This window comes from Salinisphaera sp. T5B8 (assembly GCF_040361255.1).
Classification (GTDB): Bacteria; Pseudomonadota; Gammaproteobacteria; order Nevskiales; family Salinisphaeraceae; genus Salinisphaera.
The window spans coordinates 1-57671 of sequence record NZ_APNG01000009.1 but is presented as its reverse complement, the minus strand read 5'-3'; the positions used below and the strand labels follow the sequence as shown (position 1 = coordinate 57671).

Here is a 57671-nt window from a genome sequence, read left to right as displayed (position 1 = left end):
TCTCGAGGTCGACGAGATTCTCGTCGCGGCCGACCTTGTCGCCCTTGTTTTTCTGCCATTCACCCACGGTGGCTTCACTGACGGATTCCGGAAGCTCCGGGACTTTGACTTCTGTGGCCATGCTTGTCGTTTCCTAACTTGTCGAGATCGTTGGCGTGAGTCCGCGTACTAGCCCGCGGCCGAAATCACTTCTTCTTGGATCGGGATTTGCGAGTCTGTGCCTTGCCCTTGTCCACCAGGCGTTCACCGCCGGTCAGGCCGGCGTCGACCACCGCTTCCTGCTGTTTGACATGCAGCTTGTGATAACCCGCTGCCGTGGTCGCCGCACCCGGGCGTGTGGCATAGAGCAATTCGTGGCGTTCGGCCAGCGGCACCTGCAAGCGATGCTTGATCTGATACCAGGCGCCCTGGTTTTCCGGCTCTTCCTGACACCAGACCACTTCGTCGGCGTTCTTGTAGCGCTCGAGCACCGCGGCATAGTCGTTGGCCGGGAACGGATAGAGCTGTTCGATACGCACCAGCGCCACGTTGTCGAGTTCGCGCTCTTCGCGGGCCTGATAGAGGTCGTAGTAGACCTTGCCGCTACAGAACACCACCCGCTCGATGGCGTCGTCGTCGATGCTGTCGGGCTCGTCGATGACGAAATTGAACTGGCCTTCGGCGAGGTCCTCCAGTGTGGAGGTAGACAGACGATGGCGCAGCAGGCTCTTGGGCGTGAGCACCACCAGCGGCATGCGCAGATCGCGCACCATCTGCTGGCGCAACAGATGGAACCACTGCGCCGGCGTGGAGGGTACGCACACGATCATGTGCCGCTCGGCACACAACTGCAGAAAGCGCTCCAGGCGTGCCGAGGAATGCTCCGGGCCCTGGCCTTCGTAACCGTGCGGCAGGAACATGACCAGACCACACAGACGGCCCCACTTCGCCTGGCCGCTGGAAATGAACTGGTCGATGATCACCTGGGCGCCGTTGACGAAATCGCCGAACTGGGCTTCCCAGATCGTCAGCGTCGACGGATCGGCCGTGGCATAGCCGTACTCGAAGCCGAGCACACCGGCTTCGGAGAGCAGCGTGTCGTTGACGGTGAAGGCCGCGCTATCGCGCCCAACGTGCTTCAACGGCGTGAATTCGTGGCCGTCCTTCTGGTTGTAGAGCACCGCATGCCGGTGGAAGAACGTACCGCGCCCGGAATCCTGACCGGACAGCCGCACGTTAAAGCCGTCATCGAGCAGGCTGGCATAGGCCATATGCTCGGCAAAGCCCCAGTCAATACGCGAGGCTCCGGCCGCCATCTTGGCGCGATCGTCGATGATGCGCTGGGCACGCTTGTGCAGCTCGAAGCTGTCGGGCAGTTCGCGCAGGCGCGCGGCCAGGCGTTGCAGGGTTTCGACCGGCACCGATGTATCCACGATGTCGGACCAGCGCTGGCGGCTGTAACGCGCCCAGTCCACGGTATGCTCGTTACCGACCAGACCGAGCGTGGTACGGGAGATGTTCTTGCCTTCGTCGAGGCCGTCGCGATAGGCGTCGGCGAACTGCTGGGCTTCGTCCTTGTCGATCAGGCCTTCGGATTCCAGCTTGCCCGCATACAGCTTGCGGGTGGTCTCCATCTGCTTGACCTTCTGGTACATCAGCGGCTGGGTGACCGCCGGCTCGTCCGCCTCGTTATGGCCGTGGCGGCGATAGCAGATCATGTCGACGATCACGTCCTTGCCGAAGGTCTCGCGATAATCCATCGCCAGCCGGGTTACGAAGACCACGGCTTCCGGGTCATCACCATTGACGTGAAACACCGGCGCTTCGAGCATTTTGGCGATATCGGTACAGTACTGCGAGGTACGCGAATATTCGCCGAGCTTGGCGGTGATCGGGTTCTGCATGGTGAAACCGAGCTGGTTGTTCACCACCAGATGCACGGTACCGCCCGTGGCATAGCCGTGCGCCTGCGACAGCTGCAGGGTTTCCATGACGATGCCCTGGCCGGCGAACGACGCGTCGCCGTGGATGAGCACCGGCAGAATGGTTTCGCCTTCATCGTCGTGGCGACGTTCCTGGCGCGCCTTCACCGAGCCCTGCACGACCGGGTTCACGGCCTCCAGATGCGACGGGTTGAACGCCAGCACCAGATGTACGCGTTCGTTCTCGATCTCGATATCGGTCGAAAAGCCCATGTGGTACTTGACGTCGCCCGACATCTCGAGCTCGTCGAGGTCGTAGTCGCCCTCGAACTCGGCGAACAGTTCCTTCGGCGACTTGCCGAGAATGTTCACCAACACGTTCAAACGGCCGCGATGGGCCATGCCGATGACGATCTCGTCCACATGGCTACGCGCGGCCGAGCGCACGACTTCATCCAGCGCCGGAATCATGCTGTCGGCACCTTCCAGCGAAAAACGCTTCTGGCCAACGTATTTGGTATGCAGGTAGCGCTCGATGCCTTCGGCGGCGGTGAGCTGGCGCAACACTTCGCGCTTTTCTTTTTCGTTCAGGCGCGGCTTGTCGACACTCGCCTCGAGGCGGCGCTGGATCCAGCGCTTCTGGCGGGTGTCGGTGATGTACATGTATTCGGTGCCGATGGTGCCCGTATACACGCGTTTGCAGATATCGATGATATCGCGCAACGGCAGCTCATCGGCCTCGGTGAACAAGGAGCCGGTGTTGAACACCGTATCCATATCCGCCTCGCCCAGACCGTGAAATGCCGGATCGAGATCCGGCACATTCGGGCGCTCGTACAGGCCGAGCGGGTCGAGATCGGCAGCCTGATGGCCGCGCATGCGGTAGTAGTTGATCAGCCGCAGCACGCCAGCCTGCTTCTGGGCCGCGCGTTGCGACATGCTTGCCCGCGGTCGCGCGCCCTGGCCGGCCGAGGCCTGGGTATCCACGAACGAGTCGCGAATCGGCCCGTGCGCGATGTCCTGCGCGCCATCGCCGTTAAGACTTTTGAAATAGTCGCGCCAGCTTTGCTCGACCGAATCCGGGTCCTTCAGGTACTGCTCGTAGTAGGACTCGACATAGGCGGCATTGCCACCGAACAAGGGGGAATTTTCAATGAACTTGTCGTTAAGTTCGCTTTTCATAAAGTAAGGCCCATGGCCGTTTCGAGACGCCGGGATCGTCTCGTTCAAACCGTGCCGAAACGGCGCCTGCCGGCGGACGCCGCGATGGCAACGTATGATAACAAACCGTATCGTCGCCCGTGACCCACGGTACGACGTCAGCCGGTTTGACTGGTGTCCTGCTCATCGCCCCAATCGGCGGTGAGATTCTTGAGATAGTTGCGGAACTCGTCACCGATTTCGTGGTGTTGCAGGCCCATTTCGACGTTGGCCTTGAGATAGCCGAACTTGCTGCCGCAGTCGTAGCGCGTACCTTCGAACTCGTAGGCCAGCACCGTCTGTTCGCCCATCAGCGCTTCGATGGCATCGGTGAGCTGGATTTCACCGCCCGCGCCCGGCTTGGTCTTGTCCAGCAGGCGGAAGATACGGGGGGTGAGGATATAGCGGCCGACCACGGCCAGATTCGACGGCGCCTTGTCCGGGTCCGGCTTCTCGACGATGCCGCGAATCTCGGACAGCCCGGGGCCGATCGGCTCGACCTCGACGATGCCGTATTTGTAGGTTTCCTCCCACGGCACGCGCTGTACGGCCAGCACACTGGTGCCGTATTCCTGATACACCCGCTGCATCTGCGCCATGCAGGGCTGAAAAGAGCCGGCGATCAGGTCGTCGGCCAGAATGACGGCGAAATCCTGATCGCCCACGGCCGGCAGTGCACAGTTGATGGCGTGGCCAAGGCCCATCTGCTCGGGCTGGCGGATATACACGCAGCTGATACCCGGCGGCAGCACATCCTTGACCGCCTGCAGCAGTTCTTCCTTGCCCTTGGCTTCCAGCGTTGCCTCCAACTCATAGTCCCGATCAAAGTGATCCATGATCGAGTTCTTGGTATGGCTGGTGATGAACACCATTTCCTCGGCGCCCGCGGCGATCGCTTCCTTGACCGCATACTGAATCAGCGGTTTGTCCACCACCGGGAGGATTTCCTTGGCACTGGCCTTGGTTGCCGGCAGGAAACGCGTTCCCAGCCCTGCGACCGGGAATACCGCCTTACGAATACGCATAGTCGATCCTTTGGCTTTTCAGCCCTGCGAATTGGAATCTAGATAGCGGATATCGCCCAGCAGATGGACGATGTCGCCTTTCGGATTGGTCAGTGCAAAATCCGCGCCCTGTTCGTGCATACGGTAGGAAAAACAGGCCTTGCTGGGCAGAAACACGGGTTTCTTGAAGCCGAGCGTCAGGGTATAGGCGGATTTTTCAAGCTTGGGCTCGAGTTCCGCAGCGGCCCGGGCCTTGGTCCACATACCGGTCGCGATCGCGCGCGGAAAGCCGAAGAGCTTGGCACTCCACGGACTGAGATGGATGGGATTGTAATCGCCCGCGGCGCTGGCATAGCGCCGGCCGATGTTTTCCGGCACGTCCCAGGTGACCTGGTCCTCGGCCTCGAAGCCGAGCCCCTCGTCGTGTTTCTTTTTCTTCGACTTGGGCACGTTGGTCTTCTGGCGCGAAAGCATGACGCTGTTTTCCTGCCAGATCAGCTCGCCGGCGCGATCACGCACGCGGGTGACCAGGTCGAATTCCACCCCTTTTTCCACTTCGCGGTGGCCGCCCACGCTGACTTCCAGATGCAGCTTTTCCGCGGTTTCGATACCGCGATACTGGGTAATCTCGTTGCGCAGATGAATCAGGCCCAGCAGTTTGAGCGGAAAGTCCTTGTGCGTGAGTACGGCCATGTGCATGGGAAACGCCAGCACATGCGGATAGGTGACCGGCAGGTACGGCGAATGCTGAAAACCGCAGACCTTGCGATATTTCGCCAATTCCTCGGCGCGAACTTCCAGGTCGGGCAGCTCCGCGATGATCGTCGGTATCGTTTCGTCGCCAGACAACCCGCCCGACAGGGTCGTCGCGGCACGTAGATAGGACGGTGCTACCGAAGGAAGAGAATCGTATTCGAGCCGAGTTTCGTTCGCCATCGCCTGTTGTGTCGGAGTGCTTTAGAAAGGACGTTAACCCCTTTGCTGGGGTGAAACAACACGCTCAGTCGCCGGATAACGTCGGTTTCTCGCCTGCCAGCTCCGCACGCCGGTTGGCCACCATGCCGGCGAACTCCTCCGGCAGATCCTGGGCAAGCAGCCGGTCCCAATAGTCGATCGCCTGTTCGTCGTCACCACGTTCGGCCGCAGCGAGGCCCAGATACCACAGCGCTTCACGGCTTTGCGGATCCAGTTCGAGCAGTTGCTGGTAGAGCGTTTTCGCGCGTCCCTGCAGATCGTCGGTCGCCGCCAGCGTCGCTTGGGCTTCCGCGGCGATAATGGGTGGCCGTGGTGCGGGCATGGCGTCGTTGAGCACGCGATAACCCTTCGCCGCGGCGGTATAGTCGCCGATCGCCTCGTATGCCCGCGCGAGCATGGCCTGGGCGCGTAGATCGTCCGGATGCTCGGCCACGCGCTGTTCGAGCTCGCCGATCATGGTTTCCAGATTCGGCATCTGGCTTTCGCCAAGCGCCTGGTAGTCGCCCAGATGCCAGTAGACGGCACTCGAGCCGCCGACTACTACCAGCAGCACGAAAAGCGTGGCCAGCCAGGGCCGGCGCGGCGCTCGTGCGCCGGGCGCAATCGCCGGGGTATGGTCGATATCGGCGAGCAGACGTGCGCCGAGTTCGTCCTTTTCGGTTTCTGCCTCGCGCCGGCTCAAACGTCCGGCCGCCACCTCGCGTTCGATCTCTGCGTAACGCTGGTGATAGATGGTGATGTTGGCCGCACGCCGCTTATCGGGCGCGGGCGTGCCGGCACGCCATAGCGGTACGAGCACGAATACCAGACTGGCGGCGACGAGAATCGCCGCGAAAACGAGAAATTCGGTCATGAACGCTCTTGAGAAGAGTCGGAATCGGAATCGTGCGCCTGTTCTTCGAGCACGCGCGTAAGGCGCTCGCGGTCGAGCTGCGGCGTATGGGCGGGTGCTTCGCGGCGGCGCCGCATCATCCAGAAAACAACGAACAGGCCGATGGCCAACAGCACGAATGGGCCCGCCCACAGGATGACCGTGGCTGAATCCAGCGGCGGATCGTAGAGCACCCACTTGCCATAGCGGTCGACCAGATACTGCTTGATCTGCTCGTCGCTGCGCCCCTGTGCGATCTGGCGCTCGACGATATCGCGCAGATCCTTGGCCAGCGGCGCATCGGATTCGGCGATGCTGCGGTTCTGGCAGATCAGACAACGCAACTGCGCATTGAGCGCGTGATAGCGCGCCAGCTGCTCGCCCTCCAGATCCACCGCCTGCGCGCTGGTGGCCACGGCCAGCAGCACACACAGCGCGATCAGCATGCGCATCATGACGCGTTCGCCTTGAGCTGTTGGAGCTTGGGAATGAGCGTGTCGTTCATTTCCTCGCGCGTGATCGGGCCCACCACCTTGTAGCGGATAATGCCCTCGGCATCGACGACGAAGGTCTCCGGTACCGCCGATACACCCCAGTCGATGCCGGTCGCGCCGCTGGGGTCGAAGGCGACCACGGCGAACGGATTACCGTAGCGCCCCAGCCAACGCAACGCGGCCTCCTTGCTGTCCTTGTAGTTGAGCCCAACCACCGGCACACCGGTACGTCGCGAGACCGCCGTGATCAGCTCGTGTTCGGCGCGACAGGCCACACACCAGCTCGCCCAGACGTTGACCAGCGTGACCCGCCCCTTGAGATCGGCCACGCTGATACGTTCGCGATCGGAGGCCAGCGTGGGCAGATCGAACGCCGGCGCGGGCTTGCCGATGAAGGCCGACGGCAGCACATCCGGGCGGCGCGTGAGCCCATAGCCGAGCAAGACGATCAACGCCAACACGACGACAACAGGTACAACCAGGCGCCAACGCATCATGCATGCACCGGGTCGAGGCCACGATCGGCCGCAACGGCCTTGTCCTGGCGTGCGCGACGGCGATAGTAGCGCTTGTCAGTCAGGGCAATCAGCCCGCCGAGCGCGGCGATGAAGCCGCCCGCCCAGATCCAGCGCACGAACGGCCGATGATAGATACGTACGCTCCAAGCATCGCCGGATAACGGCTCGCCCAGCGACACATACAGATCCCGTGTGACTCCCACGTCGAGACCGGCCTCGGTCATGGTCTGACCGCCGGCGTTGTAGCGTCGCTTCGCCGGGAACAGTTCGGCGATTTGGTCACCGTCTTCGCGCACGATGAAATCGCCGATTTCGGCGGTGAAGTTCGGCCCGTCGACATGCCGTGTGCCGACGAACTCGAACTCGTAGCCCACCATCTCGGTACTCTGGCCCGGGGCAAGACGAACATCGTGCTCGCCGCCGAAACCACTGACCAGACTCACGCCGATCACGAAAATACCCACGCCCGCATGAGCCAGCGCCATGCCTACGACATTGCGGGGCAGCATCATACGCCGGCCGCGGCTGCGCCGAACAAGATCCTCGAAGGCGGTCGCAATCGCCCAGCAGCCGAGCACACAACCGGCCACGGCGGCCACCGCGCCGGTACCCACCGTCAGCAACGGCAAGGCCACACCGGCAACAATCGCGATCACAAGCGGCGCCCACAGGCGTGAACGCAACACATCGGCCCGGGTACGCTTCCAGGCCATTACCGCGGCCCCGCCGATCAGCACGACCAGCGGCACGGTCAGTGGAATGAAGACCTTGTTGAAATACGGCGGGCCCACCGAAATTCGCCCCATGCCCAGCGAGTCGGCCAGAATCGGATAGAGCGTACCCAGCAATACGCCGGCGGCGGCGACCACCAGAAAGATATTGTTGAGCAGCAACAGCCCTTCGCGCGACAAGGCGGCGACCGGTTCACGCCCGGCCTCGAACTGGGCCGCGCGCAATGCATACAGGATCAGCGAACCGCCGACGACCACCGCGAAAAACGTCAGGATATAGATGCCGCGGGTTGGATCGGTGGCAAAGGCGTGCACCGAAATGAGCACGCCCGAGCGCACCAGAAACGTGCCCAGCAACGACAGCGCGAAGGCGGTAATCGCCAGCAGCACGGTCCAGCTTTTGAAGATGCCGCGTTTTTCGGTCACCGCCAGCGAATGGATCAAGGCGGTACCCACCAGCCATGGCATGAACGAGGCGTTTTCGACCGGGTCCCAGAACCACCAGCCGCCCCAGCCGAGTTCCTTGTAGGCCCACCAGCTGCCCAGGGTCACGCCAATGGTCAGAAACATCCAGGCCGCCGTCGTCCACGGCCGCGTCCAGCGCGTCCACGCGCTATCCACGCGCCCGGTGATCAAGGCGGTAATGGCGAACGCGAAGGCCACGGCAAAGCCGACATAGCCCATATAGAGCATCGGCGGGTGCACGACCAGGCCCGGGTCCTGCAACAGGGGGTTGAGATCGCGCCCTTCCATCGGTGCCGGGAACTGGCGCTCGAAAGGATTGGAGGTGAACAGCGTGAACAGTAGAAAACCCACGCTCACCGCGCCCATCACTGCGAGCACACAACTGGCCACATCACGCGGCAACGTGCGACTGGCCAGGGCCACAGCGAGGCTCCAGCAGGCCAGCAACATCATCCACAGCAGCAACGAGCCCTCGTGTGCGCCCCAGATGGCGGCGATACGGTAGAACCACGGCAAGTGCGTGTTCGAATTCGCGGCGACATACGCCACCGAGAAATCGTTGGCATAAAAGGCAAAGCCCAGCGCAACAAAGGCAATGCCAAGCATCACGAACTGGCCGATCGCCGCCGGCGCGGCCACAGCCAGGCAATCCGCCCGGGAACGCAGAATGCCGTACATCGGCAACACGGTCTGCACGGTGGCCAGGCCGAGTGCGAGCACCAGTGCGAAATGCCCGATTTCGGGAATCATCGCTTGGCCTGCATGTTGGTCGGCATACAGCTTTGCCCCGTTTCGTCCTTCATCGCATCCGCCACATCGGGCGACATGTAGTTTTCATCATGTTTGGCGAGCACTTCGTCGGCCACGAACTGGCCCGATTCGTCGAGCTCGCCATAGGCCACAATGCCCTGGCCTTCACGAAACAGGTCCGGCAGCGTGCCGCGAAACTGGACCGGCACGCTGGCCTGACAATCGGCCAGGGTAAAACGCACCAGCAGATCGTCGTTGTTACGCTCGACCGAGCCGTTCTCGACCAGCCCGCCGATACGAAAACGCGTATGCGCGGGCACTTCGCCGGCCGCGATTTCGCTGGGCTGATAGAAATAGAGGATATTTTCGCTGAAAGCGGTCAGTGCCAGGCCGGTGGCCGCAGCCAGACCGACGAACAGCCCGCCGACCAGCATCAGGCGACGGCGTCGTGTCCTAGTCATCGAATTCCTCGTTCTCGATACGCCGCGCGATCTGCCGGTGGCGAATCAGCGGCGCGATGATATTGCCGACAATTACGACCGCAGCAATGGCGTAACTACTCCATACATACGGCGCATAACCGCCCATATGCCAGAACGCCTGCCAGGATTCATGCATCGCGAAACACCTTCTTGACCCAGCGACTACGCCGTTCGCGCCAGAGCAGTTGCGCGCGCATGTTCCAGAGCGTCAGCCAACCGAACATCAGGGTAAAACCGAGTGCGGCACACAGCAGCGGCCAGAGCATATCCATTTCCATGGCCGGGCGACCGAAACGCGTCACGGTCGGGCCCTGGTGCAGCGTGTTCCACCACTCGACCGAATAATGGATGATCGGCACGTTGATCACGCCCACCACCGCCAGCAAGGCACAGGCACGCGCGGCGGTCCGCGGCGACTCGATCGCGTTATGCAGCGCGATTATGCCCAGATAGAGAAACAACAGGATCAGCTCGGAGGTCAGGCGCGCGTCCCACACCCACCAGGTGCCCCACATCGGCTCGCCCCAGATCGCGCCGGTCACCAGCGCCAGAAAGGTAAAGCTCGCCCCGACCGGGGCCGCGGCGACGATGAAGATCTCGGCAAGCTTGAGCCGCCACACCAGTGCGACCACACCGGCTATGGCCATGCTCGTATAACCGAACAGCGACAGCCAGGCGCTGGGCACATGGATATAGAGAATACGAAAGGCATCGCCCTGCTGATAATCGACCGGCGCGGTCACCAGTCCACCATAAATGCCGTAGCCGGCGAGCAGCACGCCGGGCACGGCGAGCGCGAGCGCGATCGGCCGGCTCACCCGATAGAAATACGGCAGCGATCCGAAACGGTGCAGCCAGAGCATGAACGCGGACTTGGCCAAAACGTTTAGACCACTGTGTGGCGAATGAATTGTGGATTGCATTGACGCATAGTTTCTCTCGGCCATGCACAGAATGTATTGATCTGGCGCAATAATCCGGATAACCGGTCATTGCCCGCGCCAGCAGATCTGGCGCTGTTATTCGAGACTGATTTTCAACGCCGCCGCAATCGCGAACGGCGCGGTGGTGATTCCCAGCACGAGCAATGCTGCCAGCAGGTAGAGCGCGCCCGCCGCGGGAAGGCCTTCGATCGCCGCCCGCATTGCCCCGGCGCCAAAAATCAGCACGGGCACGTACAGCGGAAAAATCAGCAGACTCAACAACAGCCCGGCGCGTGGCAGGCTCAGCGTCAAGGCCGTGCCAATGGCGCCGACCAGGCCCAGCGTCGGTGTACCCAGCAACAGGCTGGCCATGATAACGGGTACGGCGGCCGCTGGCACGCCAAGCAGCAGCACCAGCAACGGCGACGCGAGCACGAAAATCAGCCCGCTGGCCAGCCAGTACGCCAACACCTTGGCCAGCGCGATCACGGCCAGCGGTTCCGGCGAGAGCACATATTGCTCCAAGGTGCCGTCTTCGTAATCGGGCTTGAACAGGCGCTGCAACGACAACAGCGCCGCCAGCAGCACCGCCATCCAGATCAGCGCCGGCGATACGGTGACCAGAATCGCGGCGTTGGCCCCCGTACCCAGCGGAAACAGCGCCACCACCAGCACGAAGAACAGCAAGTGATGCACGAGCACACCGCGCTGGCGAAAGGCCAGCAGCAGATCGCGGCGCAATACCGCCCAGAAAACACTCAGCACGGCGTCAACTCGATCGAGCGCACCGGCACGTCGGGCAGGCTCAAGGCTTCATGGGTGGTGAACACCGCCATACCCCCCGCCGCGACATGGGCCGCGATTCGGGCGCACAGTACCGCACGGGCCTCGACGTCGAGCGCCGACGCCGGCTCGTCGAGCAACCATAGCGGCGCCTCGGTCAACCATAACCGTGCCAGCGACACGCGCCGCTTCTGACCCGCGGACAAGCGCTCACAGGGGCGATGCGCGATACGCTTGAGCCCCAACTCGGCCAGCACGGCGCGAATACGCTTTTGCGAAACCGGCCGTGCGCACAGGCGCATAAGCACATCCAGATTTTCCACCGGCGTGAGCGCACCGTTGAGCGCGTTGTCGTGGCCGACAAAACACAACGCGTCCTTGAGCAACAGCGGATCATCGGCGGCGCCCTCGCCGGTTGGTTCCCAGACGATTTCGCCGGCCGCCGGTAGCTGCAGGCCCGCGAGGGTGCGCAACAAGGTGGTCTTGCCCGCCCCGTTTTCGCCGAGAATACGCGCGGCTTCGCCACCGACCAGGGCCACGTCCAGTCCAGCAAAGAGCGCGCGCTCGCCACGGGCGCAACTCAGGTTATGCATGCCGAGGCGCGGGCGCGTCATCGTGGGTCATCGAACCTAACGAGCGGCAAAAGCCGATTAACTGGTGCCCGGAGCCGGACTCGAACCGGCACGTCCCGAAGGACAAGGGATTTTAAGTCCCATGCGTCTACCAATTTCGCCATCCGGGCGCGAGCGCGGAATTCTAGGCGCTGTTGACGCCGTAGTCGAGGTAGCCATCGGCGCTAAGTTGCTGAAGTTAACGCGCGCACACGACTACACCGCAAAAAAATCGCCTGGGCAGCCACCGCTTTCGGGTCGCGTCGCCACGCGCGGGGCATACGTGCCGATTCACCCGGCGCGTAGGTCGCGCGGCACGCAGAATTTATCCCCCCGGCATTCAGACCCCCTCTAAATCGGCCGTTAACGCTGGCACTGGTATATGCACTAAACTAGCGGGCTATGGGGTTTAAAAGGGGGATGGCCGCCGTGCTGACTGATTTGCGACTATTTTTGACCATGGCGGTCCTGGCCGTGCTGCTTGCCGGCTGCGCGAGTGAGCCGCTTCCGCCACCGCAAATCGCCACCACACCGTCCCCCGCTGCCACACCGACCGGCGGCGACACGGCGCCCCCGTTGGCCGCGGCATCCGCCCAACCCGAGGCCGAACCACAGGCCGAGCCGTCAGAAGGCGTATTGCTCGGCGCTGGCGATATCGTGGAAATGCGCATGTTCGGCCAGCCGGACATGAATACCCAGGGTTTTATTTCCGATAACGGCGAAATATCGCTGCCACTACTGGGCGTGGTCGATATCGGCGGGATGACCCCGAACGCCGCCCAGAGTCAGATTGAATCGGCCTATCGTGAAGGCGGCTACTTCCGTGACCCCCAGATCAGCCTGACCCTGGTCGAACACCGCAGCCAGCAGGTCGCGGTGCTCGGTGCGGTCAATCAGCCCGGCCGTTTCTCGTTGACCAGCCGCACCACCCTGCTCGACGTGCTTGCCGAGGCCGGCGGTATTACCCCCCGCGGTGCACGCTCGGTGGTACTCATTCGCGGTGACGACACGCGCGAGCGTATCGATATCGACGCCCTGGTTACTGGTAACGGTCGTTCGCCGGATAATGTCCTTCACGCCGGCGATACCGTGTACGTGCCCCAGGCGCCGGTGTTCTATATCTATGGCGAAGTGCAACGCCCCGACGCCTATGCCATTCAGCCGGGCATGACCGTCATGCAGGCGATTTCCACCGGCGGTGGCCTGACCGAACGCGGTTCTAATTCGCGTTTCGTGCTGCATCGCAAAGCCGCCGACGGCTCGGTACAGACCGTCGACGCGTCGCCCACCACCCGGGTGCAGGCCGACGACGTGATCTTCGTCAAGGAGCGCTTCTTTTGAACGCAGCGATCGATCGCCCGCTGATTCCGGGCATGCGGGCCACGCCCACGGTGGGCCAGATAGTGCGCGCCGTGCGTGCCCATTGGCGTACGGTGGCGGTGACCGTGGCGGTGTTCTTCGTGCTGGCGATCATCGCGGCGCTGATGATGCGCAGCTACGAGGCACGCGCATCCCTGGTCATCGAATTTCCGACGCTGGACCCGCTGACCGGCCAGGCCCGCTCCAGCGCGCTGGCCGAGAGTTATCGCGCCACCCAGATCGATTTGATGACCAGCCAGAACGTCATGCTCGGCGTGGTCGACCAGCTCGGCCTTGCCGATGACCCGGCCGTACGCGACGAGTTCGATGCAGACGGCGACGGCGAAGGCACGCTGCGCCAGCGCCTGGCATCGGCGCTGGGCGAGAAGGTGGAAGTGCGTGCCGGCGAGGTAAGCCAGCTGCTGGTGGTCTCCTATCGCGGCGATGACCCGAAGCGCAGTGCCGCGATCGTCAACGCGGTGATCGACCAGTACATGAAGGCCAGTGAAAACATGGCCACCGACCCGGCGCGCCAGCGGCTGGGCCAGTATTCGAATTTTCTCGACGGTCTGCGCAAGAAGGTGGACGAAGCACAGGACGCGCTGACCAACGCGCGGCAGCGTTTCGACGTCATCGATTCGGCGGCTGCCGAAGGCGTGGATACAAGCCGGCTCAACGACCTCGGCACCCGTTTGAACGCGGCCCAGGCGCGTCTGCAGGCCGCGCAGGCCGAAGTCGATCAGATCAACGGCGCGCGTGCCAGCGGCCAGCCGATGACCGCCCAGGCCGATATTCTCGACAGCAACGTGGTGCAGGATCTCAAGAATCGGCTGGTCGGGTTTCAGGCCGAGCGCGCCGAGATCGCCGAATCGCTCGGGCCCAACCATCCGCGTCTTCGGGCGATCGATGGCCAGATCGCCACCGTGCGTAGCCGCCTGCGCGACGAGATCGATGCCTCGCTCGCGGCGGCCCGTCAGAGCGTCAAGGCAGCACGTGGCGAAGTCAATGCACTACAACAGAACTACGATGCCGCACGCGCTGACGTAATGGACAAGCAGACCAAGCGCGGCCAGCTCGACAGCTACCGACGGCGTCTGGAAAGCGCGACCCAGGTCTACGAAGCCGCGCTGTCAAATTACGACCAGGTGCTCGGTGGCAGCGAACTCAGTGCACAGAACGTCTCGGTGGTCACCCGGGCGATCGCGCCGACCAAGACCGCCGGTCTCAGTGGCAAGCGTAAACTCGCCGTGGCCCTGGTATTCGGACTGGTGGTCGGCGTCATGCTGGCCCTGCTCCAGGAACTGCTCGACCGGCGCGTGCGCGCCCCCGAAGATATCGAACGCGAACTGGAACTGCCGGTTCTGGGCGTACTCGGCCACGGAGCACTGCGATGACCGGCCATAGCCAGCCCGCGACCCCGCGGATTCACGACAATGTATTCGCCTACCACGCGCCGCATGGCCAGGCGGCGGATACCCTGCGCGCAGCGCTGGCCCGCATCGCACTCAGCGACAGCCATGCACGCTGTCTGGCCGTGGTCGGCTGTTCGACCGGCCTCGCGCGTAGCCGCGTGGCCGCGAATCTGGCGGTGCTGCTCGCCCGCTCCGGCCAGCGCACGGCGTTAATCGATGCCGCACGCCAGCACCCGCAACAGGGTCTGTTGTTCGGGCTCGACAGTCATACCGGCATGGCCGATATCGCGGTAATACCCGGGCTAAGCGTGATTCGCGCGACCGACACGCACCCGTCGCTGGGCGATACCCTCGTCGAGGCACCGAGCCAGTTCGCCGCCCTCGTTACCCGCCTGCGTGGCGATTACCAATACATCGTGATCGACGCGGCCGAACATACCGGCGATCTCGACGCGATTTCGGCCGCCGGTGTGAGCGACGGCGCGCTGTTGGTGGTCGAACGCGGTATCACGCCGTTGGCGCGGTTGCGCCAGTTGACCGACGGTCTGCATGAAAGCGGCGCAAACATTCTGGGCACCCTGCTCACCGACGGCTGATACACCCATGCGGTTGCCGGCTGCTCAAGATCGACGCTTCTACTGGCTGCTCATCGCCGTATTCTGGGCCACGCTGGCATTTGCCCTGCTGCCCGACGGGCTGGACTGGGCTCAGGATACGGTCGCGGAAAATGCCCAGCAGGGCTCGCTGATCCGTCGTCTGCAGTGGATGTCGCCGTTTCTGATCTGCGCGCTTGTCATCTGGCTGCGGCGTAGCGTGGCGTGGCGCGTAGCGCGCCAGATCGATCCCTGGCTCTGGCTTTTTCTGGGCTGGGCAATTCTCAGCGTTGGCTGGTCGGACTATCCGGCGGTGACCGTACGCAAGCTGGTATTGCTGATCGGCACGGTCGTTATCGCCCTTTCATTCCAGGTGGCAGCATGGCAGCCCGATCGGCTGCGCCGGCATACCCGGGCCTGTCTGAGCGCACTGGTCGTGGCATCGATCGTGGCGGTGTTCGTCATTCCCGATATCGCCCATGTCGCCGGCTACGAGAACGCCTGGACCGGTATTACCCGCAGCAAGAATCATCTCGGCATGGCGGCCGGTTTGATGATGGTGCTATGGATGCATGGTCTGGCGATTGGCGAGACGGGCGTGCTCGAGTCGCTGGGCTGGACGCTGGTCGCCGGCATTACGTTGATCATGGCCCGTAATGCGACCGCGCTGCTGTGCATGCTCGCTGTCCTGCCGCCGCTATGGCTGACATTTCGGCCCATGCTTTCCCTGCGTGGATTGGTATTCAGCAGCGTGCTAGTCGTCGGCGCACTGCTTGTGAGCCTGACCTTCGGCGTACTGATTACGCATGGTGTGCCCGGCTGGCGCGAGATCGTGGCCCCGGTCGCCAATGCGGTGGGCCGCGATGTCACCTTTACCGGGCGTCTGGAAATCTGGCGGCTGGTCTATGCCGAGGTCGTGAAGCATCCCTGGCTCGGTACCGGTTTCCAGGCATTCTGGCTGGGTGCCGGCGGGCCGGCGCCGTGGGTGACCCAGGACCTCTACGGGATTCTCTGGCAGGCGCACAACGGCTATCTGGATCTGGCCAACGAGCTGGGTGTGCCGGGGCTGATCCTGGGCGTCGGTTTTCTGATCAACACCATTCGCCGCGGTGTCGCGCTGTTGCCAGGCTGGCGCGCGGAAGCCGCCTGGATCGTCGCCTTCATGGCGTTTCTCGCGATTGCCAATATCGCCGAATCCAGCCTCTTCCGGCCCATTCATTTCATGTTCCTGTTATCGATTCACGCAAGCCTCGCGCTGGCGCGTCTGCGTGCGGTCGATCCGGCGGAGACACCGCAATGACGATAATCCGTAGGCGACGGCCCGGCTCGGCCCGGGTGTGGCAAATCGCGGTAGCCGGCGCACTGCTGCTGCTGGCAAATGCCGCGTCCGCGGCCGTAAGCGCCGAGGTGATACTCGCCCCGATCGACGTCGCCGAAGCCAATGCGAGCGTGTTCGCGACCCCGCTGGCGGTGAGCGACGCCACGGTGTACACGGTAAACGTCGAACCGGGCCCGCGACCGGTCAAGCTGCACGATTTCGGCTTTCACACCGTGGTACGCAAGGGCGAGCGCAGCCCCGACGGGCACTGGTCGTGGCGATCGCATCTGCTCGATGCCGATACCGCCAACGATCCCTACCATACCGCGGCTTCGATTGGTCTGGATCGCGACGGCTTCGTGCATGTGGCCTACGACATGCACAACCTGCCCTGGCAATACTCGGTTTCGGCGCAACCCGAGTCGATCAACGAATTCGTCTTTCGTGGCCAGCGCGTATCGGCCAAGGCCCGCTGGGGCAGCCAGCATCGGCGCGTGGAATTTCCCGCGCCCGGAACCGCGGCCATTCCCGGCACGCAAATCACCTATCCGTCGTTCTTCAACGACCGCGACGGGCGTTTGTATGTGACTTACCGCTATGCCGTGCGCCCGGCACGTACGTGGTCCGAGCGCCTGTTCTCGGGCGGTCTGGCCCGCTACGAGGAATCCAACCGCAGCTGGCATGCCATCGGCGGCGATGTGACCGTTGGTACCGATGATATCCGCCTGCCGCCGGGACGCAGTGAATACGTCAGCCGACCGTTCATCAGCGAACCGGGCTGGTGGGTCTATCAGATGCGCCTGGCATTCGACAGCGAAAACGGCATGCATGTCGCCTGGCTGTGGCGGCGCGGCGATTCCGGGGTCGACCAGAATTTCGCCAGCTATGCCTATCTGCCGCCGGCACGCGACGCAGCCTATGACGCGACGGGCAAGCGTTACCAGTTGCCGATCGATCTGGCTGCGGCCAGCCGGGTAGCGCCCGAGCGCATGGCCGAACTCGCCCCGGACGGTCTGTACAGCCCGGCCCGGATCAGCGTCAGCGAAGATGGCCATCCGGTGGTGGCCCTGCAGTCGGTTCACGGGCCGCGTTATCGCAGCCGCCTCGCCGACGGCCACTGGTCGGACCCCGAGCCGGTGCCCAACCAGGCGTTCGAACAACATTACGACGACCAGGGTCGCGAATGGGCTTTCGCGACGGGATTGACCGTGCTGCGTCGAAACGTCGACCCCAGCGGTCGACCGACCAGCGACTGGCGCACCGTCTACAAGGGCAACGCTCGCGACGGCACCGCGTTGTGTCATACGCGTGCGGTCGCCGCGCCCGCGGACAGCGCGACCGCGTTCTACCTGCACGCGAACGTGCTCGTCGACGGCCGGTGCCGCGATGATCGCGTTACGCTCGTGCGGTTGAGCGAGGAATAGCGTTTTCATGCGCGTTGTCATGCACGCCCCCTGGCCGGCCGAATATGTTGCCGAACTCGCGCGGGCGCTGAGCGCGCGCGCCGACATCACACGCCTGTGTCTTGTCGTACGCTCGGATTTTGCTTATGCCGAGGCCGTTGGCTGTTCCGTGGCGCGCTGTTACCCGGCCGCACGGGTCACGCGCGGACGCTGGCAACGTCTGGCCGCCCATGCGAAGGCGCTGGTGCGCACGGCCGCCTGTATATGGCGCGAACGCCCCGATATCTTTCATGTGCAGGCCTTGCATCAGCCCCTGCTCGACTGGCCGTTGCTTGTGATCGCGCGACTGCGGGGCGCACGCCTGGTATGGACCGCCCACAACAGCCTTCCGCACGAGAGCGCCCGTTTCGATCGCGCGCTGTTTCGGCGGATCTACCGGCATGTCGATGCGGTTATCGTCCATACCCGCTTCACCGCCGATACGCTGGTACGGCAGATGGGCACGCGCAGCGATCATATCCATGTCATCGCCCATGGTCCGCTCACCCTCGGCGCCGCCGAAGCGCTTCCGCGCACCGACGCGCGCCAGGCACTCGGGGTGGCTGACGATACGTTCCTGTTGTTGCTGTTCGGCCGGCTACGCCCGTACAAGGGGCTCGATCTGCTGCTGGAGGCGCTCGATCGCCTCGCCGACCCGGCGATACATCTGATCGTGGCCGGCGAAGATGCCCTCGGTGATGCCGCCGGCCAGCTCGCCGACCGGCGCGATGTCACTGCCGACCTGCGCCGGGTCGATGCCGAAACCACGGCACGCTATTTCGCCGCGGCGGATCTGGTGGTGCTGCCCTATCGGCGTATCGATCAGTCCGGCGTACTGATGTTGGCGTTGACCTACGGCTGTGCCGTACTGGCCAGCGACATCGGCGGCCTCGGCGAGGTCATCGACGACGAACGCTCCGGCTTTCTGCTCAAGCCCGTCGACGCCGAAACCCTGGCCACGCGTGTTGCCGCGATCAAGGCCCGGCCCGACGTCGTCGATCGCGTGCGTGCGCATGTCGCCGCCGAGGCCCACGGCGAGCGCGGCTGGCCGCAGCTGGCCGAACTCACCGCAGGCGTTTATCACGGTGTTGCCTAGCATGCATCGTCGCGCCGTACCCCCGAATCAAGAACAGGATCAGGACAATGACGACATGAGTGCGTACGCCCCGCGCAACGATGCAGACCCGCGCGCCCATGTGCTGATCATCGTCGAAAATCTGCCACTGCCCTTCGATCGCCGCGTTTGGCAGCAGGCCTGCGCATTGCGCGATGCAGGCTATGCGGTTTCGATCGTATGTCCGACCGCCGAAGGCTATCGCGAACGATATGTCGATCTCGACGGCATCGCCATTTACCGACATCCGCTGCCGAATGTGCCGAATACGGCCTGGGCCTATCCGCTGGAATATGCCACGGCCCTGTTCTGGCAGCTCAGGCTCAGCGCGCGTATCGGGCGTCGCCGGCGTATCGACGTCATTCATGCCTGCAATCCGCCGGATACGATCTTTCTGGTGGCTGCCCTCGCGCGCCCGTTCGGGGTGCGGTTTCTGTTCGACCACCATGACCTGTGCCCGGAACTGTTCGTGGCCAAGTTCGGCCGCAACGGCGTCATGTATCGGCTGATGCGCGTACTCGAGCGCGCCACGTTCTCGCTCGCGAAAGTCTCCATCGCGACCAACGACTCGTTCAAGCGCATCGCCTGCAGTCGGGGCGGCATGGCAGAAGAAGACGTGTTCGTGGTGCGCAGCGGCCCCAATCTCGAGCGCATCCACGCGGTGGCGCCCGACCCGTCGCTACGCCGCGGGCGCGCCCATCTGGTGGGCTATGTGGGGGTCATGGGCGAACAGGAAGGCCTGGAGGATCTGTTGTACATGATCGCGGATATCGTGCACGAGCGTGGCCGCGCGGATATCCAGTTCTGTCTGGTCGGTTTCGGCCCGTCGCTTGAGGGATTACGCAGCCTCGCCGTGCAGCTGAACATCCACGACTACGTGGATTTTCCAGGCCGGCTGGACGGCGAAGACCTGATGCGGGTGCTCTCATCGGCCGATATATGTGTAAGTCCGGACCCGAAAAACGAGATGAACGATCAGTCGACGATGAACAAGATCCTGGAATACATGGCGCTCGGCAAGGCGCTGGTCCAGTACGACCTCACCGAGGGTCGCGCCTCGGCGGGCGACGCCGCGCTCTATGCGCAACCGGGCGATCGCCGCGATTTCGCCGACAAGATCCTCACCCTGATCGACGATATCGAACTGCGCCAGCGGCTGGGCGAAATCGGGCGTGAGCGTATCGAACAACGCCTGGCCTGGCACCATGAAGTGCCCAAGTTGCTGGCTGCTTACGAACGCGTGCTGTCGTGAACGAACAGGCCCCGCATACACCTTCCCAGGCGGCCCGCAGCGAGCCGAGAATTCTGGTCATTTCGCCGGTACGCGACGAAGCGCGCTTCATCGATGCCGCGATCGACAGCATGTGCGCACAGACCGTACGCCCGGCCGCCTGGGTGATCGTCAACGATGGCTCCAGTGACGATACCTCGGCCATTGCCAAGGCACGCGCACGCGAAACCGATTTCATCCATGTCGTCGACAAGCCCGACCGCGGGCGGCGCCAGGTCGGCTCGGGGGTGATCGAGGCCTTCAACTACGGGCTTGCGGCCGCGCCGATCAGCGACTGGAACTATATCGTCAAGCTGGATGCGGATATTACCTACGGGCCGGGTTATATCGAGCGCATGCTCGCCGAATTCGCCAGCGACGATCGACTGGCGGCGGTCTCCGGTCGGGTGTTTCGGCCCGAACCCGGCGGCGATGTCGAAGAACGCAAAAGCCCGGACATGGTCTGCGGGCCGTTCAAGTTCTACCGTCGGGCCGCCTTCGAGGCAATCGGCGGTTTCGAACAGACGCTGCAGTGGGACGGTATCGATATCCACCGCGCACGCATGACCGGCTGGCGTACGCGCAATATCCCCGATGCCGAGGCGCGCATTCACCATCATCGCCTGATGGGGTCCTCCGAGGTGAGTATCGTCCACGGCCGCCTGCGCTGGGGCCGCGGTATCCATTTCATGGGCTATCACCCGGCCTATGCCGTGGTATCCGGCGTCTACCGCATGCGCGACTGGCCCTATGTCGTGGGCGGGCTGCTGATCATCACCGGTTATTTCTCGGCCGCCGCACGCGGCGCCGAACGCTACCCCGACTCGACCTTTCGCACGAATCTGCGCGCCTGGCAACGCCAGCAGCTGGCTGCACTGCCACGGACCTTGTTTAACGCCGTACGTCGTCGCCTGAGCAAAGGGCATACGCAGCCATGAGACTTGCGAGCCGCACATTTTCCGCGCCGCTTTTTCACGGACTGATCTATGGCGGTCTGAGCACCGGTCTGTTGTTGTTCATTGCCGCGCTGTCGGATCAGGGCATTAGCGAAAAGGATCGTCAGCTCGCCGCCCTGGCCTTCGTGACCGTGGCGATCGTGTTCAGTCGTTACAACCTGATCTGGAAATGGCATGTCGGGCGCGCCGGCTCGATCGGTACCGGCGTGTTGTTCAGCTGGTTTCTATGCGCCACGGGGCTGATTTTTCTCGGTTTCCTGACCCGGCGCTCCGGCGAGTACGAACGCCGCGTGATCCTGCTGTGGCTTGCACTCACGCCGTTGCTGTTCGTGCTCGCCCATCACCTGATTCGCTACCTGTTCTTCCGGTTTTTTCCGGCATCGATGAAGTCGCGCACCGCGGTCATCGTATTCGTCAGCGAAGACGCCCAGCGGTTGGCCCATATTCTCGCCGCGCTGGATGTACCGAAATTCCGCCTGCTGGGTTTTTTCGAGGACCGCGGCCCCGAGCGCGTCGGCCATACCAGCTCCGACCGGCCGGTGCTCGGGCGTACCGACGAGGTGGTCGACTATGTCAATAAGCACAGCGTGAATGTCGTGTTCGTGGTGTTGCCGCTGGAAGGCGCCGATCGGGCAACCGATATTGTGCGCCGGCTCGGCGATACCACCGCCTCGATCTATTTCATGCCCACATCGCCGCTGTTTCGAAGCGATCAGCTGCAGTTCGCCAATATCGGCGGCGTGCCCGTGTTTTCGTTCAGCGAAAGCCCTTTCTTCGGCGCCGACGGCGTACTCAAGCGCTTGATGGATATCCTGTTCTCGGCGGGCGTGCTGATATTGCTGTCGCCGCTATTGCTGATTATTGCCGCGCTGATCTGGGCGACTGACGGACGGCCCGTGTTGTTTACCCAGCAGCGCTACGGGCTGGATGGCAAGCGTATTCGCGTGCACAAGTTTCGCACTATGCGCGTGGCCCCGGCCGATACCGACGTGCGCCAGGCCACACGCGACGACCCGCGGGTCACACCAATCGGCCGCGTGCTACGGCGCACTTCGATCGACGAATTGCCACAGTTCTGGGATGTATTGCGCGGTGCCATGAGCGTGGTCGGCCCACGGCCGCATGCCATCGAGCATAATGAGACCTATCGGGGGCTTATCGAGCGCTATATGCTGCGACACAAGGTACGGCCGGGCCTGACCGGGCTCGCTCAGATCAACGGCCTGCGTGGCGAAATCCAGATGTTGGAAAACATGGAACGCCGGGTCGAGTACGACCTGCGCTATATCCGTACCTGGTCGCCAGGGCTCGATGTCTACATCATTCTGCGCACCGTTGCGCTGATCTTTCGTGATCGTGCGGCTTATTGAGCCTCGCTACATTCTGGCCTTCACGATCGCGGCCCTGCCCTGGTACGCGCGTGGCGCCGAGTTGCGTCTGTCGCCCTATGTCGAAACCGGTATCAGTCGCGACAGCAATCTGTATGCCGCGCCCGAGGCCGAACGCGAGGCCGATACGCTGCACCGTGCCACGATCGGCGCGGATGCCCGCTGGGGCATGTCGCGCCAGGACCTGTCGCTACATATCGACCTGAGCCGGCTGAACTACGTCAAGAACGAGCGCCTCGACCACAACGCCTATCACGGCAATTTCGTCTGGAATTACGAAGTCGGCCACGCCCTGCGCGGCCGGCTTTACTACAACCGTTCACGCGAACTCACCGGCTTCGAAAATCGCGGCGGTCGCGAGTCCGATTTCATTCGCATGAGCAATCCGGGTATCGAGACCACCCTCGTCATCAGTCCGCACTGGCAGGTGATCGGTGGCGTCGATTACCGAATACGTCGACATACCCTCGACGACGAACGCCGCTACAACCGCAACGAGGTCGAATCGAGCCTGTCCTTGCGCTATATCGGCGCGCCCGGCGCGAGCCTCACCGCGGGCGTGGAACGTATCGACGGGCGTTATCCCGAACGCAACCCCGACGATCCGCTGGCCCGGCGTTTCGTCCAGCACGAGCCCTTCGGCCGGCTCGACTGGCGCTTTTCCGGTCGCTCGCGGGTACAGCTGCGGGCGGGCTATGCCCATCGTGAAAACCGCGGCGGCCAATCCGAGGATTATGGCGCCCCGACCGCGCGCCTGACCTATATCCGAGATATTTCTGCCAAGACGCAGCTGCGCTTCACGCTGTCGCAGGATATCTACTCGGCCGACAACGTGGACGCCAATGCGCTGCGCAACCGCGGCGCACGCGTGGAACTTGGCTGGGAATACAATCCGGCGATCAATCTCGCGGCCCATGCGGCCTGGGACCGACGCGACTATCAACGTACGTCCACGGCGGTAGACGCGCGTTCCGACGAGGTTCGCGATTATGGCCTCGACCTGACCTGGCAACCGCGGCGCCAGATCGCCGTCATTCTCAGTGGTCAGCGTATCGAGCGAGATTCGAACCTGCCCGGCTTTGCCTACGACGAATGGGTCGGCGGGCTTGCCCTGCGCGTCACACTCGATCCGCTGGCGCAATGAGCCCAGCGGCAAGCCGCGGCGTTTCGTCTATTTGTTCTAGCCCGGCACGCCCGCCTTGCGGCCACGTAGGGCGTTGAGCACGGACGCGAACAACGTACGCTGAAACACCAGCGCGAGACTCGTATAGATCAGCACACCGGCGCCCACCTGTACGATCAGACAGACCGCCGGCGATTGCTCCAGGCCGTCGACACGGCCGATCGCAACCACGGCCGCCGCCATGATCGACGCATTGATCAGGCTCGGCACGATCGACGCGATAAAGGCCAGCCGGTCGATGCCGAATACCGGCCGCGCCACGCGCAGATAAAAGCCGGCCAGCACCGTGGTCGACACCACACGCGCAATGCCGATCGCAATCAGCCCCAGCGGCGAGAGCATGACGAGCGCCACGGCCACGGCGACCACTTCCAGTGTCAGCGCCAGGCAACACAGCCGCGCCTCGCCCCGCGCGGCCAGCGCAGTCATCAGAAAATGCGTGGTCGCGCCGATCGCGCTGGCCAGCGCCAGGCCCGAGGCGATCGGTCCGGCCGCCGCCCAGCGTTCGCCGCCCAACAGGGCGATGACTGTCGGCGCGCTGGCCGCGAGCCCCAGAAAGACCGGCAACAGTACGATCGACGTATGCGACACCGTGCTTGCTACCGCTGCGCGCAACCGTGCCGGCGCGTCCTGGGCGCGTACGAAAAACGACATCGCGATGTTATGACTCACCGACGCCGTCGGCCCGCGTACCGGTTCGATGATGCGCAGCGCCATATTCAGATAGCCCGCGCCGTCGAGACCGAACAGCCGCGCGACGATACCCTGAAAGATCGCATCCCCTGCCTTGTCGACACAACGCGCGGCAAAAAACCAGCCCGCGACGCCGGACAGCTCGCCCAACCCCCGCGGCGACCAGGCCGGGCGAAGACGCACCGGCGCATCCACCATCAGCCAGATCAGGGTTACGAAACGCGACACCAGCCGCACCGCCAGCAGCGACCAGACGCCCACACCGGAAAACACCAGCGCCAGACCGGCACCGACGCCCACGGCATCGCCGGCCAGGCCCGACCAGGCGATACGCGCGAATGCGCGATGCCGGCGCGCGAGCGCGGTAAAGATCGCGACCCCGGCATGAGCGAGCAGAATCGGGCTGAAGCCGGCCACCAGCCACGCCAGTGTCACCACCTCGCTGTCCGGCGGATAAAACCGGGCAATGACGGCGGCCGCCACGAACGTCGCTGCAATCAGCGCGATCGAACCGGCCATGACGACGCCCAGCGCGGTGGCGAAATGCACCCGCGCGATACGTCGTCGTTGTACCAGCGATTCCTCGAAAGGCGCGGTCACCACAATCGCCAGCAGACTCACGATGACGATCGTCAACGACGCACGCCCGAATACCGCCGGCGACAGCCAGTAGGCGAATACGACCGTGGTGACCAGCTTGAGCAGGATACGACCGAAGGCATCGGCCAGCGACGAAGACAACCACTTCAGCACGGGCGCACCTGCCTTTCGTGGCCGATGCGCGCGACAATGCCTGCATGATCCGCGATTACGAACTCGAAGCGGCGATCGCTGCCCTGCTGCCGGCGTCCGTGGTGGTACGCGCCGGGCCGATCGTCGACGACGGCCCGCCCCTGCCCGCGATCGAGGCGGCGTTGATCACGCGCGCCCTGCCCGCGCGCCGGGCCGAATTCGCCAGTGGTCGCCAACTGGCGCGGGCGGCCCTGGCCGCGCTCGGGCGCCCTTTGGTAGCACTCGGCGCGACCCGCGATACGGGCCCGGCCTGGCCGGATGGCGTGGTCGGCAGCATTACCCACGCCGACGGCGTGGCGGCAGCCGTGGTTGCCGGACGGGACACGACGCTCGGCCTCGGCATCGATATCGAAGGACCGCGTGAACTCGCCCCAAGCGCGTGGGAAAGCGTATTCATGCCCGGCGAACAACGCATGTTGTCCGACGCACAGGCCGGCGCGCGATTGTTTTCGGCCAAGGAAGCCGCCTTCAAGTGTCTCGTTACACTCGGCCCGGCGCCCACCGATTTTCGTGATTTCGAATTGCAGGCAGTGCCCGACGGCTATCGCGTGTGTATGCCGCCTGCCTGCGCGCCGCGCGCGTATGTCATCGTTCGCCGCCGCGTGCACGCTCGACGCGTGATCTGTGCCGCCTTTTCTCATGGGTCTGGACCGAAGCCCGCTTGAAGCCAGGCAATGACCGCCTCGATCAGGCGCATGCGCTCGGCGTTGCGCGAGAAGGTGTGATCGGCCGACGGCAGGAATCGTTCGCTCAGATGATCGTCGGTCTCCACATCCGCCAGCGCATTGCGCAGCTGCCCGGCATGGTTGTAATAGCTGTGGGTCGCCCCCGAATAGGCATAGAACAGCCGTACGTCACGCGCGATGAGCGTGGCCACCTCGCGGGCGAGCGTGTCGCGGTCGGGCATTTCGAAGAAGTCGACGCCTTCGATGACGGCATGATCGGCATCGGTCGCCGGGCCGAACTTGCGTTCGAACCAGTTCTGCCAGCGTCGCGGCGACACCAGCCGCTGGGTCACGTAGCGCCATTTGAAGCCGGCGGTGATCGCGGCATGGCCGTCGATCTGGATCATGCCGACGACGGCGTCGTTGGCCAGCGCCACGCGATGGGCATCGTCGGCGCCGCTGCACAGTCCGAACAGCACCACACCGCGACAGCCGGCGTGTTTCTCGAGCAGATCCGCCGCGCAGGCGCATTCAATCTGCAGCTCTTCAGCCCGGTCGGCAGCTAGCGGTCGTTGCGGCTTGCGGCTTTCGCCCATGCCGGCATAGTCGAAACGCAGGCTGGCAAAACCGGCATCCGCCAGTGCGCGCGCCACCGCGACCGACAAGCCGCGCGGACCCACGCGGTGCTCGAGCCCGGCATTGAGAAACAACACACCCGGGCGTGGCCCAGCGACCGGCGTATCCGGCTCGCACAGAATTCCCACCAGATGTGATTCATGGCCGAAGACAAGCGGTGTTTCGTGCATATCAGCCCAGCACCCGGTCCAGCATGGCATCCGTCGAGCGCGCCAGCGCCACGCGCCGATATTGGGCACGGATATCGAACCAATCCATGCTTTCGGCCATCTCGAGTATTTGCCCGTTGCGCTCGGTCACGCTCTGTTCCAGTGGGCGCACGCGCTCGCCCTGGCTCAGGGCCAGTTGCCAGTCGTCGACCCGTTCGGCGGCATAGTCCATGAGATTGGCCCGTGCGAGGCCGTCGACCACGGCGTCGGGCCAGTGAAAACCCAGATATTCATCCGCGCCGCGTTCGGCGTGGTGATGTCGGCGCGGCCGATAGCGGTTCATGTTGCGGGTCTGGCTTTCATGCATGTCGGCGATCGCGCGCAGATAGGCCTGACCGTCCACGACCGGGTCCCAGAACACCAGGCGGCGGCGTTCGCTGTCGCGCGCACTGGCCGCGGCCGCGATCAACGCGCCCACGCGCACCCCAAGAATACGGATATGCGACAGCGCCGTGGTTTCGCGCAGCCAGGCGATCGCCGTGCCGGTGTTGGCGATCCATTCCTGCCAGCTGGCATCGTGCTGGCGGCCGTGGCTGTCGCCCGTGCCGCGATAATCGAACCGCAGCACATGGGCATTGCGCGCGGCCGCCGCCTGGGCGATCTGCCAGCAGGCACGATAGCTACGCATGTATTCGTAGCCGATCCCCTGGCAGATCAGCAGCGCGGTCTCCGGGGAGCGACTGTCTGGCGCCGGCGGGTGATAGGCGCCGTAGAGCGCGTCCTGCGCACCGAAAAAGAACGGAACCATGGCCACCTCAGGACGACCGCGACAGGCCCAGTTTTGCCATCAGTCCGCTCCGGCGTTCGCTGCTATCGCTGGCCTCGGCGGTCTGTGCCGGATTGTCCTCGGCCACGTCGCTCGCGGGCGCCGTGGTCGGCGCTTGCGGACTCTGCTCGGCCGCGGTATGCGCGGGCTGTCGGGCCGCCTGAAGGCGCATGGCGAGCTGGCCGAGGCTGTCGAGCATCATCGCGCGTACGGGAATTTCCACCGCATGCTGCTCGCGCGCGTTGGCCACCGCACGTACCGCGAGCAACGAATGCCCGCCCATGTCGATGAACGTATCTTCAGTACTCGGCGTGATCTCGTGGCCCAGCGCCTGCGCCCACAGTGCGGTGATTTCGCCCATGGCGGTGGCATCCGCCGCGGGCCCGGCGTCATCCGCGCTATCGTCCTTGAACGGATCGACCAGCGCCTTGCGGTCAATCTTGCCGTTGGCCAGGCGCGGCCAGCGATCCTGCGTCACGAACTGCTGAACGACCATGTACAGCGGTAGATGTTCACGCAGATAGCGCCTTAGCGCGGCAGGCGTGACGTCCTCGTGGCCGGCGGCCGGCTGCCACCAGGCCACCAGCTGATCGTCGCCCGCCGCGGCGCTACGTACGGCCACCACGGCCTGTTCAACTGCGGGATGCCGGGTGAGCACGGTTTCGATTTCGCCGAGTTCGATACGAAAACCGCGCAGCTTCACCTGGGTGTCGGCACGACCGATGAATTCGATCTGGCCATCGCTGCGCCAGCGACACATGTCGCCGGTGCGATAACGACGTGCGCTGGGCGCACCGTCCGGGTCGGCCACGAAGCGCTCGGCATTGAGTTCGGGCCGACCAAGATAGCCCGCCGTCACGCCGGCGCCGCCGATGAGCAGCTCGCCGACTTCACCAACCGGCAGCGGCCGATCCTGGGCGTCGACGATCTGTGCGCGCCAGCCCGCGATCGGCGCGCCGATGGTTTCGGGGCCGTCCGGGTAACGGTCGCCGGCGGTGGCAAACACGGTGGTTTCGGTCGGGCCATAGCATTCGAGCACGCGCGTGACGCCGGGTTGCGCGGCCAGCCGGGCCACCAGATCCCGTCGTAGCGGCTCGCCCGCGGACACCACGGTTCGTACCGATGTCGGCAACTCCGCATGGCGCAACAGTTCCGACAGCGCCGAGGGCACGCCGCCGACGATCGTGGGCGCGGTCTCAAGCGGAGTGACCAGCGCCAGCAGGTCGTCTACCAGCACTACGGTCTTGCCCCGAGACAACGGCACGAACAGCTCGAATACCGATACATCGAAACAGATCGAGGTGGACAGCAGCATGCGCTCGATTTCGTCGTCGGCAAGCGCCTGCTTGGCCCAGGCCAGCAACGCCATGACGTTTCGATGGCGTACCGACACGCCCTTCGGCCGGCCGGTGGAACCCGAGGTATAAATGACATAGGCCTCGCGCTCGCCATCAACGCCCACATCCGGCACCGCGCCCTGCCCGGCCATCGCCGTGGCCAGCGTCAATGTCGGCGTATCGCCGAGCGGCCGCTGGGCGTCGTCGATCAACGTCAGCGCTACACCGCTGTCTTCGGCAGTAAAGACGAGCCGCTCCAACGGATAGGCCGGATCCATGGGCAGATAGGCCGCCCCGGCCTTGAGAATGCCGATCATCGCGGCGATCAGTTCCGGCGTACGCGCCGCACACAGGCCGACACGGCTACCCACGCCCACACCGCGCTCGGCCAGACTGGCCGCGATACGATCCGACGCGGCGTCCAGGCGGGCATAGTCCCAGTCGCCCGCGGCATGGGCTACGGCAATAGACTGCGGCGTGGCCGCTGCAGCGCGACGCAAGGCCACGACCAGATCGATATCGGTATCGAGTGCCAGCGGCGCCGGGTTGAAGGCCTTACCCGGGTCGTCGCGCTGCACAGCGCGCAACGGCAAGTCATCGATTGCGATATCGATGTTCTCGGCGACCGCCGCCAGCACCTGTTCGTAGTCGTTCAGCCAGCCGGTGATCATGTCGGCATCGAACAGCGCGGTGGCATAGTCGCAGTCGATCCACCAGCCGTCGGCGCCGATTTCCAGATCGAAATGCAGGTCGAACTGGGTCGCCGTCTTGGGCGGCTCGTCGGTCGCACTTTGCAGACCCGGCAGCGCGGGCGGACCATCATCCGGCGCGCAATTGAACATGATTTCCGCCAGCGGCAGACGCGACGGATCGCGCGGTCCGGCCACCTCGCGCACGATCTGGCCATAGGTCGCACCGGCATGGTCGCTGGCGGCACCAATCATGCGTCGGGCACTGGCCAGCAGATCGGCAAACGATGCATCCGGGGACGCGCTCACGCGCACCGGCAGCGTTTGTACGCAATGACCGAACAGCTCGGTTTCGCCTTCCAGCACCTGGCCGGCCACCGGCATCGCCACCACCACGTCGCGCTGGCCGGACAGACGCATGACCAGGGCCGCGAACGCCGCGAAGGTCAACGCATAGCGCGTGGTCGAGCGGGCCGTAGCCGCCGCGGTAATACGCTCCGCCAGCGCCTGCGGCAGCTGGTGGCGCAGGGTATGGCCGGCGGCCTGACGCTGGGCCGGGCGCGCGCCGCGCGTGGGTAGCGTCAATTCGGGCGGTGCGCTGGCATACAATTCGCGCCACCATGCCAGATCGGGGCCGGCATCACGGGCCAGCTGCCGGGCGACATGCTGCGAAAACGGCACCGGCGCCGGCAGCGCGGCGGGCTCGCCGCTAAGATTAGCGCCATACAGTGCCGCCAGGTCGCGGAAAAACAGCATCGTCGACCAGCCGTCGCAGACCAGGTGATGCATGAGCACGCCGACCGCATAGCGCGTATCAGCAATACGGTGCACGCTCACCGCGAACAAGGCCGTCGCAGCATCGGTGATATCCAGAATGTCCTGGCTCATCGCCTCGATCGCGGCATCGGCTTCAGCCTGCGGCTGGGCGCTACCGCGATGGTCGACCCATTCCAGGCGCACGAGGCGCGCATCGGCCGCGCGGTGCTGGGTTTCGCCGTCGGCAGAAAACCGCAGCGCCAGCGCCTCGTGCCGGGCCGCGGCCGCTTCGACCGCAGCCGCGAACGCCGTCTCGTCGAGTGGGCCGTCCAGGCGCAGGCGTGAAACCTGGTTGTAGGCCGGCGCGACGTCCGGATCGACCTGCTGGGCGAGCCAGATTTCGCGCTGGGCCTCGATCAAGGGCATGGACTCGCCCACCGCAAGGCCCATTGCCGACGCGGTATCGGCTGTGGGCGCGGCGTCGGCGTGTGCAGCCGGCTCGCCCGGCAAGGCCCCCGTCTGCACCAGCGCATCGATACCGGCGAGAATCGTTCGTTCGACGGTGTCGATCTCCTGTGCGCCATGGGCGATCGAGAAGAAGCAATTCTGGGCCGGGTCGCGTACATAGACGCCATGGGCGATCAGCCAGGGCGCCAATAGCGCGGCCAGCGGTTGATCCGGCGGCGTGTCGAAACGGAACCAGGACGAGAAATGGCGGATGCGCAGCGGCACGCCGCGTTCTTCCATCGCACGGTTGATACGCCCGGCAAACGCGGCCGTAGCGGCCTCCAGCGTCCGTTGCGAAGCGCCCGCATCGTTCTCGATCCATTCGAGTACGACATCCGCGGCGGCAATAGCCAACGGATGGCGGACATGGGTGCCGGCAAAGAAGGTCATGGGCGATTCGGGTACGGAATCGTCGTCGAAACGCCAATGCCCGCCGTCGATCGCATCCAGCCAGCGTGTGCCGCCGGCCAGCGCGCCGATCGGCAGACCGCCGCCCAGGATCTTGCCGTAGGTGCACATGTCGGCACCGATATGCCAGCGCTGGTTGATGCCACCCGGCGCACAACGAAAGCCCGTGATCATCTCGTCCAGAATCAGTGCCGCGCCGGCTTGCGCGGTGATATCGCGCAGCTCGCGAACGAAGGCCTCGGGCTGACGATCGGGATGCCGGCTCTGAACCGGTTCGACCAGTACGGCGGCGATGCGATGGGCCTGCTCGCGTACGATCGCCAGCGAATCCGGCGAGTCGTAGTCGAGCACGATGACGTCATCGACACCGTGGGGCGCCAGTCCCGGCGCGCCGGGCCGGGTCGAAAGCTCGCCATCGGCTACATAGGCGCGGCCGAGCACCTCATCGAAAGTGCCGTGATAATCGCCGCTGAAATAGACGATGGTATTGCGCCCGGTGACGGTGCGTGCACAGCGCAGCGCGGCCATGACCGCTTCCGAACCGGTGGTGGTGAACGTCGCACGTTCGTGACCGGTCAACCGGCACAACCGTTCGGCCACACGCGCGGCGGCCTGCACCTGCGGGCCAAGTTCCATACCGCGATCGAGCTGGGCATGTACGGCATTGCGTACGAACTCGGGGCCGTGGCCCAGAAAGGCCACGCCGAGGCTCATGGTCAGATCGATATAGTCGTTGCCATCGATATCGGTCAGCCGTGCACCGTGGCTGGTCTGCATGGCGATCTGATAGCTCAAGCCCTTCCAGTCGCGATGAAAACCCACCACATGGCGCGGATCGGCCAGGTATTGGCGCCCGCTTTCGGCCAGCGCACGGGATTGCGGCGTACGTTCGGTCAACTGTGCAGTCAGCCGGTCGATAAAGGCTCGCTGCTGGGCGTTGAGCGTTGTATGGGCAGCGCCCGCCAACGGTTTGTACGGCCCGAACCGGCCGCCGGTCTGGATCTGCCCGCCCTGGGCGCGGCCATTCAATGCAACCCGGCTGGCAGTGCCTGCGCTTGCAGCCGGCGCCGCGGCTGGCGCGGGCGAAGACGTCGTGTGCGACGTCGGGCCCTGGGGCGCAGGCGCCGGGGGCGGCGTGCCGGGCGATGGCGCCGGCGCGCTGGCCAGCAGCGCCAGCTGTTGCTGCATCAGCGCAAGCTGTTGTTCGACGATGCGATGCGTTTCGCTGCTCGCGGGCGCGTAACCCGCCGCTGGCGGCGGCGCGGGCATATAAGCAGACGCGGTCGGCGCAGGCTGTTGTGGCGGCGGCGTGGCGCCAGCCTGGGTCTGCGGGGGCTGGGTCTGCGGGGGCTGGGCCTGCGGGGCCTGGGGTGCAGGCGCAGCCTGGGGCGCGGGTGCGGCCGGCTCGGGCGCCGGCGCTGGCATCTCGTTGTCCAGGTGGGCGGCGAGCGCGTCGATGGTTTCGGTGCGTTCGAGCAGATCGCGAAAACGCACGCTCACACCGAAGCTGCGCGAAATCTCGGCGGCGACCTGAGTCAACAGCATCGAATCCATACCCAGCGCGGCGAAGCTGCGTTGGGCCACATCGTCGACGATGTCGATACCGGTCAGGTCGTGAAAGATCGTGCGCAGGCGCTCGCGCAGCTCGGGCACGCGATCGGGTTGGGACATGACGGGCTCGCTGGGCATGGCGGCCGGCGCCGGCGTCGGGCCGGCCTCGGCGGTTGTCGGCGCATCGGTGCGCCGAGGGGGATCGATCCAGTAACGTTTACGCTCGAAGGGGTAGGTCGGCAGATGCAGGCGCTGGCGCGGTGCTTCGTCACAGCCGAACACCGCGTGCCAGTCCGGCGTCACACCGGCCTGCCAGAGCGCGCCCAGCGCGTTGAGCATGGCCACATCGGCGGGCGTGTCGTCGCGCGGGCCGGGCTGACTGGCGATCGTGACCGGCGGCGCATCACCGGCGTCCTGCTGGCTGATCGCGGTACTCAGCTGGCCGCCCGGGCCGCATTCGAGAAATACCGGGCGCATGCTCTGCTGCACGGTTTCGATGGCCGCGGCGAACTGGACGGCGTTGCGCATCTGGCGCGACCAGTAGTCCGGCGCCTGCATGGCATCGTTTTCCAGCAACGCGCCGGTGAGCGTCGACACGATCGGCCGCTGGGCCGGCGCGCGGGTGATGGCCTTGACTGCCTGTTCCAGCGGCGCCATGGCATCGGCCATCGCCCGGCTGTGAAAGGCATGGGAGGTTGCCAGGCGTGTCGTCCGGATATCGGCGTTCTGCAGCCGTGTGGCCAGCGCGTCGATGGCGCCGTGTTCGCCGGACACGACACACAGCTGGGGCGCGTTGACAGCGCTGATTTCCGCTGTTTCGTCGAGATACGGCTCGACCTGCGACACGCCGGCATGAACGGCCAGCATCGCGCCCGGCGGCTGATCAGCCATGAGTCGTGCGCGCGTGGCGATCAGCGTACAGGCATCTGCCTCGCTGAATACACCGGCCAGTACGGCCGCCGCGAACTCGCCCACGCTGTGGCCGACGAGCATTTCCGCCTCGATACCCCAGGCATGCCATTGGTAGGCCAGCGCCAGTTCCAGCACGAAGATCGCCGGTTGGGTGATCGCCGTATCGGCGAGCTTGTCGGCCGCGCTGTCCTGCTCGTCGCCCTCGGGCAGGATCAGACGGCGAATATCCAGGCCAAGCGGTGCTTCGAGATAGCCCGCCAGGCGGTCGACCGTATCCTGAAAAACGCCGGGTACGGCGTAGAGCGCACGGCCCATGCCCGGATATTGCGCCCCCTGGCCGGGGAATACCGCCACCACCGGTGGCGCATCGGCAACCAAAGCGGGCTGATTCGCAGCCCGGCGGCTCGCGCGCTTGAGCGCCTCGGCCGCCTGTTCGGGATCGCTGGCCACCACCGACAAGCGATAACTCATCTCGGCTCGGCCGACCGCGAGCGTCCAGGCCACGTCCGCCAGCACGGCCTGGGGATGCGCAATCAGCCAGTCGGCCAGCGCATTGCAGCGCGCGGCCAACGCGGTTGGCGTCTTCGCCGACAGCACCAGCAGCTGGGCGGCACGCGGTGGCGGATGGCCGGGCGCACGTTCCGGCGCCTCGGTCACGATGACATGCGCGTTGGTGCCGCCCACCCCGAACGACGACACCCCGGCAATGCGCGGGCGTTCGGGTTCGGATGGCCAGGGGGTGAGCTTGTCGACCACCTTGAACGGCGTCGAGGCGAAATCGATACGCGGGTTGGGCCGTGTGTAGTGCAACGTGGCAGGCAGCTGTCCGTCGCGCAGCGCATGGATGACCTTCACCATGCCGGCCACGCCCGCAGCCGAATCCAGATGGCCGACATTGGGTTTGACCGCGCCCAGCCAGACCGGCGTGCCGGTCGCCGCACCGCTGCGCCAGGCCATCGCCAGGCCTTCGACCTCGATCGGATCACCCAGCGGGGTACCGGTGCCGTGGGTTTCGATATAACCGATATCGTCGGGGGAAACGCCCGCGGCCTGCTGGGCACGCCGAATCACCGCCGCCTGACCAGCCGGACTGGGGGCGGTGAAGCTCATCTTGGCGGCGCCGTCGTTATTGATGGCGCTGCCCCGGATCACCGCCAGTATCTCGTCACCATCGGCGAGCGCATCGTCGTAGCATTTGAGCACGAACGCGCCCAGACCGCTGGAAAACACCGTCCCGCAGGCGCGTTCGTCGAAACTGCGTACGCGTCCGTCCTGCGAGGCCATGCCGCCTTCCTGGGCGAAATAGCCCTGCTCCTGCGGCAGCCCGATGGAAACGCCGCCGGCGAGCGCGACCCGCGATTCGCCGGTGAGCAGACTCATGCAGGCCTGGTGCACGGCGACCAGACCGGTCGAACAGGCCGTCTGGACGTTGATCGCCGGCCCGGTCAGGCCGAATTTGTAGGCGGTGCGCGTGGGCAGGTAGTCCTTGTCGTTGGACACCATCGCGGTAAAGCTTTCCACGCCGCGAATACGGATCTGATCCTCGATCGCGGCGCGATCGTGGAGGATGTTGTAGAGCAGATACGGCTCCAGATAACCGGCACCGGCAAATACACCGACATCGGCACCGCTACGCGCCGGGTCCACCCCGGCCTGTTCGAGCGCGGCCCAGGCCACTTCCAGCCAGAGCCGCTGCTGCGGGTCGATAAGTGCGGCCTCGCGGGGCGTGATACCAAAAAACGGGGCATCGAAATATTCGATATCGTCGAGCACCCCGCGTGCAGCCACGAACGCCGGATGGGCCATGAGGCGATCGATATCCGGCTCGTGCGGGCGCAGGGCCTCGGCATCGAAACGGGTGATGGATTCGATACCGGCCACCAGGTTGGCCCAGAACGTATCGGTATCGCGCGCGCCGGGGAAACGGCCAGCCATGCCAATGATGGCGACGCGTCGATCGCGCGCCAATGCCCCGTCGCTGCGGCGGCCAGGCTGTGCGGTGGCGCTCAACTCGGCACGGCCGCGGGTCAGGCGTTCGGCCAGCTTGCGAATGGTGGCGTACTGGAACAATTCCGCGATCGAAGGGGCTTCGCCGAATTTCTCCGCGATCTGCCCGCGTGCGACCACCAGCGACAGCGAATCGCCACCGATGTCGAAAAAGCTGTCGTCGATGCCGGGATTCGTTGCGCCAGCGACATCCCGCCAGATGGCGGCAATCGTCTTCTCCGCCTCGTTACGCGGCGCGATATAGCTGCGCGCGCTTGCCGTTTCGCTCACCGGTTCCGGGATCGGCAGACTGCGCCGGTCCACCTTGCCGTTCGCGGTCAGCGGGAAGTGCTCCATCGGCATATAGACGTTCGGACACATCACCGATGGCAGGCGCGCACTCACATGCGCACGCAGTGCGTCTTCATCGAAAGTGGTGTTCAAACGCACATAGGCGACCAGTCGCGGCGGCTGGTCACCGACCAGACGCACTACCGCCTGTTCGACGCTGGCATGGGCGGTCAGCGCGGTTTCGATTTCGCCCGGCTCGATTCGGTGGCCGCGGATCTTGATCTGATCGTCACGCCGGCCCAGACATTTGAGCCGGCCGTTGCCGTGGGCATCTACCTGCCAACGGGCGAGATCGCCGGTGCGATAGGTCGACTCCGGCTCGACACCGTAGCCCGGCGTCCAGTCGATGAAAGCGGCCGCAGTGCGCTCGGCATCGTTGAGATAGCCCGCTGCGACACCCGTGCCGCCGATATAGAGTTCGCCGACGACCCCCGGTGCGACGATGGAGCCGTCCGGTGCGACTACATGGCAATGGGTGTTGGCGATCGGCGTGCCGATACCGATATCCCGGCTATCGACGATACGTTCGCGGGTCGACCACACCGTGGTTTCGGTCGGCCCGTACATATTCCACAGCGCGAAGCCCGGCGCGGCGCAGCTGAGCAGATCGCGCGCAAGCGCCGCGTCCAGCGGCTCGCCACCGATCATGGCCGTGAAGCCTGCCGGCGGCGTCCATTCGGCCAGGCGCAGCAGCCGCCAGGTCGAGGGCGTGGCCTGGAGGCGGTTGATGCCGTGGGTTTCGATCAGGCGGGCCAGACGCAGGCCGTCGAAGACATCCGGATCCTCGGCGATGATCACCCGCGCACCCACCAGCAGCGGCCCGAACAGTTCCAGTACCGCGATATCGAACGACAGCGTGGTCACGGCCAGCAGGCAATCCTCGCGGCCGATGCCCGGCTCGTCGATCATCGACTGCAGGAAGTTCATGACATTGGCATGCGTAAGGACCACGCCCTTCGGCAACCCGCTGGAGCCGGAGGTGAAAATCACATAGGCGGTGTCATTCGGAGCGACCGCCGCAGGCGCTACGGCATCGGTTGCGGTGCTGTCGTCATATTCGGCATCGAGTTCGATGATGGCTGGCGTGTTCTCCGGCAGCGCGGCCGCGACCGAGCGCTGGGTGATCACACAAACCGGCTGGGCGACATCGAACACACGCGCGAGCCGCGAGCCCGGATGGGTGGGGTCGCAGGGCACATATCCCGCCCCCAGACGCTGCACCGCCAGGGCCGCGATAATCATGAACTCGGATCGTGGCAGGAAGATGGCGACATGATCGTGGGCACGCACGCCATGCGCGGCCAGACGTGCAGCCAACCTGTCGATGGCCGTATCGAGCGCGGCATAGCTGAGCTCGCGTGTTTCGCAGACCACCGCGACGGCATCGGGCTGGCGCCGCGCCTGGGCGGCAACCGCTTCGTCGATGCGCCCGTACTCGGGCGCCGGTGTGGGCCGCGGCTGCCATTGCTCGATCAGGCGTTGCCGATCGAGCGTGGCCAGCCAGTCGAGCGAGTGCAACGGCGCATCGCCGCCCTGCTCGCTCGCGGACTCGGCCAGCCGTAGCAACCGGTCGACGAGCAGATCGGCGCTGGCGGCCTCGAAACGCTGGGGGTCGTAGCTCAACTCCAGCTTGAGCTCATCGCCGCCGTAGGCAAACAGGGTCAACGGATAGCCGGTATGGCCACGCAGGTCGAAATGCCAGTCGTGGCCGCGCTTGCAGCCGGCCAGTGCGGCATCGATGCTCAAGTGATCGTAGATGACGATCGAATTCAGCAGGCCACTGCCCGTACCCGAGGCACGCTGGATACCCAGCAGGCCCAGATGCTGGTGTGGATGGGTACGACGCTGATCCTGGCGCCGTTCGCGCAGGAAGGCACGCAGCGACATGTCCGGGTCCACGGCCGCGCGCGAGGGCGTGGTATTGATGAACAACGCAGCCACGCGCTCGGCATCATCGCGCAGCCCCCCCAGGCGGCCCGACCGCGTCACCCCGAAGATGAGATCGGTCGCGCCGGTATGCCGCCACAGCAGCATGGCCCAGAGCCCTTCCACCAGCGCCGACCAGCCGATCCCGCGTTCGTTGACCAGCGTGCGCAATTTGGCCGTGCTCTCTGCGTCCAGATGACGGATGGTGCGCGCCGAGCGCGGTACGGCGGTGAAATCGGGGGCTCGGTCGCGATAAAGCGCGCTCAGCAGTGGCGCGCTGGGCACATCACGCAGATAGTCGCGCCAGAATTGCCGATCCGGCTCGGCATCTCGGTTGGCATGCCAGTCGAACAGTGCCTGCGGCGACGGCGGCACGGCCAGCGCCGGCGGCTCGTCGCCCTGGCAGAAGGCATCGTAATACTGGAAGAACTCGTCGAAGGTGAGCACCGAGCCGCGCCCATCCATGAGCACATGATGAAACGACCAGAGCAGACACCATTCGTCGTCGCCCAGATCGAGCCCGGTGAAACGAAACAGCGGCGGGTTCGACAGATCGATCGGGGTCTGGAAATCCGCCTCGATGAAAGCATCGACCTGCGCGGGCGACCAATCGCGCGCGTCGTGCCATCGCACCCGCAGTTCCACATGATCCTGCACGATCCGTCGGGCCGTGCCATCAGCCTGCCCGCAATAGCGCGTCCGCAGCACTTCGTGGCGGTCGGTCAGGGCCTGCCAGGCCCGTTCAAAGGCTTCCGGCTGAAAGCGTTCGGTAAAGCGAACAACGAACTGTTCGACATTGATGGGCGAATCCGGTGCGGCAATGGCCTGCAGAATCATGCCCTGCTGGGTCGGGGTGGGCACTGATTCGGCGATATCACGGGGCGTGCTCATGGACAGTCGACCGCCCGTGCCGCCGTGGCCGGACACCGCTCGTATGTGAGCAGCGCGTCGTATGCACCGTACTTAGTGGTCATGCCCCCGTTCTCCCATAGCCCGACACAGGTGTGTTACCGGCCGATACACAATTGCAGGTATCACGCAGCTTTGCCTAAAGGCTATCGACTCCAATACCCGAGACTGAAGCCCTGATCGACACCTGAAAGGCACGATATTCGCCAAGATCCGGCGCTGGGCACAGCGCTTTCGTCGGTTTCGACACAAACGAGAATAATACGGGATCGGGTCAATGCCGCGTATGAACAATTCAGCCCCCGCCCGCGGCCCTTCGACTCGCCCAAGACGCGCGAATAAAGACGCGCCGGCGCAGTGTAATCCGCTGCGGTGCAGCGAGTTGATGCGGGGGTTGCAACGCCAATGCTACCCGCACCCGATGCCAGCCTATCGTTGACGATCGGTGGCCGCGCCGGCCAGTGCTAAAGCAAACCGCGCTCTTGCCGGGTATTGGGGTCAAGCAAACGCCGGGCACAAAAAAGCCCGTCAATACGGGCCGATCAAGACTTGCGGGGAGTTGGGCGACAACGAGATGGAGGCCAGGCCCGGAATCGAACCGAGGTACGCGGCTTTGCAGGCCGCTGCATCACCACTCTGCCACCTGGCCGGTCGCATACATCCGGAGATACGGATGCTGATAAAGAAAAGCCTCGACCGGCGGGCCGAGGCTTCGGCAATGTCTATTTGGAGCGGGAAACGAGATTCGAACTCGCGACCCCAACCTTGGCAAGGTTGTGCTCTACCACTGAGCTATTCCCGCGCCGTTGAGAGTGCGTATTCTAGGCGTAAACGATCGGGTGTCAACCCTTATCGACAAACGATTTTCTGTCGGCCCGATGGCGGCCCGAATCGCCGCTGTTGCAATGGCCCGCCCAGCCGCGTCACGAAGCGATTTTGCCTTGCATGCATCACGGCCGCGAGCCGCTTAGGTTAAAAGCGTTGACTGGTTAGCGTTCCATGCTCAACCGCGGCCAGGCCTGGCGCAGGTAGACCACCATCGACCAGAGCGTCAGCGCGGCCGAAATCACCAGCAGCACGACGCCGAACAGATAGATCCCGCTGCGCTGGACCAGATCGAAAAGCATGCAGAAGATGGCTGCCATCTGGATCGCCGTCTTGTACTTGCCCAGCGAACCGACCGCCACCACGCCGCGCTCGCCGAGCTCGGCCATCCATTCGCGCAGCGCCGACACCGTAAGCTCGCGGCCGACGATGATCGTGGCCGATAGCGCGATGTAATAGTGCGGATCGCGATAGACGAGCATGACCAGTACCGCGCACACGATGAGCTTGTCGGCCACCGGGTCCAGAAACGCGCCGAAGGCAGAGGTCTGATTCCAGCGCCTTGCCAGATGGCCATCCAGCCAGTCGGTGGCCAGGGCGATGCCGAACAGGATCGCGGCGACGATATTGGCCGTGGGCAGTGGCACGAACATCAGCCCCACCACGAACGGAATGAGGATCAGGCGAAACAGGGTCAGCCAGATGGGCAGGTTCAAGCGGGTCTCCTCGCCGGCCGTGTCGCTGTATTAACCGCGACGTCAGGCCGTATTGTGGAAATAATCGTAGATTCGTTGTGCCATGGTCGCACTGATGCCTTCCACCCGTGCAAGCTCGGATACGCCGGCACGGGCCACCTGCTTGGGCCCACCGAAGGTCTGCAACAGCTTCTTGCGCCGCTTGGGCCCCAGCCCGTCGACGCCGTCGAGCATCGATCCCTGCCGCGCCTTGCCGCGCTGGCCGCGATGCCCGGCGATGGCAAAGCGATGCGCTTCGTCGCGAATCTGCTGGATCAGATGCAGCCCCGGTGAGTCTGCCGGCAGTATAAGAGGCGATTTCGCGCCCGGCAAAAAGATCTGCTCGAGGCCCGGCTTGCGGGTCGAACCCTTGGCCACGCCGATGACGTTCACCCCCGTGACCTCGAGTTCCGCAAGAGCCTCCATCGCCACGGCGAGCTGGCCCTTGCCGCCGTCGATGAGCAACAGGTCGGGCATGTTGTCCTCGCCGTTCTTGACGCGCTTGAAACGCCGGGTCAGCGCCTGGCGCATGGCGGCATAATCGTCGCCGGGCTCGATACCGTCGATATTGAAACGCCGATATTTGGATTTGTTAGCCACGCCCGCTTCGAATACCACACAGGAGGCGACAGTGCGTTCGCCGCGCGTATGGCTGATATCGAAGCAGGCCATATGCATGGGCGGCGCGTCGAGACCCAGCCCCTGTGCGAGCGATGACAGCCGTTTTTCCACACCGGCACGGCTGGCCAGCTGGGCGGACAGGGTCTGGGCAAGCGTGGCGCGCGTATTGTCGAGCCAGCGTTTGCGCTCGGCACGTACGCTCGTCTTGAAGGCCACCTTGCGTTGCGCCCGACGGGCCAGACTTTCGGCCAGCCATTTGTCGTCGGTCGGTAGTGGATCGACGAGCAATTCCGGCGGCGGGCGCCGCTCCAGGTAATACTGGCTCATGAAGGCGGCGGCCAGATCGGCGACAGCGGTGCCGGCAGGCGCATGCGGAAAGAAACTGCGATGGCCCAGATTGATGCCGCCGCGCACGGTCACCACCACCACCGCGCCAACCCCGCCATCGATGGCGGCACACAGAATGTCGAAGTCGCCCTGCCCACCGACCTTCTGACTTTGCGATTGCAGCCGCCGCAGGGCGGCGATCTTTTCACGCAGGCGCGCGGCGGTTTCGAAGTCCAGTGCCTTGGCAGCGGCTTCCATTTCGCCTACGAGTCGGTCGATAAGTTTTTCGTTGCGTCCTTCCAGCAGCTCGACCGCGTCGTGCACGTCACGGGCGTAGTCATCCTTGCTGATATAGCCCACACACGGCGCGGTACAGCGTTTGATCTGATATTGCAGACAGGGTCGCGAACGGTTCTCGAAAAAACTGTCGCGACAATTGCGCAGCTTGAACAACCGCATGAGCGTGTCCTGGGTCTGCTTGACCGCGCCCGAGCTGGGAAACGGGCCGAAATAATGGCCCTTACGCTTCTGCGCGCCGCGATGATAGACCACGCGGGGATAGTCGTTATCGCCCGTGATCATGAGGTAGGGATAGCTTTTGTCGTCGCGCAGATAGACGTTATAGCGCGGCCGATGCTTCTTGATGAGCGTGGACTCGAGCAGCAGCGCTTCGTCTTCGGTATGCGTGATCGTGACCTGGATATCGGCGACCTGATCCAGCATCGCTTCGGTCTTGGCATTGCCCGAAGCCCGCAGGAAATAGCTCGACACCCGTTTTTTCAGGTTCTTCGCCTTGCCGACATAGAGCACGTCGCCCTTGGTGTCGTACATGCGATAAACACCGGGCGCCTGGGTCAGCTGGCGCAGATAACTACGCGGGTCGAAACCGGTATCGGTCGTCGCCGTGTTTTGTTGTTCGGTCGTATCGTCGCTCATCGCATCATCATGGCGGCGCGGTGTTTTCAGGCAAGGGCGATCGCTCGATACAGGCGCGGGCACGAGCAAAGATATCCGTAAACATGGCCTCGGTCAGGCGTTTGGTGTTCAGGTTATAGCGGCTGCAATGATAGGAATCGAGCAGCACGCGAGAGCCGCCTAGCGCATGTTCGCGCCCGTGCGCAAAGACGAATGCGCGCTGGCGTGCCCCCAGCGCACGTACGATCGCCTTGTGGGCGACCACGCCGAGCGCGAGTACTACCCGCGCTGTGGCGAGTTCGCTGGCCAGAAAGGGATTACAGGCATTCACCTCGGCAGCTACCGGCGTGTTCTGCGGCGGTAGGCATTTGACCACATTGGTAATACGACAGTCCTGGAGCACAAGCCCATCGCCCGGCCCCGTCGACACCGGCTGGTTGGCAAAGCCGTGCGCGTGCAGCGCGCGATAGATCAACGCCCCGGACCCATCGCCGCTAAAGGGTCGGCCGCTGGCGTTGGCACCGTGTAACGCTGGCGCGAGGCCGACCACGAGCAGCCGTGCCGTGGCCGGGCCAAACGCACGAACCGGTGCCGCATGGTAATCCGGAAACGCCGCGCGTACCTGTTCTCGCAGTGCGACCAAACGCGGGCAGCGGCCACAGTCGACCGGCGGGTCGATCATTTCCTAATGCCAGTTCCAGGATGAGAAATAATTCGCACGCGACTGATTTTAAAAACCAAAGTGCCCCGTCGCATGCGCGCCGGGGCACTAACGCCGCTTATCTGCAGCGGGCGGGTTGAACTCAGGACAGCGACAGTTCCGAGGCACTCACGACCACGCCATCAAGATCGGCATAAATCCAGTCGCCCGGCATGAACGATACGCCGGCAAAACGCACTGGCACATCGCGCTCGCCCTGATTCTTCTTGTTGGATTTCTTCGGATGGGTGTTGAGCGCCTTGACGGCCACGCCCATCTGCGAGATGTCGGCCGAATCGCGGATACAGCCATAGACCAGAATGCCGGCCCAGTCGTTATCGATAGCCAGCTGGGCGAGATTGTCGCCGAGCAGCGCACAGCGATCCGAGGCGCCGCCATCGACCACCAGGACACGGCCTTCGCCGGGCTCTTCCAGCGCGGCGCGTACCAGCGAGTTGTCCTCGAAGCACTTCACGGTGCTGATCGGGCCGGCAAAATCGAGCGTGCCGCCGAAGTCGGTGAAAATCGGTTCGGCGATCTGCAGCTTGTCGCTGAATTCGTCGCAGAGATCGGTTACAGGCGTCATACGAGGTCCTCTTTACGAAAAAATGGCTGGAAAGTGAGTCGCGATCAAGGCAGCGCTTGCTTATGTATGAAACTCAGTTGGCTGGACCAAGGCAAGCGCATTGTCCGCAAACACACGCGAATTAATGCAAAAGCCCGATCGCTCGAACGCCGGGTGGTCTCATGTTCACGCGGCATGCCGAAGTTTGTACATGATTTTCAACAGGCCGCTGCCGCGATGCCGGCATGCAGGCCCCTGCGCGCGCCACCTCAAAGGCGCGGACGCGGGCGCGCGCCAAAACCGAGGACGCCGGTGAGCGCGCCGAAGGCGAGCAGCACGAAATACACGCCCGTCCAGGCCGGCAGACTGACACCCAGAAACGCGCCCTTGACCTCGGCACAACTGGCATCGCCGCGCAATACCGTGGCCAGCACCTCGGTCAACGGCATGATATCAATCAGATAATCCAGCCCGGGGCCACAGGCCGGCACCTGATCGGGCGGCAGATTCATCAGCCAGACGTGGCGGGCGGCAATACCGGCGCCTGCGAGCGCTGAAAGCCCGGCCAACGCCGCGTAGACCCGGTGAGCCACGCCGTGCGCGCCATGCGCCCAACCGATCAGGCAGAAAAGCGCGACACCGGCCATCGCGACACGCTGAAAGATACACAGCGGACACGGATCCAGTCCCTGGAAATATTGCAGGTAATAGGCGAACGCCAGGCCGCCCGCGGCGGCCAGAAAACCGGCGAGGAAATAGATACGCGTGCTCATGCGGCGATGATTTCATACCCCCCGGCCGGCCGCAATTGCCGTTGTGGGCCGCACACGCGGGCCCAAACGCCAATCAGGCAAGCTCAAGCGCGGTGGCGCCCGGCCGATAGCCCATCGGATCGCGCATCGGGTCGGCGATCCACGCCACACAAGGGGATAACAATGCTCAAGCGCCTCAATCAGATCAACGTCAAATATGCGATCGCATTCATCACGGTCGCGGTCGCGATGTTTGCGGTGGTGGTCGTCGATCTCATGCTCGTACATACGCTCAAGGAGCGCATGCGCGAATTCGGCGGGCCATTTCTGAATTCGACCGCCGCCGTGCTCAATGCCGACCGCGATCTGTATCAGGCCCATGTGGCCACGCTCGAGTACATGCGTCTGGACCCGGCCAGCCCCCTTGGCCAGCAACAACTGGCCATCTTCGAGGAAAACGCCGAGCAGGCGAATACGCGGCTCCAGAAGTTCGTCAATGACCTTGCCGCCTACCCGGAAGTCGTCGCTTCGGTCAACGATTTCGGCGCGCTCTACGAGCGTTGGCTGAAGACGTCCAACGAGGTGCTGGAACGGCGCAGTAACGGCGACTACGCGGGCGCGCTGGCCCTGCTCGACGGGCAGCTCGAACACCAGTTTGCCGAATTGCGCGAAGTCTACGACCGCGCCAGCATCGCTGCAGAGGACAAGATCCACGCCCTGGAGACAGCCGCGCTCTCCCGCGCCACCATGCAGGAGTATGCGGTGGTCGGCTTTGCCGTGGTCATCGGCCTGCTGACACTCGTCGTGGCACTGGTCGGGCCGCTGATGATGTCGCGCGCGATCAAGGCCGTCACGCAGCGTATCAAGGAAATCACCGAAGGCGACGGCGATCTGACCGCACGTATCGATACCCGGCGCACCGATGAGTTGGGCGATCTCGCCGTCAACTTCAACGCCTTCATCGGCCGTATGGACGGCACGCTGCAAAGCGTACGCAGCTCTACGCAGAGCGTGCACGGCGCCGCCAACGAGATCGCCCAGGGCAGCCAGGCCCTGGCCAGCCGTACCGAACAGGCCGCGGCGAGTCTCGAGCAGACCTCGGCGTCCATGGAGGAAATCACCGCCACGGTGGGCAATACCGCCGAAGCCGCCGACCAGGCCAGCGAATTGACCCATTCCACTGTCGACGCAGCACACGAAGGTCAGCGCGCCATGCGCGAGATGGCCACCACGATGGAAGACATCGCCCAATCCGCCGGCGAAATCAGCGCGGTGACCACGTTGATGGACGGCATCGCATTCCAGACCAATCTGCTGGCCTTGAACGCCTCGGTCGAGGCCGCACGCGCCGGCGAGCACGGCCGCGGTTTCTCGGTGGTGGCCCAGGAAGTCCGCAATCTCGCCAGTCGGGCGGCGGATGCGTCGCGCCAGATCCGCGCACTCAGCGATACCTCCGTAACCCATACCGAGTCCGGCACGCGGCTGGTGCGTGAAACCGGCGAAACCATGCAGGACATTGTCAGCCGTATCGAACGGGTGACCGAAGTCGTCGGCCAGATCCGCAACGGCGCCCGCGAACAAAGCCAGGGTGTCAGTCAGATCAACGTCGCGGTCACGGAACTCGACAGCGCAACCCAGCACAATGCGGCCATGGTGGAGCAAACCAGTGCAGCAGCGCTGCATATGCGCGAACAGGCGGATCAGCTCCAGGCGCTGCTGGCCTCGTTCCGCTTGAGTTCGGATATCCAGTCGCCCGCGGCCAGCGAGCCGGAACTCACAGGGTCTGCCGAGCGCCACGCGACAACCTACCCGTCCGGGCACAGGCCGAGTAAGGCCGCCGCGTAGCCCAGAGCGCGGTCAGGCGGGACGAACACAGCGGGCCCAGCCGGCTGTGTTGCGCACCGTCGAACGAAGAACGCCGGCCCATGTCCGGCGTTCTTTTTTGATGTGGGTGGTCGACAAGCTCAAGCTGTCGCAGACGCGCGCCGCACCCGGCTTTCGAGCATTTTCATCACCGCCCGTTCTTCCGGACCGGTGAGATCGCCCTCTTCCAGCTCGGCCTCGATGAGCGCGCGGAAATGGCTGAGCGTGCGGCCATCCAGATAGGTTTCGATCACCCGTGGGTCGATATAACTCGAGCGCGCGATGCTCGGCGTATTGCCCAGACGCTTGGCGACCCGCTCAACCGCGTCACGCACATTCTTCTCGCTGATCTTTTCATCGTCGCCGGGACCGATTTCATCGAGCGCCAGCGCGGCAAGCGACGTGCCCGCCCAGGTACGAAAATCCTTGGCGCTGTACTGTTCGCCCATCACCTCGTGGATGTAGTCGTTCAGATCGGCGCTGTCGACATACACCTTCTCGCCGCTGTCGTCGTAGTACTTGAAGATCTCGTAGCCGGGTTGTTCATCCAGTTCGGCCACGATTCGAGCCAGGCGTTCGTCCTCCACCACCCGATGCTGGCGCTGCCCGCTCTTGCCGTCGTAGTCGAAGATCAGCTCGTCGCCGTCGATGGTCAGATGTTTCGAGCGCATGGTCGTCAGCCCGTACGACGCGTTTTCGCGCGCGTAGCTTTCGCTGCCGGGCCGAAAATAGGCGCTGTCGATCAGACGCACCATGCAGGCGAGTACTTTTTCCCGATTCATGCCTGGCTGCGCCAGATGTTGGCCGGTGGCCCGACGCATCGTCGACAGTTGCTCGGCAAACGCCAGAATCCGGTCGAATTTGGCCTGATCGCGGCGCTCGCGCCATGCGTCATTGTAGATGTACTGCTTGCGCCCGGCTGCGTCGCGCCCGGTCGCATGCACGCGCGCTTTTTCATCCAGGCTGATTTCCACGCTCTGCCAGGCCGGCGGCACGGCCAGCGATTCGATCCAGCGACGCCGGCGTTTATCGCGCAGCGTTCGGCCATTGGCATAGCGATAGGTAAAGCCCTTGCCGCAGCGATGCCGGGTCACGAGGTCGGGGCTATTGTTCTGCGGGCTCATCGCGTACCGGTCGAAAGTGTCGTGCCAAGCGTTATATGTCCACGCTTACGCCGGGCATTGCCCGAACGATGCGCATGCACGGTGCATAGCATTGGCCAAACGACCGCGCAAAGGCTATCCGGGTTTATTCGTAACGCTGTGTCGCGCCCGGTCTTCGCGCGGGTTGTTGTTAGGCTGTGGCTTGTACTTGTCACGGGGGACTGCATGAATCGCGTCGTTACGCTTGCCGTATGTCTGGCGGCTATCTGGCTGTTATCGGCCTGTTCCGAACATGCAGGCGACAATGCCGACGCCGGTCGGCTCGATCGCATCCGTGAGCACGGCGTGCTACGTGTGGTCACCCGTAATGCGCCCACCAGCTATTACCTGAACCGCCACAAACAAGCCGCCGGCCCGGAATACGCGCTCACCTCAGCATTCGCAGCGCATCTGGGGGTGAAAGTCGAATACACGGTCAAGGATTCCATTCATAGCGTGCTCGATACGCTTGCCCGCGGCAAGGCTGACCTGGCGGCGGCGGGGCTGAGCATCACCCCGGCACGGCGCGAGCGGTTTCGTTTTACGCACGCCTACCAGACCGTGCGCCCGCAGGTGGTCTGCAATGGCCAAAGTGCGCGCCCCCGGGACATCCCGCAACTGGCGAACGTTTCGCTCACGGTCATTGCCGACAGCAGCTATGCCGAACGCCTGAGCGAGCTCAAGCAATCCCACCCCGAGCTGCACTGGAAGGAAAACACGCGGGTGGGCACCGAACAGCTGCTCTATCGCGTATGGAAAAACGAACTCGACTGCACCGTGGCCGACTCCAACATCGTGGATATCAACCGCCGCTACTATCCACAGCTTCAGGTGATGTTCGACCTGCGCGAGTCCGACGCATTGGCCTGGGCCGTGCCACGCCACGCCAACGCCCTGGCGCAAACCGCCAGCGACTGGCTGAAAAGCGCCGCCGGGCAACAGGCGCGAACTGCGATGAAGAACCGGTACTACACCTATTTGCCGGAATTCGACTTCGTCGACCGGCGCGCGCTGGTCGAGCGTATCGATACGCGTCTGCCGCGCTACGACCGTCTGTTCGAGCGCGCGGGCGAACGCCATGCCCTGCCGCCGCTGCTGCTCGCCGCCCAGGCCTATCAGGAATCGAAATGGGACCCGCGGGCAAAAAGCCCCACGGGCGTACGCGGCTTGATGATGCTGACTGGGCGCACCGCCAGGGCGATGGACGTGGACAATCGGCTCGACCCGGCTCAAAGCATCGCCGGCGGTGCGCGCTATCTGGCGCGTATGCGCGAACGTATCGACGCGGCTGTGCCCTCGCCCGATCGCCTGCTTATGGCCCTGGCGGCCTACAACATCGGGCTTGCCCATTTACGCGATGCCCAACGTCTGGCCGAACGGCTGGGCAAAGATTCGCATCGCTGGCGCGATCTCAAGCAGGTACTGCCGCTACTGGCGGACAAGCGCTACTACCCGTCGTTGAAATACGGTTATGCACGCGGCCACGAACCGGTGCGCTATATCCACCGCATTCGCGACTACGAGGACGTCATTCGGCGCCACGTCGACCCGTGAACGCACGTCGCGGGCGCCCGACGCCGGCGGCAGGTCAATCAATCGTTGCTGCGCTGTTTGAGCCACTTCAGCGCGCCCGCCGGCATACCGCGAAACTTGGGATGGCCCGCCAGCGGTGCAGCCATCAGCGCCTGGGGTGCCGTAAGATCACGCACCGCGTGATACACCTCGGAACGCGTCATCGACGAATACACGATATACAGATCGTCGCGCAGGCACAGCGCATCAAAGTTTGCCTGTAGCGCCTGTGAATCGGCGGCTTCGGCCAAGACGAGATAAAAGCGCGGGCTATCGGTGTCGTTCATCGCAGGACTTGGCTTCATTGACGGGCAGGCGCTCATAGGCCGCTATCAAAGCGTGCTGCGCACGGCTTCCAGCGCCCAGAGTACGAGCATGCCTGCCGCGATGGTGTAGAAGATATTACGCGTGCGCCAGGCCACGATCGCCGCCGCAATGCCCGCGAACAGGCGCAGATTGTTCACCGACAACGCTACATGCCCTTCTTCGACCACCACCGCCGGCACAATGATCGCCGCCAGCACGGCCGCCGGTACGAACCGCAGCGCGTTTTGCACCGTAGCCGGCATGGTCAGCGAATCCGCCAGTGCGATGAACGACCAGCGCAGCACGAACGTCAGCACACCGACGCAGATGACCGTGATCCAGACGCTGGCATCAGTCATCGTCGACCGCCCGCGCGCTCGTGAACGCTGCCACCACCACACCGGTCGCGATGCCGGCCACCGCGCCCAGTATCAGCCCCAGATTCCAGGCCAGCCCGTGCCCGGCCACAGCCACCACACCGCCCACAATCGCCGCGGCCACACTTGCCCGGTCGCGAATCGCGGGCACGATCATCGCCATGAACACCAACGGAATCGCGAACTCCAGATGCCAGGCATCCGGCAGCCGCGCACCGGCGAGCGCGCCCACGATGGTGCCAATCTGCCAACAGCTCCATAACGGCAGGGCCACGCCGAGATAGAACGCAATTCGCTGCGACAGCCGGTCGCGCTCGGCAAAACCGTAGATGCCGAATACATACGGCTGGTCGGTCAGAAAATAGCTCACCAGCGCGCGCGTACCCGCGCCGGCACCACGAAAATACGGCGCAATCGACGCGCTATACATCATGAAGCGCAGATTGATGAACAAGACCGTAACGAGAATGATCAGCAACGGCGCGCCGTCGTAAAGCAACTGTAGCGTGGCCAACTGTGCAGCCCCGGCAAACACGAACACCGACAAGGCACTCGCCACCCACGGCGACAGGCCCAGACGCACCGCGACCATGCCCGCGATCAACGCAAACGGCACGATACCGATCAGCACCGGCAGCACGGTTTGTGCCCCGGCCGCAAAATCCCGACGCAGGAGCTGCTTGTAAGTTATTTCGCTTTGCAAACCTCGCCCCCGACCGAAAGACCGCGATGATGCCGTAGGAACATGTTGCGGCGAAAGCGCGCCTGCACTTCGCGCATGCGGTAGCGGGTGTTCAGCCAGCCGCCAATGCGCGATGGCTGGTCTGTATCACCGCGCACAGCGCGAGCGCGGCGATATTGATGGTCACCGGATTGAATGCGGCGACCAGTGTGGCCGGCGCAAACAGGGCAGCATCCGCCAACAGCAAGATCAACAAAGCGGCAGCGATATAAACCGGCACGAGCGCGCTGCGCAGCAACGCGACCGACAAACCAATCAAAATCTCGACACTACCCGCCAGCCCCGCGAACACGGCCGCCGATATCGGAATGTGATGGCCGGCAACCCACGCCGTTTCCATCGGATCGAGCCAGAGCAGCTTGGGCACCAGGCCGTGATAGATGAACACGAATGCCAACGCATAGCGTGCATAGCGCTTGATGCGCGCCAGCTCAGCCATTCGCGTCGAGAAAGCGCCCCGCATGATCCGGACTGGGCAAAACGCAGGCATCGTAACGCCCGAAAATCTTGTACCGGTTGCGCGCGATGCGATCGTAAACGAAATCGCGCACACCCCGCGGGCATACGCGCAGCACGGCAAACAGTCGCCACGCCCCGCCCAGTTGTACGACGACCCGCAAAAACGCGTCCGAGCGTTCATAGGCGTTGCGACCCTCGACGTACAGCATCGTGTCGAAACGATCGGTCGGTAGACCGAAATGAGCCAGAATCGCCTGCCCTTCGGCAGACTGCACCGAGGCCAGCTTGAAACGCCGCTGTGTGTCGTATTTCAGGATGAACCGACACCAGGCATTACACAGCCGGCAGACGCCGTCGAACAGAATCACGCGGTCGTCGGTCTGGATATAGGGCGGTAGCGAGTGCGTGCGGACCATGCGGTTGATCGTACGCGAGCCGATACGCGATTTCGATGGCCTGCTTGGCACGCACGTCGTGCGCTCCACGACACGCGCTCGGCCTGAGCGAACTAGAGCAATACCAGCGACATAAGCCACACCACGAGAATACCCACGACACCCTGAATCAGCGTGGCTACCGTCTGTGCCCGATAGGCCAGCGTCACGGGCATGCGGCTGAACTGGGATACGACCCAGAAGAAGCTGTCGTTGGCGTGGGAGACGGTCATCGCACCCGCGCCGATGGCGAGCACACATAGCGCACGCCCCATTTCGCTATCCAGGCCGATATCGCCCAGCAAAGGAGCGACGAGAGCGGAGGTCGCAACGAGTGCCACCGTGGACGAGCCCTGGGCGGTCTTGAGCGCGGCGGCCACCACGAAGGGCATGAAGATGCCGATACCCAGCGTGGACAGCGTATCGCCGATGAAATCCGCCAGCGGCGTGGCCTTGAGCACCTGGCCGAAGGCACCGCCCGCGCCGGTGATCATGAGAATGGGCGCGGCCGCGGCAATACCGGCGCTCACGCGTTGCTCCAGCGCTTCGCGGCGCTTGACCTTGGGCAGCAACGGACAGGCCGCCACCAGACCCAACGTCAGTGCGACCAACGGATTGCCAAGCAACCTCAGTACGGCGGCGACAGCGCCCTCGCCCAGCGGCGCGGACGGAAAGGCGGCAACCGACCCCAGGCAAATCAGTACGATCGGCAACAGAATCGGCACGAAGGAGGCGAATACGCCCGGCAGTACGCCCTGTTTTTCCCGGAACGCGGCGAAAGCATCCTCGGCGTTGAGCGCGTCGGCCTCTTCGGTCAACAGGCCGGCATCGGCGTCGTCGCGCCCCAGATAGCGATTCGCCCAGAGCATGCCCGCGAGCGCGGTGATCAGCGCGACGACCGCACCCAGTACGATGACCAGCCCGAGGTTATTGCCAATGCCCAGATTACCGGCAGCCGCGATCGGTCCGGGCGTGGGCGGCACAAACGTGTGCGTGGCATACAGCCCGGTGGCCAGTGCGACGCTCATGGCGGTGACCGACACGTTCATACGGGCGGCGACCGCGTTCTTGAGCGAATTCAGAATGACGTAGCCGGAATCGCAGAACACCGGAATCGACACCAGATAGCCAATCAGCGACATCGTGAGCGTGGGAAAGCGTTGCCCCAACGCGCGAATGATCGTTTCGGCCATGGTCAGCGCAGCGCCGCTTTTCTCCAGAATCACGCCGATGATGGTGCCGAACACGATCACCAGACCGATACTGCCGAGAATGCCGCCAAAGCCCTTGCCGATGGCATCGACGACATCCAGCGCCGGCACGCCGTAGGCCAGCCCGCCGAAAAAGGCCGTGACCAGCAATACCAGAAACGGGTGCAGCTTGAGCCCCGAGGTCGCGACAACGATGAACGCAATCAGGGCAACGAGAATCAGGGCATATAGCATGGGGCGAACACAGCGCGGACACGATCGACGGCGCGTAGTTTGGACTATATGCAAACTACAGGGAATGTTTCAGCGCATGGGCGCTGTGAACGGCCCATCACGGCGCACGCCGCGGGGCGTTACTCATACCGCTGCTAGGCGCTACCTCCGGGATCATCGGCTTTGGCCGAGTTCGCCCGCTGCCGATCGACGCGTTCGAATAGCTCGGATTCTGGCTCTGGCCGGCAGAACAGGTAGCCCTGTACGTATTCGCAGCCCATGGCACGAATGATGTCCCATTGTTGCTGGGTTTCGACACCTTCGGCCACCACGGCCAGATCCTGACCGTGGGCGAGCGCGACGATACCCCGCGCCAATTCGTACGCCGGGCCTTCGTGATCGACCTGCTGCACGACCCGCTTGTCGAGTTTGACGAGCGCCAACGGCAGCCGCGTAAGGTAGGCAATCGATGAATACCCGCTGCCGAAATCGTCGATCGCAATTCGTGCGCCGGTTTCGGTCAGCCGCCGCAGCGCGCGTGCCATGCGTTCGAAATCGCGGATGACGCTGCGCTCGGTCAGCTCGAACACGAGATGACGACCATCGACACCGTATTGCGCAAGTGTTGCGTCCACCATGTCATGGAAATCGCGCTGAAATACTTCGGCGCCGGGCACATTGATCGTGACGTAGGGTACGAAGCGCGAATCCGCCTGCCAGATGGATAGATACCGGCAGGCGGTCTCCAGCGCATGGGCAACCAGCGCGCGCCGCGGCCCCTTTTCAGGATCGATGACCGGGACGAATTCCGACGGCGATACCTCGCCGAGCTGCGGGTCCTGCCAGCGGGCGAGCAATTCCACGCCCATCAATGACTGGTCCGCCGTCGCAAATATCGGCTGGGCGTGAAAGGTCACCGCGCCCGAGCGCACGGCCGGTTCGAAACGGGTGCGTATCGCGGACTCGCGCCGAAAACGCTTGGCGATCGACGCATTGAACAAGGCCGTATCGCCGGCCCAGCTCTGATTCTCGTGCGCCAGCTGGGCACGGCCGATCAGCGCCACGCCGGAGTCGCCATGATCGGGGTGCACACACAACCCGCAGCTCGCCTCGAATGCAAAGCGTACGTCCTCGTGTTCGATCTCGCGCTCGGCGTGGGCACGCAGCTGTTCGCAATGACGGCGGGCGGCCTGCACCGACCCATTGAACTCGAAGGCGCCAACGAAGCCCCGCTCGGTCAGGCGGGCGATATAAATCAGGGTGTCGCCGTGACCGCGCAGATCGTCCATCCAGCGATTGATCATCGCCTGAATACGCCCCGGGCCATAGGCGAGCGACATGTCGTAGAGGTTATCGACACTCAGATAGAAGATACCCAGCTTGCGCCCTGCCTCGCGGGCCTGTTCGACCAGCAGTTCGATCTTTTCATAGGCGATGATATGGGTGGGCGATGGCAAGGCGGCATCACGATCCAGCAGCTCGGCCATACCGGCACGCGTGGATGCCAGGGCCTCGTTGAGACTGAACTCCTCTTCCACCAAAAGCGCGATCTCGTTGAGCGTTTGTCGTGCGTTGTCATCAAAGCCGCGCGGCTTGAAATCCAGCACGGCCACACAGCCAACGACCTCGCCGGCCTGCGTACGCAACGCACGCGCGGCGAAAAAACGCATATTGCGGGTGGAATCGTCTTTGACGTCTTTGCGGGCAACGTCAATGTCTTCAATGACGAACACATCACGATGCCCGGCCGCCTCGCGACACAAGCGAATTTGCTCGGCGGCCGTGCCAAGTTGAAAGCCAAAGCGGGATTTGAACGAATACTGGCCATCATCGAACAACGCGATCAGCGCTTCGGGGGCGTCGAATATGCGGCCGAGCAGTCGGGTAAAACGATCGTATCGCTCGGCATGCGAATCTGCCCACAATTCCGAGCGCAGTAATTCGCCGACGCGTGCGTCGAGCGATTTCAGCTCGGTTGGATCCGACGTCCCGTCGCGATCGGCCCCGTCACTGGCGCGCTGCGTTTGTGCCTTACGGCGTTGCTGTGCGGTCTTGGCCGCTCCACCTTGCGCAACGTCGCCCGCGCGCCTGTCGTTATCGTTTGTCACCCCTGCCCCGGTTGATCTGACCTGCAGCCAAACGGCCGATGACCGTTTCGGCAATGCGTGGCCGTTGTGACCAGTTATGAGCCAGTTCGCTACGCCAACGCAACCCGCCGCGCCTGTGCCTGCGGTTATATACGTCGACTTTATGCGATCACGGGTGTGTTATCGGCATGTCCGCGTGATTGCGTAGTGCCGACCGGCTCTCGGTCCACTCGACTCGATCGAGCCGATACAGCCGCACCGGCCGGCCGTGAAACGTCATCATCTCGAAGCGCGCAAAGCCGACCTTTTCGGCCACCCGTAGCGAGGCGTGATGTGACGGTTCGATAATCGCCACGATCGACGCCACGTCTTGAACGCCAAACGCATGCGCGAGAACCGCGGTCGCCGCTTCGGCGGCCAGCCCCTTGTTCCAGTAACGCGTGGCCAGCCGGTAGCCCAGGCTCATCTGTTCGATCACGCCGACCGCTTCCGGCGCGACGCCGCAAAAACCGATCAGCGAGGCGTCGCGCTTGTCGATGAGCGCCCAAGGTCCTAAGCCGTGGGTCGCGTAACAATCACGACACCATGCAATGAAATCCCGCGTGGCGGCTTCGTCGCAGACACCGCGTAGCGAATACGACATCACGGCTGGGTCACTCAGAATCGCGGTCAATGCGGGCACGTCATCCAGCGTTAACGCCCGCATGGTCAATCGCTGCGTTTCAAGCATGGTTTGAAGCATCTACTTCACGTGCTCGCACCGCGCTAAGGGATGGTGCCACGATGTAACGTACGGCTACTCGCGCTCTTTTGCGAAGGGTCGTTAACCTTGTCGTCGGGCGTTTAGCCCGTGCGCCGGAGTATGGGCGCACTCCACAAGACCTTGCCGGCGGGCGCGGCGTGTGCCTGCTGCGTAGCGCCGGCATCTTCCATGGATACCATCAGCTTCGCCGGCGGTGTCATGCGCTGGACGGTCGCTTTACCGAGCTCCATGGTGTAGCCACCCTTTTTGTGCGGCCATTCGCCCAGCGGTATGGGATCCCCCGTCTCCGGCTTGAGCCAGGCACGCAGTATCTTGCCTTGGGGCACCTGATAGTCACCCAGGGCGACCACTTGCATTTCGTCGTCATTCGCCCAGGCGGTCACCAGCCAGCCGGTACCGGTCGGGTCGTCATAGACGATACTCGTATATGCATGCGGCGGATTGGGTTCGCCGATGCCATGGTGATACGACGGCTGGGACAGCAGCATGCCACCCAACACCAGCGCCACCACCGACGCGGCAATCGCGGCGGCACGCCAAAACCGTGAATCATTAGCCGCAGGCGCTTTTGCGGAACTCGCCGCGGGGGCCGCTTTGCCGGACTCGTTGAGCGACAGCGCCTTCGACACGCGCGCCCATACCGAGGCCGGCGGCTGTACGGGGGCAAGGCCCAGTCCGAGACTTGCGAGTCGATGCTCCCAATAGACGAGTTCGCGCTGTGCTCGCGCGTCGTTTTCCAGACGCTGTTCGAAGGCTTCGCGCTGATCGGGCTCCGCCGTGCCCAGCACGTATTCACCCGCGGCAATCACCAGCTCGTCATCACGCTCTTGGGATGTCATGACGCACGCTCCCCAAGCCATTCACGCAACCGCATCAAGCCGCGACGAATCCAGCTCTTGACCGTCCCCAACGGCGCGTCCAGGCGCTGCGAGAGTTCCTGGTGCGTCAGGCCTTCATAGTAGGCAAGCAGCACACTGTCGCGCTGCTGCGGCTGCAGCGTCTTCAGACAGGCCTGAATGGCATCAAGCGACTGCTGGTTTTCGTTCTCTTCCAGCGGTGAGAGCGCCTGCTCATCCTCGAGCAGTGTAGCCATCATGTCCGGTTCCTCCGGCATCGCCACTTCAGGGCGCTTGCGTCTGAGTACGTCCAGTGCGCGGTAGCGGGCAATCGACAACAGCCACGTCAGAGGCGCCCCCCGTTCCGGAGTGTAGGTGTCGGCCTTCTGCCAGACCCTTACATAAGCGTCCTGCAAGGCATCCTGCGCCCGCTCCGGATTACGCAGGATACGCAGCAACAACGCATAGAGTTGCGCCGACGTTGCGGCATAAAGCTGCTGAAAGGCGCGCTCGTCACCTTGGGCCGTGTCCGCCAGCCACGCAGCCAGCTGCTCTCGATCAGCCACGATCTAAAGGCCCGTCTCGCCAGCACAGGCGATTACACAGGGCGGCACGTTTGGTAAACGGCGCGGCGTTGGCAAGGTTGTTCTGTCGCGCAAACGCGGGTGTCGCATAGCCATTATGCGCGAATACGTCATCCATGATCCGGATAGTGTGGCGCCAAAGCGCTGGCGACACAATCGTTTTGCGCTCGCCATACGCGGTAGCGCGGTTTGCATGGCCCGCGCGCGAGCGCGATCAACCCTGTGCCGCGATCGTGCGCGTCCGCCCGATTGACGACATTCAAAACCCGCGCGGCCGGCCCACCGCTGCAGCAAACCTATTCGCTGCGGCGAGCCCAACAGCATGCGCGCGTCCAGCCGTACGCCTGGCATGGCGCGACAATGCCAAGGCGTGGCTCCGACGGCGCTATCCGCTGTGCCGCAACCCGTGATCAATTTATCGCTGGGCCGCCGATTATGTAGCCGACCGCGGTGAGCATGACCGCAAACGCGAGCAAGTACAGACAAAAACGCAGCACGGTTATTAATGCGCCCCGCCACCCACGTGAGCGGATCAGGTAAACGGGCATCACCAACTCGATGAGTATGGCCGCGATGCTGACATACAGACCGATGCGATCGGCGTGCCAGCCACGCGATTTCGCATCCGCATAAAGCCAGACGACCGCGAGGCCGTTGAGTACGAGCTTGCTGGTGATCAGATACCAGCCGGCACGGCTGGATGGCAGTGAACTGCCCCGAGAATACCGGAGGCTCCAACTCTTGAGAGAATGGAGCGACCATCCCCCGCTATTGAGTAGCACGTCGATCTGGAGTCCAATCACCCAA

General features: G+C 64.0%; 47 protein-coding genes and 3 tRNA genes (1 of these 50 running past the window's edge). 13 read left to right on the top strand and 37 right to left on the bottom strand.

The features are described 5' to 3' along the window. The 14 genes from odhB to T5B8_RS09620 all read right to left on the bottom strand — a co-directional run. Nucleotides 1–121, bottom strand: the start of a protein-coding gene (odhB, locus tag T5B8_RS09685; protein ID WP_353178305.1) for a 2-oxoglutarate dehydrogenase complex dihydrolipoyllysine-residue succinyltransferase. Its footprint begins 1211 nt before the window's first position; only the first 121 of its 1332 coding nucleotides appear in the window; the start codon lies at nucleotides 119–121; its stop codon lies off the left edge, out of view. Between the two features lie 64 nt (nucleotides 122–185). After that, nucleotides 186–3083 (bottom strand): 2-oxoglutarate dehydrogenase E1 component, encoded by a 2898-nt coding sequence (locus tag T5B8_RS09680; protein WP_353178303.1) that lies wholly within the window; start codon nucleotides 3081–3083, stop codon nucleotides 186–188. Between the two features lie 137 nt (nucleotides 3084–3220). After that, nucleotides 3221–4126 (bottom strand): UTP--glucose-1-phosphate uridylyltransferase GalU, encoded by a 906-nt coding sequence (gene galU, locus T5B8_RS09675; RefSeq protein WP_353178301.1) that lies wholly within the window; start codon nucleotides 4124–4126, stop codon nucleotides 3221–3223. Between the two features lie 18 nt (nucleotides 4127–4144). Next, nucleotides 4145–5041, bottom strand: coding sequence for a MaoC/PaaZ C-terminal domain-containing protein (locus tag T5B8_RS09670; protein WP_353178299.1), 897 nt, complete (start codon nucleotides 5039–5041; stop codon nucleotides 4145–4147). A gap of 64 nt (nucleotides 5042–5105) precedes the next feature. Continuing rightward, nucleotides 5106–5933: a c-type cytochrome biogenesis protein CcmI gene (gene ccmI / locus T5B8_RS09665; RefSeq protein WP_353178297.1), complete on the bottom strand. Its 828-nt coding sequence runs from the start codon at nucleotides 5931–5933 to the stop codon at nucleotides 5106–5108. Beyond that, complete coding sequence (locus tag T5B8_RS09660; protein ID WP_353178296.1) at nucleotides 5930–6406, bottom strand: cytochrome c-type biogenesis protein; 477 nt, start codon at nucleotides 6404–6406, stop codon at nucleotides 5930–5932. Before T5B8_RS09660 ends, ccmI begins: the two co-directional genes overlap by 4 nt. After that, a complete protein-coding gene (locus T5B8_RS09655; protein WP_502950790.1) occupies nucleotides 6403–6939 on the bottom strand; it encodes a DsbE family thiol:disulfide interchange protein in 537 nt (178 codons plus the stop codon). The genes T5B8_RS09660 and T5B8_RS09655 overlap by 4 nt, the downstream gene beginning before the upstream one ends. Beyond that, on the bottom strand, nucleotides 6939–8909 hold the full coding sequence (locus T5B8_RS09650; RefSeq protein WP_353178294.1) for a heme lyase CcmF/NrfE family subunit: 1971 nt from the start codon (nucleotides 8907–8909) through the stop codon (nucleotides 6939–6941). The genes T5B8_RS09655 and T5B8_RS09650 overlap by 1 nt, the downstream gene beginning before the upstream one ends. After that, nucleotides 8906–9370: a cytochrome c maturation protein CcmE gene (gene ccmE, locus T5B8_RS09645; protein WP_353178292.1), complete on the bottom strand. Its 465-nt coding sequence runs from the start codon at nucleotides 9368–9370 to the stop codon at nucleotides 8906–8908. Before ccmE ends, T5B8_RS09650 begins: the two co-directional genes overlap by 4 nt. Beyond that, nucleotides 9363–9527, bottom strand: coding sequence for a heme exporter protein CcmD (ccmD, locus tag T5B8_RS09640; protein WP_353178291.1), 165 nt, complete (start codon nucleotides 9525–9527; stop codon nucleotides 9363–9365). The genes ccmE and ccmD overlap by 8 nt, the downstream gene beginning before the upstream one ends. Continuing rightward, the gene (locus T5B8_RS09635; RefSeq protein WP_353178290.1) at nucleotides 9520–10254 is read right to left on the bottom strand and encodes a heme ABC transporter permease; all 735 of its coding nucleotides are present in this window, start codon (nucleotides 10252–10254) and stop codon (nucleotides 9520–9522) included. Before T5B8_RS09635 ends, ccmD begins: the two co-directional genes overlap by 8 nt. Before the next feature lie 156 nt (nucleotides 10255–10410). Beyond that, nucleotides 10411–11076: a heme exporter protein CcmB gene (gene ccmB / locus T5B8_RS09630; RefSeq protein ID WP_502950789.1), complete on the bottom strand. Its 666-nt coding sequence runs from the start codon at nucleotides 11074–11076 to the stop codon at nucleotides 10411–10413. Next, nucleotides 11073–11711: a cytochrome c biogenesis heme-transporting ATPase CcmA gene (gene ccmA, locus T5B8_RS09625; RefSeq protein ID WP_353178287.1), complete on the bottom strand. Its 639-nt coding sequence runs from the start codon at nucleotides 11709–11711 to the stop codon at nucleotides 11073–11075. Before ccmA ends, ccmB begins: the two co-directional genes overlap by 4 nt. Before the next feature lie 41 nt (nucleotides 11712–11752). Then, nucleotides 11753–11839, bottom strand: a tRNA-Leu gene (locus T5B8_RS09620). A 445-nt stretch (nucleotides 11840–12284) separates the two neighbouring features. Between T5B8_RS09620 and T5B8_RS09615 the strand changes: the two genes are divergently transcribed. From T5B8_RS09615 to T5B8_RS09570, 10 genes are read left to right on the top strand one after another with little or no spacing between them, the layout of a single operon-like run. Next, nucleotides 12285–13049, top strand: a complete 765-nt coding sequence (locus T5B8_RS09615; protein ID WP_353178285.1) for an SLBB domain-containing protein — start codon at nucleotides 12285–12287, stop codon at nucleotides 13047–13049. Continuing rightward, a complete protein-coding gene (locus tag T5B8_RS09610; protein WP_353178283.1) occupies nucleotides 13046–14461 on the top strand; it encodes a GumC family protein in 1416 nt (471 codons plus the stop codon). The genes T5B8_RS09615 and T5B8_RS09610 overlap by 4 nt, the downstream gene beginning before the upstream one ends. After that, on the top strand, nucleotides 14458–15075 hold the full coding sequence (locus T5B8_RS09605) for a P-loop NTPase family protein (RefSeq protein WP_353178282.1): 618 nt from the start codon (nucleotides 14458–14460) through the stop codon (nucleotides 15073–15075). The genes T5B8_RS09610 and T5B8_RS09605 overlap by 4 nt, the downstream gene beginning before the upstream one ends. A 7-nt stretch (nucleotides 15076–15082) precedes the next feature. Then, nucleotides 15083–16372 carry an O-antigen ligase family protein gene (locus tag T5B8_RS09600; RefSeq protein ID WP_353178281.1) on the top strand — a complete coding sequence of 430 codons (1290 nt, stop codon included), beginning with the start codon at nucleotides 15083–15085 and terminating at the stop codon, nucleotides 16370–16372. Then, nucleotides 16369–17814: a BNR-4 repeat-containing protein gene (locus T5B8_RS09595; RefSeq protein WP_353178279.1), complete on the top strand. Its 1446-nt coding sequence runs from the start codon at nucleotides 16369–16371 to the stop codon at nucleotides 17812–17814. Before T5B8_RS09600 ends, T5B8_RS09595 begins: the two co-directional genes overlap by 4 nt. A 7-nt stretch (nucleotides 17815–17821) precedes the next feature. Further along, entirely contained in the window at nucleotides 17822–18928 is a 1107-nt protein-coding gene (locus T5B8_RS09590) for a glycosyltransferase family 4 protein (RefSeq protein ID WP_353178277.1), read from the top strand. Nucleotides 18929–18983: 55 nt separating this feature from the next. Next, nucleotides 18984–20198: a glycosyltransferase family 4 protein gene (locus T5B8_RS09585; RefSeq protein WP_353178275.1), complete on the top strand. Its 1215-nt coding sequence runs from the start codon at nucleotides 18984–18986 to the stop codon at nucleotides 20196–20198. After that, nucleotides 20195–21154, top strand: a complete 960-nt coding sequence (locus T5B8_RS09580; RefSeq protein WP_353178274.1) for a glycosyltransferase family 2 protein — start codon at nucleotides 20195–20197, stop codon at nucleotides 21152–21154. Before T5B8_RS09585 ends, T5B8_RS09580 begins: the two co-directional genes overlap by 4 nt. Then, nucleotides 21151–22542, top strand: a complete 1392-nt coding sequence (locus tag T5B8_RS09575; protein WP_353178273.1) for an undecaprenyl-phosphate glucose phosphotransferase — start codon at nucleotides 21151–21153, stop codon at nucleotides 22540–22542. Before T5B8_RS09580 ends, T5B8_RS09575 begins: the two co-directional genes overlap by 4 nt. Continuing rightward, on the top strand, nucleotides 22523–23704 hold the full coding sequence (locus T5B8_RS09570) for an outer membrane beta-barrel protein (protein ID WP_353178272.1): 1182 nt from the start codon (nucleotides 22523–22525) through the stop codon (nucleotides 23702–23704). The genes T5B8_RS09575 and T5B8_RS09570 overlap by 20 nt, the downstream gene beginning before the upstream one ends. Nucleotides 23705–23740: 36 nt before the next feature. On the opposite strand, the gene T5B8_RS09565 is transcribed toward T5B8_RS09570, so the two are convergent. Next, entirely contained in the window at nucleotides 23741–25189 is a 1449-nt protein-coding gene (locus tag T5B8_RS09565) for an oligosaccharide flippase family protein (protein ID WP_353178270.1), read from the bottom strand. Nucleotides 25190–25206: 17 nt separating this feature from the next. Here T5B8_RS09565 and T5B8_RS09560 point away from each other — a divergent pair, with 17 nt between their 5' ends. After that, entirely contained in the window at nucleotides 25207–25893 is a 687-nt protein-coding gene (locus T5B8_RS09560; protein WP_353178268.1) for a 4'-phosphopantetheinyl transferase superfamily protein, read from the top strand. Here the strand turns inward: T5B8_RS09560 and T5B8_RS09555 are convergent. The 10 genes from T5B8_RS09555 to T5B8_RS09510 form a co-directional block, all read right to left on the bottom strand. Further along, nucleotides 25866–26699: an alpha/beta hydrolase family protein gene (locus tag T5B8_RS09555; protein ID WP_353178267.1), complete on the bottom strand. Its 834-nt coding sequence runs from the start codon at nucleotides 26697–26699 to the stop codon at nucleotides 25866–25868. The genes T5B8_RS09560 and T5B8_RS09555 overlap by 28 nt on opposite strands. Nucleotide 26700: 1 nt before the next feature. After that, the gene (locus tag T5B8_RS09550; protein WP_353178266.1) at nucleotides 26701–27486 is read right to left on the bottom strand and encodes a serine aminopeptidase domain-containing protein; all 786 of its coding nucleotides are present in this window, start codon (nucleotides 27484–27486) and stop codon (nucleotides 26701–26703) included. Nucleotides 27487–27493: 7 nt separating this feature from the next. Then, a complete protein-coding gene (locus T5B8_RS09545) occupies nucleotides 27494–38818 on the bottom strand; it encodes a non-ribosomal peptide synthetase/type I polyketide synthase (RefSeq protein WP_353178264.1) in 11325 nt (3774 codons plus the stop codon). Nucleotides 38819–39411: 593 nt separating this feature from the next. Further along, nucleotides 39412–39485 (bottom strand) — tRNA-Cys (locus T5B8_RS09540). Between the two features lie 78 nt (nucleotides 39486–39563). Further along, nucleotides 39564–39638 (bottom strand) — tRNA-Gly (locus T5B8_RS09535). A gap of 187 nt (nucleotides 39639–39825) precedes the next feature. Further along, nucleotides 39826–40377: a CDP-diacylglycerol--glycerol-3-phosphate 3-phosphatidyltransferase gene (gene pgsA, locus T5B8_RS09530; RefSeq protein WP_353178263.1), complete on the bottom strand. Its 552-nt coding sequence runs from the start codon at nucleotides 40375–40377 to the stop codon at nucleotides 39826–39828. Nucleotides 40378–40419: 42 nt separating this feature from the next. Continuing rightward, the gene (gene uvrC / locus T5B8_RS09525) at nucleotides 40420–42279 is read right to left on the bottom strand and encodes an excinuclease ABC subunit UvrC (RefSeq protein WP_353178261.1); all 1860 of its coding nucleotides are present in this window, start codon (nucleotides 42277–42279) and stop codon (nucleotides 40420–40422) included. A gap of 7 nt (nucleotides 42280–42286) precedes the next feature. Continuing rightward, the gene (locus T5B8_RS09520) at nucleotides 42287–42940 is read right to left on the bottom strand and encodes a uracil-DNA glycosylase (protein WP_353178259.1); all 654 of its coding nucleotides are present in this window, start codon (nucleotides 42938–42940) and stop codon (nucleotides 42287–42289) included. A gap of 121 nt (nucleotides 42941–43061) precedes the next feature. After that, nucleotides 43062–43544 (bottom strand): ribonuclease E activity regulator RraA, encoded by a 483-nt coding sequence (gene rraA / locus T5B8_RS09515; RefSeq protein ID WP_353178257.1) that lies wholly within the window; start codon nucleotides 43542–43544, stop codon nucleotides 43062–43064. A gap of 248 nt (nucleotides 43545–43792) precedes the next feature. Next, the gene (locus tag T5B8_RS09510) at nucleotides 43793–44296 is read right to left on the bottom strand and encodes a disulfide bond formation protein B (protein ID WP_353178255.1); all 504 of its coding nucleotides are present in this window, start codon (nucleotides 44294–44296) and stop codon (nucleotides 43793–43795) included. A 162-nt stretch (nucleotides 44297–44458) separates the two neighbouring features. Between T5B8_RS09510 and T5B8_RS09505 the strand changes: the two genes are divergently transcribed. Then, a complete protein-coding gene (locus T5B8_RS09505) occupies nucleotides 44459–46120 on the top strand; it encodes a methyl-accepting chemotaxis protein (protein ID WP_353178254.1) in 1662 nt (553 codons plus the stop codon). A 119-nt stretch (nucleotides 46121–46239) separates the two neighbouring features. Here the strand turns inward: T5B8_RS09505 and T5B8_RS09500 are convergent, their stop codons facing one another. After that, complete coding sequence (locus T5B8_RS09500) at nucleotides 46240–47262, bottom strand: DNA topoisomerase IB (RefSeq protein WP_353178252.1); 1023 nt, start codon at nucleotides 47260–47262, stop codon at nucleotides 46240–46242. A gap of 204 nt (nucleotides 47263–47466) precedes the next feature. Between T5B8_RS09500 and mltF the strand changes: the two genes are divergently transcribed. Further along, nucleotides 47467–48834 (top strand): membrane-bound lytic murein transglycosylase MltF, encoded by a 1368-nt coding sequence (gene mltF / locus T5B8_RS09495; RefSeq protein WP_353178250.1) that lies wholly within the window; start codon nucleotides 47467–47469, stop codon nucleotides 48832–48834. Nucleotides 48835–48872: 38 nt separating this feature from the next. Here mltF and T5B8_RS09490 read toward each other — a convergent pair whose 3' ends face one another. The 11 genes from T5B8_RS09490 to T5B8_RS09440 form a co-directional block, all read right to left on the bottom strand. Then, the gene (locus T5B8_RS09490; RefSeq protein WP_353178248.1) at nucleotides 48873–49139 is read right to left on the bottom strand and encodes a hypothetical protein; all 267 of its coding nucleotides are present in this window, start codon (nucleotides 49137–49139) and stop codon (nucleotides 48873–48875) included. Between the two features lie 45 nt (nucleotides 49140–49184). Further along, complete coding sequence (locus tag T5B8_RS09485) at nucleotides 49185–49517, bottom strand: AzlD domain-containing protein (RefSeq protein WP_353178247.1); 333 nt, start codon at nucleotides 49515–49517, stop codon at nucleotides 49185–49187. Beyond that, nucleotides 49510–50238, bottom strand: a complete 729-nt coding sequence (locus T5B8_RS09480; RefSeq protein ID WP_353178245.1) for an AzlC family ABC transporter permease — start codon at nucleotides 50236–50238, stop codon at nucleotides 49510–49512. Before T5B8_RS09480 ends, T5B8_RS09485 begins: the two co-directional genes overlap by 8 nt. A gap of 91 nt (nucleotides 50239–50329) precedes the next feature. Further along, entirely contained in the window at nucleotides 50330–50716 is a 387-nt protein-coding gene (locus tag T5B8_RS09475; RefSeq protein ID WP_353178244.1) for a DoxX-like family protein, read from the bottom strand. Then, entirely contained in the window at nucleotides 50709–51152 is a 444-nt protein-coding gene (locus tag T5B8_RS09470) for a thiol-disulfide oxidoreductase DCC family protein (RefSeq protein WP_353178242.1), read from the bottom strand. The genes T5B8_RS09475 and T5B8_RS09470 overlap by 8 nt, the downstream gene beginning before the upstream one ends. A gap of 92 nt (nucleotides 51153–51244) precedes the next feature. Then, nucleotides 51245–52615 carry a GntP family permease gene (locus T5B8_RS09465; RefSeq protein ID WP_353178240.1) on the bottom strand — a complete coding sequence of 457 codons (1371 nt, stop codon included), beginning with the start codon at nucleotides 52613–52615 and terminating at the stop codon, nucleotides 51245–51247. A 134-nt stretch (nucleotides 52616–52749) separates the two neighbouring features. After that, nucleotides 52750–54702, bottom strand: a complete 1953-nt coding sequence (locus T5B8_RS09460; RefSeq protein WP_353178239.1) for an EAL domain-containing protein — start codon at nucleotides 54700–54702, stop codon at nucleotides 52750–52752. A 148-nt stretch (nucleotides 54703–54850) separates the two neighbouring features. Then, nucleotides 54851–55387, bottom strand: coding sequence for a GNAT family N-acetyltransferase (locus tag T5B8_RS09455; RefSeq protein ID WP_353178237.1), 537 nt, complete (start codon nucleotides 55385–55387; stop codon nucleotides 54851–54853). 137 nt (nucleotides 55388–55524) lie between these two features. Continuing rightward, nucleotides 55525–56283, bottom strand: a complete 759-nt coding sequence (locus tag T5B8_RS09450) for an anti-sigma factor (RefSeq protein WP_353178235.1) — start codon at nucleotides 56281–56283, stop codon at nucleotides 55525–55527. Next, nucleotides 56280–56846: a sigma-70 family RNA polymerase sigma factor gene (locus T5B8_RS09445; protein ID WP_353178234.1), complete on the bottom strand. Its 567-nt coding sequence runs from the start codon at nucleotides 56844–56846 to the stop codon at nucleotides 56280–56282. The genes T5B8_RS09450 and T5B8_RS09445 overlap by 4 nt, the downstream gene beginning before the upstream one ends. A gap of 428 nt (nucleotides 56847–57274) precedes the next feature. Then, the coding region (locus tag T5B8_RS09440; protein WP_353178232.1) for a hypothetical protein at nucleotides 57275–57671 on the bottom strand (397 nt) is incomplete at its 5' end.

Excerpts from the sequence above, each read along its gene's own strand:
- T5B8_RS09680 (WP_353178303.1), bottom strand. The coding sequence starts at position 3,083 with ATGAAAAGCGAACTTAACGACAAGTTCATTGAAAATTCCCCCTTGTTC.
- galU (WP_353178301.1), bottom strand. The coding sequence starts at position 4,126 with ATGCGTATTCGTAAGGCGGTATTCCCGGTCGCAGGGCTGGGAACGCGT.
- T5B8_RS09670 (WP_353178299.1), bottom strand. The coding sequence starts at position 5,041 with ATGGCGAACGAAACTCGGCTCGAATACGATTCTCTTCCTTCGGTAGCA.
- ccmI (WP_353178297.1), bottom strand. The coding sequence starts at position 5,933 with ATGACCGAATTTCTCGTTTTCGCGGCGATTCTCGTCGCCGCCAGTCTG.
- T5B8_RS09660 (WP_353178296.1), bottom strand. The coding sequence starts at position 6,406 with ATGATGCGCATGCTGATCGCGCTGTGTGTGCTGCTGGCCGTGGCCACC.
- T5B8_RS09655 (WP_502950790.1), bottom strand. The coding sequence starts at position 6,939 with ATGCGTTGGCGCCTGGTTGTACCTGTTGTCGTCGTGTTGGCGTTGATC.
- T5B8_RS09650 (WP_353178294.1), bottom strand. The coding sequence starts at position 8,909 with ATGATTCCCGAAATCGGGCATTTCGCACTGGTGCTCGCACTCGGCCTG.
- ccmE (WP_353178292.1), bottom strand. The coding sequence starts at position 9,370 with ATGACTAGGACACGACGCCGTCGCCTGATGCTGGTCGGCGGGCTGTTC.
- ccmD (WP_353178291.1), bottom strand. The coding sequence starts at position 9,527 with ATGCATGAATCCTGGCAGGCGTTCTGGCATATGGGCGGTTATGCGCCG.
- T5B8_RS09635 (WP_353178290.1), bottom strand. The coding sequence starts at position 10,254 with ATGCTCTGGCTGCACCGTTTCGGATCGCTGCCGTATTTCTATCGGGTG.
- ccmA (WP_353178287.1), bottom strand. The coding sequence starts at position 11,711 with ATGACGCGCCCGCGCCTCGGCATGCATAACCTGAGTTGCGCCCGTGGC.
- T5B8_RS09605 (WP_353178282.1), top strand. The coding sequence starts at position 14,458 with ATGACCGGCCATAGCCAGCCCGCGACCCCGCGGATTCACGACAATGTA.
- T5B8_RS09600 (WP_353178281.1), top strand. The coding sequence starts at position 15,083 with ATGCGGTTGCCGGCTGCTCAAGATCGACGCTTCTACTGGCTGCTCATC.
- T5B8_RS09595 (WP_353178279.1), top strand. The coding sequence starts at position 16,369 with ATGACGATAATCCGTAGGCGACGGCCCGGCTCGGCCCGGGTGTGGCAA.
- T5B8_RS09590 (WP_353178277.1), top strand. The coding sequence starts at position 17,822 with ATGCGCGTTGTCATGCACGCCCCCTGGCCGGCCGAATATGTTGCCGAA.
- T5B8_RS09585 (WP_353178275.1), top strand. The coding sequence starts at position 18,984 with ATGAGTGCGTACGCCCCGCGCAACGATGCAGACCCGCGCGCCCATGTG.
- T5B8_RS09575 (WP_353178273.1), top strand. The coding sequence starts at position 21,151 with ATGAGACTTGCGAGCCGCACATTTTCCGCGCCGCTTTTTCACGGACTG.
- T5B8_RS09555 (WP_353178267.1), bottom strand. The coding sequence starts at position 26,699 with ATGCACGAAACACCGCTTGTCTTCGGCCATGAATCACATCTGGTGGGA.
- T5B8_RS09550 (WP_353178266.1), bottom strand. The coding sequence starts at position 27,486 with ATGGTTCCGTTCTTTTTCGGTGCGCAGGACGCGCTCTACGGCGCCTAT.
- T5B8_RS09545 (WP_353178264.1), bottom strand. The coding sequence starts at position 38,818 with ATGAGCACGCCCCGTGATATCGCCGAATCAGTGCCCACCCCGACCCAG.
- uvrC (WP_353178261.1), bottom strand. The coding sequence starts at position 42,279 with ATGAGCGACGATACGACCGAACAACAAAACACGGCGACGACCGATACC.
- T5B8_RS09520 (WP_353178259.1), bottom strand. The coding sequence starts at position 42,940 with ATGATCGACCCGCCGGTCGACTGTGGCCGCTGCCCGCGTTTGGTCGCA.
- rraA (WP_353178257.1), bottom strand. The coding sequence starts at position 43,544 with ATGACGCCTGTAACCGATCTCTGCGACGAATTCAGCGACAAGCTGCAG.
- T5B8_RS09510 (WP_353178255.1), bottom strand. The coding sequence starts at position 44,296 with ATGAGCACGCGTATCTATTTCCTCGCCGGTTTTCTGGCCGCCGCGGGC.
- T5B8_RS09505 (WP_353178254.1), top strand. The coding sequence starts at position 44,459 with ATGCTCAAGCGCCTCAATCAGATCAACGTCAAATATGCGATCGCATTC.
- T5B8_RS09500 (WP_353178252.1), bottom strand. The coding sequence starts at position 47,262 with ATGAGCCCGCAGAACAATAGCCCCGACCTCGTGACCCGGCATCGCTGC.
- mltF (WP_353178250.1), top strand. The coding sequence starts at position 47,467 with ATGAATCGCGTCGTTACGCTTGCCGTATGTCTGGCGGCTATCTGGCTG.
- T5B8_RS09490 (WP_353178248.1), bottom strand. The coding sequence starts at position 49,139 with ATGAACGACACCGATAGCCCGCGCTTTTATCTCGTCTTGGCCGAAGCC.
- T5B8_RS09485 (WP_353178247.1), bottom strand. The coding sequence starts at position 49,517 with ATGACTGATGCCAGCGTCTGGATCACGGTCATCTGCGTCGGTGTGCTG.
- T5B8_RS09475 (WP_353178244.1), bottom strand. The coding sequence starts at position 50,716 with ATGGCTGAGCTGGCGCGCATCAAGCGCTATGCACGCTATGCGTTGGCA.
- T5B8_RS09470 (WP_353178242.1), bottom strand. The coding sequence starts at position 51,152 with ATGGTCCGCACGCACTCGCTACCGCCCTATATCCAGACCGACGACCGC.
- T5B8_RS09465 (WP_353178240.1), bottom strand. The coding sequence starts at position 52,615 with ATGCTATATGCCCTGATTCTCGTTGCCCTGATTGCGTTCATCGTTGTC.
- T5B8_RS09455 (WP_353178237.1), bottom strand. The coding sequence starts at position 55,387 with ATGCGGGCGTTAACGCTGGATGACGTGCCCGCATTGACCGCGATTCTG.
- T5B8_RS09450 (WP_353178235.1), bottom strand. The coding sequence starts at position 56,283 with ATGACATCCCAAGAGCGTGATGACGAGCTGGTGATTGCCGCGGGTGAA.